The sequence below is a fragment of the Janthinobacterium sp. SUN026 genome, from assembly GCF_030397625.1.
GTDB classification, from domain to species: domain Bacteria; phylum Pseudomonadota; class Gammaproteobacteria; order Burkholderiales; family Burkholderiaceae_D; genus Janthinobacterium; species Janthinobacterium kumbetense.
This window is the reverse complement of record NZ_JAPQNU010000006.1, coordinates 114340-170594: the sequence shown is the minus strand read 5'-3', so window position 1 is coordinate 170594 and position 56255 is coordinate 114340. Positions and strand designations below refer to the sequence as shown.

Below are 56255 nucleotides of genomic sequence, written 5' to 3'. Positions count from 1 at the left end.
CTTGCGGATAGGAACTGTCCTGCCGCACGCCGTTCGGGCTCATCGGCGCCGTGGCGCAGCCGGCCAGCATGGCCGCGATGGTCAGCGCAGCGACCGTCCGCAAGGTGGTGTGATTCAGCATGGTGACTCTCCAGATGACTAATTGATCGTTGTTTCCGTCTGCAGCACTTGCCGTTCGCGCTCGCGGATGCGGCGCGACAGATTGTCGATGCGCGCATTGCCCGGATCGACGCGGCGCGCGCTTTCCAGATACGTCTTGGCCGCATCGAACTTACCTTCCAGCAAAGAACGCTCGGCATCGCGCAAGAACGCTTGCGCCATCTCGCTGCGCATGGCCGCGCCGCTGTCGACGGGCGCCGTTTCCTGCGGACGGCGTTCGACCACCGCTGATCGTTCGACCGCGCGCGCGGGCGCCGGTTCCGTGGGCACGACGCGGGCCGGTGCCGTTTCCACCGGCGCCGGGACCGGTGCAGCGATGGACGCGGGCGCCGACAGCGCCTGCACATCGGCCCTCAACTGCGGCAATTCCACCGCTTCGCGGTCGATGGCTTCCAGCCTGGCGATGCCATTGCCGGCCGCCGTCGCATCCTTGCCGTCCAGCGCCTGGCGCACGCCCACCAGCACGGACGCGGCTGCCGCCTGCTGGCGCGCCAGCTGCTTGCGCAGGGAATCCACGCTGGCAGCGCCCGCGCAATCGGCGTCGAGCGCGGCGATGCCCCTGGCCGCGCTTTGCAATTGATGGCCATCAATATGGCGTTCGATGGCGCGCACGCCCCGCTGGCAACTGCCCGATGCGGCGCCGGCCTTGCCGATCGCCGCCTGCAAATCGTCCGCCTTGGCGCTGGACTTGCCCGTGCACACATTCTTCGCCGTCGCCAACTTTTGCCGGGCGCCATCCAGGCTGCCATTTGCCACCAGCTTCAAGCCGCTGTCGATGGCGTCGTTGCAAGCCGATTCATTCTTGCCGCCCGGCTTGCCATTCATGTAGACGATGACGGCCGCCAGCACGGCGGCGGCGCCCAGCCAGCGCAGCCACTTGCGCGGCGGTGGCGGCGGTACCGGCGGTACCGGTGTTGCCGGGGCAGGCGCCGGTGGAAGCACAGGCGCGGGCACGGGCTTCGGCGCCGCTTGCGGCGGCACCGGCTTGGCTGGCGGTACTGGCGCCGGCTTCGGCGGCGCTTTCGGCGCAGGCGCAGGCGTCACCGGCACGGGCGGCGGCTTGGGCGCAGGTGGCGGCGCTACCGGCGCAGGCGCAGGGACGGGCAGCGGCGGCGGCACGGCCGCGGCTGGCTTGGCAGCGTCCGCCATGGCGTGACCGCAGTACGGGCAATGGCTGACAACGGTCCACAGGCCCGTCTTGCATTTGTTGCAGATATCCAAAACTAATCCTTCATTCCAACGTCATTCCAGCGTTCACAAGGGCGGCGGCATCAACGGTGGCGGCGCGCCGAGGAACAAGGGCGCCAGTTCGGGGAACTGGGCCAGGTCGGCCCAGGCCGGCAAACCGGCGCGCCACACCTTGGTGGTGGCTGGCACGACCTGTCCCGCCTGCACGTACTGCACGATCTGCTGGGCCGTGAACGGTCCCTGCTGCTGGCCGTTGATGCCCAGGAAGTACTGGTATTCCACCAGCGGCGGCGGCATGCCGCCCAGTGGTGGCGGCGCCATGCCGAATGCGGCCGCAGCCGGGGCAGCCGCCGCGCCGGCCGGACGCAGCAATTGCTCCAGGCGCCCCGCTTCCAGCATTTCCGGCTTGATCGCATACTTCAGGCGCGGCTGCCCGTCCGCTTCCGGCTCGCGCACTTCCCAGTCGTAGGCATCGCTGTCGGAGTCGCCGATGACGTTGGCCCACTCCTTCAGCCGTCCCAGCAAGGCTTGCACCGTGCGGTCGAGCTCATCGCTGGCCATGCCCTTGCGGCGCGCCGACTCGCGCAGGCGCGTGCCCACTTCGGCGGAAATGGCGCTGCCAAAGCCGATGTAGGGCAGCTGCGAGCCATCGGCCTGCGCCACCAGCTTGGGCGCATACACGCCCCGTTCATAGTATTTTGCCAGCGCCGCCATGGCCGCCGTCTGCACGGCATCAAGCGCCGTCAATTTTTCTTCGATGCGCAGGGCGATATTTTTCTCGTACGAGGCGGGCATGCCGTTCTGGCGGATGGCCCGTTCGTTGCCGATGCGGCGCAAGTCACCCGGCTCGACGGCAAACTGGTACTGGCCCGGCGGCACGACTCTGCCCGTGTGGCGCGTCAGCACGCCCAGCATGATCGCTTGCAGGAATTCGCCGAAGTCTTCCGCCAGGCGCTTCATCTCGTCCGTGTTCGGCGCGATCGGGTGCGTGAATTGCGTTGGATCAATATGCGTGTGGGTCGGCGCCTTGTCGTTGTCGCCTTCCTTGCGGTAGCTGGTGCGCCAGCCTTCCAGGCCGCGCAGCACCGTCATCGGCACGCCGGCCAGTTCGCAATAGCAGACGGCGCGCCCGCGGATGCCCGTTTCGACGATTTCCAGCTGGCTCACCGTGATGCCCACCTGGGTCGGCACGCACGATTCGAGCTCGGCGCCGAACTTCGCCTTGAAGGCGGCCGCGTTGGCCACGCCGATCACGCACTTGAACTGGTCCGACACGACCGTGAAGTCGCCCGCCATATTGGCGTCGATCCACGGCATGGAGCAGGCCAGCAGCTTGCGGAAGCGGTCCAGGCGTTCGGACACATCCATCTGTTCCAGCGCTTCGAACAACGGGTCGGGCGTGCTCGTCGCCCCTTCCGCCAGGCCCGCCGTGGCGATCATGTTTTCCGCCATGCGCGTGACCTTGGCCAGGATCAAGGCCCGTTGCGCCGGTTCGCCCAACATGGGGAACAGCGCTTTCGAGCCGCCCATGTCCTTGAACGCTTCATCGGCCCACTGGCGCAAGGTGGCCGCCGACGGCAGCGCGATGTCTTTTTCCGTGACGGGAATGACGATCAGGGTCGCGTGTTCCTTGTCCAGGTCCTTTTGCAGGATGGTATTGGCCGTTTTCAACTCCGTCAGCATGGCCAGCACGCCTTCGCGGCCCGATTGCAGCTCGCCCACCAGGCCATTCCACTGGGCGCGGCCTTGCGCATCGACGCCGACCCGGTTGCCCAGCCAGCGCGACAGCTCGCCCAGCAGGAGGACGGACTCGTCCGCCGCCTTGGCGCGCAGATGGAATTTCAGCGCATTCGCCATTTCCGTGCGCAAATGGTCCATCACCACGCCCGCCTGCTTTTCGCCATTGCTGAGGAAGCCGAAGGTGCTGCGCGTCTGTTCCAGGTTGTTCAACAGGCGCTCGTATTCGCGCGAGCGCACGGCTTCCTTGATTTCGCGGTAGCGCTCGGCATTGTTGCCGATTTGCGCCGTCAAGCCGCTGCCCGGCGCCTCGATGCGGTCCTTGATCTGTTCCACCAGCGACAGCACGTATTCCAGGCCGCCGAATTCCTTGTTATCAAGATAGCCATACAGCTGGTCGCGCACGACTTTCTTGACGTCTTCCAGCACTTCGCGGCGCCGCTTGCTGATGCGGTCTTCCGTCGTGTCGGCCGTGGAATCCTGGTCGCGCACGGCGTCGCGTTCCAAATGCTTCATGGCGTCGCGCACCTGCGCCGGCCATTCGCTGCGGTCGAAACCCGTGCGGATATCGTTGATGCGCGTGTTGACGCGGTTTTCCACGCCGGCCAGCAAGTGGCCGTGGCGGTCTTCCAGCAATTCGTCAACGACGCGGAAATCGATGAAGTCGCCGCTGGAGCGCTTCAGTTCGATGCTCTTGTCGGAAAACTCGGGGAAATCGCTGAACGGCGTGCCCTTCAGGAACATATTGGCGGCGAGGAAATTGTCGCGTTGCGTATCCGTGGCCCGATTGGCGCCCGCATCCGTGCCGCCCACGCCAAAGAACGCTTGCAGCATGGCGCCGGCCCAGCGGTGGGCCCGCTCGTCGCGCGCCGCTTCCTGGCGCGTATCGAGCACAGCCATGCCGAACGAGGAAAAGCGTTTCGAGAAATACAGGCGCATGTCGCCGAAGCGGTCTTGCGGCACGGGCGCGTTGTACAGCGAATTCTTGTGCTGCGCCTGGTTGACGGCGATCGAACGCTTGGCGCGCGCGAAGTCGGCCGAGGCGAAATCCTCGAACAGCGAATCGGCCACCATGTGATAGACGTCGCTGACATCCTTGGTGTGCTGCTGGGCAAGGTTGCCCGAATCGATCAGGTAAACCTCGCTGTACGGTTCGCGCGTCAGTTCCGGGCGGTCATACGCATCCCAGCGGCCCACATAGCCCTTGTTGCCCATCATCGCCGATTCCAGCTCCATCAGCGCCGCGTAGCCGTTGGCTTCGACCCGGTCCTTGTTGGCCTTGGTGTAGCCGGTCGGCAAGAACAGCATCAGCTCCACGTCGGCCGCGCCCACTTCGCTGCGCGCCAGCCAGCGCGCCAGCAAGCCCATGTCCAGGAAGGAACCGGAACCCGTGCCGCCCGCAACGGAACCGACGATGACGATGCGGAAACGGTTGGTTTCCATGCGCAAGCCCAGTTCGGCCAGCTGGCGCTCGTGCGACAGGCCCGCCTTCAGGGCTTTCAATTTCAAGCGGATCTTGTCGCGGATCTTCGCGTACTTGTCGAAGAAATACAGGCGCGACACGGCGCGGATCTGGCCCGCGCCGCTGCTCATGTCGAAACGCAATTCGCGGATGCGCTGCGGCGTCAAGGGCAGCCATTCCTTGATGTGCGGATATTTCTCCAGAGAATCTTCATCACGGCTGTACTTGTCCATGTCGAACGATTCGACCACCTTGTCGTCATCCGTGAACTTCACCTGGTCGAACTGCAAGTCCTTCGCCTGCGACTCGCCGCTTTCGATCACGGCGCCATTGTCGAGGTCGAAATGGATGAATTGCGCGATGGGAAAGTCCGCCAAGCCCTCGATGCGCGTGCGGTTGCCCGCGCCGCCCCACAGGGTGTTGAGGATGCGCCGGCGCACACGCATCAGCACTTGCATGCCCGTGCCGCCGATGCCGATGAACAGGGTCGGGCGCAGTTCGATGATCTTGTCCTGCTTGCGCTCGCTGGCGCCGCCGGTGATGGTTTGGTTCAGGTTCTCTGCCATGGTGATTCCTTCGATGATGCGTGCAACGGCGTGTTCTTAGCGGCGGCTGGAAGTAAAGGTCAACAAGAGTGCAACGAGGCCCACCAGCACCAGCGGGCCCATGAACAGTGGCGCAAGGAATTTATGCGCATTCACGGCAGCCAGCACGACACCCGTCGCCAGGCTGGCCAGGAAGATGAACAGCCACCAGCCCGAGGCATTGGCCTTGTTCGGCGGCACGCGCTTGGCCACCAGGCCATTCGCATAGGCATTCTTGGCAAAGAAAAAGGCGATGAACAGCAGCAACAGCACCACGCCGCCGACCAGGGTGTCGCGCGACGAGGTATCGGTCGTGCCGGCAGCGTCAAACGCGGGCGCAGCTTCGGTCGTTGCGGTGGCGGCGCTGGCCGCGGCGGCAGCGTCCGCGGCGGGCGGCGCCGACGCCGGGGCCGTTACCGGGGCCGGCAAGGTGAAACCTGCGTTGTCTTTCGGAGTGTCTTGCGCCATGGTATGCCTCTATTGAATGGAAGGAATTTTTAAGGAATCTGTGTTCAGGCCAGGGTCAAGGTATGGCCTTCGACCACGCGCACGACGGCCGGCTTGCCCAAGCCACGCTTGAGTTCGCCAATGTCGCGGCCGTCATCGTCGCGGATCTGCACGCTTTTAAATGGTTTTAATAACACTTGCCGCTGCACGCCGTCGGCCATCACCTTGTAGCGCGTGGCGCGCGTGCTGACCAGGCCCAGTGCCAGCAAGCCCAGCACGAGCGCCAGCACGCCGCCCAGGATCACCAGCACGGGCAGCAGCGGATACTGGATGCGCACCAGCAGCGGTATCGTCGCCTGCGACGCGCGCACGCTGTCGGGCGGCGTAAACATGCCCGAGATCGGGTCGCCAGGGAACAATTCCTGCAAATCCTTGCCAAAGCTGGACGCCAGCGCCAGCCGCTGTTCCGACAGGCCCACCTGCGCCTGCATCGGCAGCAGCACCTGCTTGCCCATGGCGGCGATCGCCTGCGCCGACCACGGCGACGGGATCTGCGCCATCGGCAACGCGAACTGCACTTGCACGGACTGGCTGGCGCCCGGCTGCAACTGGCGGATTTGATCTGGCGCAACGTGCAAGGACGCGTTCTGCCCGGCCAGGCTGGCATGCACTTTGGCGCTGTCGATCACGTACGGGAAAAACATGTTTTGCAAGGATGCCTGCAGCACCACTTGCGGCACCAGGTTCGCCGCATCGACGTCGAGCACGATGGTGCGCCCGTCGCGGCCCAGGCTGGCGTGCACGTTGGCGCTGTTCTTGACGGATTGCGGCACGATGCGCACGGCATCCTGGTCCACCGGTTTCAATCGCGCAGGCGGACGCGTCAGTACTTGCGACAGCCGCCCTTCGGCCAGGATGCGGTTCAAAGCCTCCGATGCGGGCTGGCCATACGCGAGCGCATACACCATCAAGCCCTTGGCGCTGTACAGCTTGCCCTGCACGGGCATGCGCAGCGGAAACACCACCGTCTTGGTGATCGACGGTTCCAGGTGCAGCAGGCGGTAAAAGTCGCGGTTGCGCTCGGCCGTCTGGCTGTCGTTGTTCGGGCTGTTCTTGTTATTCGTAAATATCCACACGATGCCGGACGCGGACTGGAACGGCCCCGTGATGGTTTTTGTCACGGCTTCCTGGAAATCCGTGTCGGCCAGCGCGCCGCCGGCCCCCTTGCGCGCCAGGCCCAGGCTGGCCAGCTGGCCCGCCACGCCGGCGCCGCCCTGCCCTTGCCCCAGCAGCGACGGCGACACGTGCGCGCCGCTGCTCTGGCTGAAGGCCAGGGTATACACTGTATCGGACGGGTTTGTAGCGGCCTGCGCCACGGCGCCCACCAGGGCTTTCAGCTGCGAATGTTCATCCGTGTAAAACGGCTCCATCCAGCCCGAATTTTGCACGAGGAACGCTTGCTGGATGCCGGCGGCCTGCACACTGGCGCTGGCGAAGGCGAGGAAGGCGGCGCCGGCCGCGATCAGGACGCGCGCTTTCATGCCTGCAAGGCCCAGCCATCGATACGCGACAGCAGCGGGTGGTAAGCCCACAGCGTACCTTCATGCACAAACAGGCGCACGCGCCACGGTTCGCTGACGGCAAAGGTATGGAACACGTTTTCGCGCAATTCGTCGTCCTGCACCAGCTGCGCCGCCAGGCGATCGTTCGAGCGCAGCACGCTCGACAGGCCGGCGCTGGTGGCAAACTTCACGCCGAAGACGCTGTTGCCCACACTCGATTCCAGCAGCGGCATGACGGCCTGGTTCTTGCCGCCGTCGTCGCCGTGTTCCGGCTCTTCCCACGGCGCCGTTTTCAGCTTGGTGGCGAAGCGGTAATTGAAGCTGCCCGAGCACAGGCGCGGCGCCAGCGCGTCGGCCCGTTCGGACTGCGCGCCCAGTTTCACGTAGACATAGGTGCCGCGGCTGCGCTCGAAGCACAGCTGCCACAGGCCACCGTCGCGCGACACGTACGGGCTGCCGAATTCGAAATGCGGCACCAGCCCTTCGGGCCAGGGGGTGAACGAGGCGGCCACGTTGCCGTCCGGCTGCAATTGCAGGCGCAGCTGGCCGTTGGCGCAAGGCCACACGGCCATGCGGTTGTAGGCGACGGGCGCGCTGACGGCGCCCAGGTCAAACAGGCCGTCGAGCAGCACGTCGCTGCCCGGCTTTTGTTGCGCATCAAGGTTGACGAAGCGGAGGCGACCATCGTCGTCGCGCAGCGGCGCCCACAGACGGTTCTGGAACCAGACGGGCGCGGCCGCGCACGGCGCGCCGCCCACATGCTCGACCACGTAGGTCAGCGACGGCACGTCGGGACGGATGCAGGCCAGGCCATGGCTGGTCGGCAAAACCAGCACGCTATTGAACTCCGGCACCAGCTCGGCGCGCCAGGCGCCGTGGGCCAGGTCCGATTCGGCCAGCAAGCTGCCATAGTCGGGGTCCAGCGCCAGCCAGCGTTTCGAGGCGGGAAGCCAGGCGTGCAAGACGGCCTTGCGCGGGTCGAGCGCCAGCAGCGCGGGCGCGCTGGTGCCGAACTGGGCGGAAAAGAATTCGTATTCGCCGGGCGGCGGCATCGGCAGCGAGACATCGGCCTGCGCATGCTCTTCGCGCGCGCGCTGGTCCGCCAGTTTCAGGGGCGTGCTGGCCTGGCGCAAGCCGGACGGGCCCGTTGGCGGCACGTCGCTGACGGAAGATGCGCCGTAAGGCGGCACCCAGGGCGGCGTGGCGGCCGTGTCGGGCGGCACTTGCAAGGCCGCGCCCGAGGCGGGGTCGAACGCAAATTCGGGCGGAAACTGCCGCACGGGCGCACCGGCGGCTGCGGGCAGGCGCCGCGCATGCATCAGCTTGCCGATATCGGCATGGCTCACCAAGGGCGAGACGTTCTGACCGTCCGCGCTGCGCTGCATGGTCCACGCGCCCTCGTCATCCACGTGCCAGGCGCCGGAAGGCAGTGGCCAATCCCCAGAAGTTTTATGATCCATTTATTTTCTATGACTAGCAATGCATTCAGACGGTGTAACGTGCTGGGGCTGACGAAACGAAGTCGCAGCCCTGGCAGTTCTCATAGTAACGTCTTTTTATCTGTATGGAAACATTGACGAGCTTCCTCAGCCTTGCTGCGTCCGCACTTTCGTCAACAGCTTGGTGGTCGAGCGGTCATGCTCGAAATCGATGGCCACGGCCTGGCCGCCATACGCCAGCACGGCGCGGCCTTCGGGAATGGCCGCCATGTCGTAGTCGCCGCCCTTGGCATAGATTTCCGGCTCGATATCCTGCACCACTTCCAGGGCGCTGTCTTCCGAGAACGGCACGACCAGGCTCACCGCTTCCAGCGCGGCCAGCACGGCCATGCGGTCTTCGCAGCTGTTCAGGGGACGGTCGTCGCCCTTGCCCAGGCGTTTCACCGAGGCATCGGTATTCACGGCAACGATCAGCGAGGCGCCCAGCGCGCGCGCCTGCGCCAGGTAGGTCACGTGGCCGCGGTGCAAAATGTCGAACACGCCGTTCGTCACCACCACCGGTTTCGGCAGAGCTGCGGCGCGGGCGCGCAATTCGTCGCGGCCGCACAGTTTGTTTTCAAAATCAGGCATGGATATCTCTGGTTGGGTTAAATGGGGTCGCGCCATGGTCGCACTCAGGCGTGGCTATCGCCTTGGATGCCGCCGGCATCCCGGCGCCAGGCATCGATCAGGGCCACGACGGCCGGCTCCAGGGTCTCTTCGGCGATGCGATCTTGCCGGTAATAAATCATCAGCGCATACACGCCGGCCAGGCGGCTGACGGGCGGCGACAGCGCATATTCGTTGCCGCGCGCCGGTTGCCTGGCACGCCAGTAATTGATCGCCGCTTCCAGCGCCTGCATCCGCAGTTCCATCGCCATCTCCCTTCGACGCCCGGTCCCGCATTATAGGGGGCGATCCGCTACAATACGCCATCGGCGCCACAGTTTCACGTTTGCGCCACCTTTCATTCATTGCAAGTAAGTACTTCCTGTGTTTCAATCAACCTATGACACTGACTGAACTGAAATATATCGTTGCAGTCGCGCGAGCGAAGCACTTCGGCCACGCCGCCGAAGCCTGCTTCGTTGCCCAACCCACCCTGTCAGTGGCCATCAAGAAACTCGAAGACGAATTGGGCGTGGTCCTGTTCGAACGGGGCGGCGCGGAAATCTCCGTCACGCCCCTGGGCGCGCAGATCATTGCGCAAGCCGAGCGCGTGCTGGAACAGACGGCCGCCATCAAGGAACTCGCCAAGCAAAACAAGGACCCGCTGGCCGGCCCCCTGCGCCTGGGCGTGATCTACACGATCGGCCCCTACCTGCTGCCGCCCCTGGTCAAGGCCATGATAGACCAGGTACCGCAGATGCCCTTGATCTTGCAGGAAAACTTCACGGTTCGCCTGCTCGAATTGCTGCGCCAGGGCGAACTGGACGTGGCCATCATGGCCCTGCCCCTGCCCGAACACGGCATGGCCATGCAGGAACTGTATGACGAACCGTTCGTCGTCGCCATGCCGCGCCAGCATCCATGGACGGCGCGCGAGAAAATCGCCGCGCAAGACTTGAAATCAGAAACCATGCTGCTGCTGGGCAATGGCCACTGTTTCCGCGACCAGGTGCTGGAAGTGTGCCCCGAAATGGCGCGTTTTTCCTCGCCCGGCAATGGCATGCAGCGCACGTTTGAGGGTTCCTCGCTGGAAACCATCCGCCACATGGTGGCCAGCGGCATCGGCCTGACGGTCTTGCCGCGCGCCTCCGTCGCCAATATGCACGCCACCGACGGCATGCTCGAATACCGGCCCTTCGCCGCCCCCGTGCCCTCGCGCCGCGTGGTGATGCTGTGGCGTAAGAGTTTCACGCGCAAGGCCGCCATCGACGCCCTGTGCGCGGCCATCGCCAGCTGCAACTTGCCGGGCATTACGCCGCTGTGCGAGGACGAAGACTAGCACCCCAGGCGCAAAATAGTACATTTACATACTATTTGCGATAATCGACCTTTCTCTTCAACAAGATCGAGTCTTCCATGAACAAGCTGGCGCTGTATTTCCGCCTGATACGGCTGGACAAGCCTATCGGTACCGTATTGCTGCTGTGGCCTACCCTGTGCGCGCTGTGGCTGGCGCAGCAGGGCGTGCCGGACTGGCGGCTGCTGCTCATCTTTACCCTCGGCACTTTCCTGATGCGCTCGGCAGGCTGCGCCATCAATGACTACGCCGACCAGGATATCGACAAATTCGTCAAGCGCACGGCCGAGCGTCCCATCACCAGCGGACGCATCAGCGGCAAGGAAGCGCTGGCCGTGGCCGGCGTGCTGACCGTGCTGGCCTTTTGCCTGATCCTGCCCTTGAATGCGCTGACCAAACAGCTGTCCGTGGCCGCCGTCATCATCGCCGGCACCTATCCCTATTTCAAGCGATTCTTTGCGATTCCGCAAGCGTATCTCGGCATCGCCTTCGGCTTCGGCATTCCCATGGGCTTTGCCGCCATCACGGATGCCGTGCCCGCCGTCGCCTGGCTGCTGCTGCTGGGCAATGTCTTCTGGGCCGTGGCCTACGATACGGAATACGCGATGGTCGACCGCGACGACGACTTGAAAATCGGCATCAAGACCTCGGCCATCACCTTCGGCCGCTACGACGTGGCCATCGTCATGGCCTGCTATGCCGTTTTCCTGCTGCTGTGGCTGGCATGCGGCTGGTATCTGGGCTTGCGTTACTGGTTCGTCGCGGGCTTGCTGGTGGCGGCCGGCTGCGCCGTTTATCACTACACCTTGATCCGCGCACGCGAGCGTATGCCATGTTTTGCGGCATTCCGGCATAATAACTGGCTAGGAGCGGCGGTATTTGCGGGCGTGGTACTGGACTTTGCTTTCCGTTAAGCAATGACCCTTGCGCCGCGGCAGCCCTTGAGGCGGCGCAAGACAAGCCTGGCCGCAGCTGCCTACACTGGTATTTCACTGTGCAGTTTCACTTCCATGAGGTAATACATGAGCTCGATACATACCGGAAAATCCAGCAGCGACAGCATTCTCGCCGACGCCGACAAGGCCCGCGACAAACTGGTCGGCGACTTGAAGACCGTCATCGATGAAGCGGAAGGCTGGCTCGATGGCGCCAAGGATCAGACGGGCGAGAATGTCAAAGCCGTCAAGGACAAGTTCATCGCCACCCTGGAAACGGCCAAGAAAGACTTGATCAAGCTGGAAGAAGACTTGCTCGAACGTACCAAGAAGGCGGCCAAGGCCACCGACGAATACGTGCAGGACAATCCCTGGAAAGCCGTGGGCGCGGGCGCCGTCGTCGGCGTGCTGTTCGGTCTGCTGCTTTCCTCGTCGCGCCGCTAGATTGTAACGACGCGGTACCGACGGCGCAGGCCGTCACCTGACGCGAAAGGCAGCATATGGCTATCGTGCACCATGTCGCCCAAGTCGCAGCGACCCTCGCCGCCATCGTCCAGACCCGTCTGGCCCTGGCGGCCGTGGAAATGGAAGAAGAGTCGCTGCGCTTCCTATCCTATCTGGCGCTGGCCATGCTGGCACTGTTGTGCCTGTTCGTCGGCCTCGTCTTGATCGTGTTCCTCGTCATCGTGCTGTTCTGGGATACGCACCGCATCGCCGCCATCGCCATCACGGCCGCCGTCTTCATCGTCGCCGCCATCGCCACCCTGCTGGGCGTGCGCGCCAGTTTCCGCAGCAAGCCGAAACTGCTTTCTTTTACACTTTCCGAACTGAACAAAGACCTGGACGAGCTGCAATTGCTGGCGCGCCGGGGATCGGAGCGGCCATGACCACGCACCCCACCAAATTGTCCAGCGTCCACACGGCCGCCAGCCTGGCGCAGCGGCGCGACGCGCTGCTGGCCGAATGCGCGCTGCAGCGCCTGGCCCTGGGCGTGCAGACGCGCCAGTTGCTGGAACCGCTGACGGGCGGCAATCTGCGCCATACCCTGGCCACGCGTTTCAAAATTCCCCTGATGGTGGGCGGCGCCGTGCTGGGCCTGGCATTGGTGCGTCCGCGCCGCATCCTGCCGCTGCTGCGGGCCAGCGGCGCGCTGCTCAAGCACGCCGCCACGGCCATGCCCGTCCTGCTGGCGCTGGCGCAGCGTTTCAGCAAGAAAGAAACGCCGTCATAAAATATTTTTGACCCGGCTGCATCCAAATGGCAGACCCATGCGTAGTAATGGTATCAACCAGCCGGTTGAGCCAACTACCAGGAGTTCGCCATGCTTGCCTTCACCGCCCCACGCCACGCCGTTCCCGCCCTCGCTGTGCTGGGCGCCGCCCTGCTGCTGAGCGCTTGCGCTCCCATGAGCGCGCGCTATTCGCAAGAACAATTACCGAACGCCGTCAAGGTGCCCGATGGCCACCAGGTGGCCATGCAGACCGTGGGCGTAGGCAAGATCGCCTACGAATGCAAGGCCAAGAAAGACATGACGGGCCATGAATGGGTTTTCGTGGGACCGGACGCGGCCTTGAACGACCGCAGCGGCATGCAAGTGGGCACGTATGTCGGTCCACCGGCCACCTGGGCCAACCTGGACGGCTCGAAAGTGACGGCGACGCAAGTGGCCGTGGCGCCGGCCGGCGCGGGAAATATCCCGTACCAACTGGTGAAGGCCAATCCGGCCACGGGCAGCGGCGCCATGCAGGGCGTCAGCTACATCCAGCGCGTGGCCACCAGCGGCGGCGTGGCGCCAAGCAGCCCCTGCGGCATGGAAAGCATCGGCGCCAAGCAATGGGTGCCCTATCAGGCCGACTACATTTTCTGGAAGGCCGCCTAAATCAGTGCAAGCGACGGTTGGCAAGCGGGTTTCTGGCCTATACTCGGCCTTGAAAACTTGCTAACCGTTCACTCTTGACGATTGCGCCAACCTTGCCAGCCCAAGCCGCCACCTACGATTACGATGCCGCCCTGCGCGCCTGCGCCAGGGGCGAGCAGCAGGCATTGCACGGCCTGTACCAGCAGGAAAGCCGCTACCTGCTGGGCGTGGCCCTGCGCATCGTGCGCCAGCGGGCCCTGGCCGAAGACGTGCTGCACGACGCCTTCCTGAATATCTGGCGCCGCGCCGGCAGTTTCGACGCCACACGCGGCAGCGGCAAGGGCTGGATCTATGTGGTGGTGCGGCACCAGGCGCTGGACGTGGCGCGCGCCCGCGCCCATGAAGTACCGGCCGACGAGGATACCGTGGAAACCCTGCTGCACGAACGCCACAGCCACGATGCGGGCGAAGCCTATGCCGACCAGGCTAACCTGGGCAAGCTGCACGATTGCCTGGGCCACCTGGACGAATCGAAGCGCAACAGCATCCTGTACGCCTACGTCGATGGCTGTTCCCACAGCGAAATCGCGCAGCGCCTGCAAGCGCCGCTGGGAACCGTCAAGGCCTGGGTCAAGCGGGGCCTGGCCGCCTTGCGGGAGTGCATGGGATGATCAACGGCGACGAGGAATTGCACAGGCTGGCCAGCGAATACGTGCTGGGCACATTGGAACTGGCCGAACGGGCGGAAGTGGAACAGCGCTTGCCGCGCGACGCAGCCTTGCGCGACGCCGTCGAAGCCTGGGAACGGCGTCTGCTGCCCTTGACGACCCTGGCGCCACCCGAAACGCCCTCGGCGCAACTGTGGCCGCGCATCAGCGCCAGCCTGTTGACGCCTTCAGCTGTGCGGCAGGCGGGCGGCTGGCAAGCGTGGTGGAACAGCCTGGCCTTCTGGAGAATACTGGCGGGCGGCGGCTTGGCGGCCACGGCCGCGCTGGCCGTGCTGGTCAGCGTGCAACTGCAAACACCCAGCGGACCCGGCTACCTGGTGGTGCTGGTGGCGCCGCAAGACAAATCGCCGGGCTGGATCGTGCAGACGGGCGGACGCGGCGGCAAGAACCGCGACCTGAGCCTGATCCCGCTGGGGCCGACCAGCGTACCGCAGCAAAAGGCCCTGCAATTCTGGACCAAGGGCAAGGACTGGAGCGCACCCGTCTCGCTGGGCCTGGTCAAGCCGGGGCAAAGCCTCAAGTTGACATTGGACAAGCTGCCGCCGCTGCAGCCGGAGCAACTGTTTGAAATCACCCTGGAACCGGCAACGGGCTCGCCCACGGGCCGGCCGACGGGACCGGTTTTATACATCGGCCGCGCCGTCAAGGTCATGTAATTACTTGACCACTTATTTTCCCAGCTCGTCTCCCATCTCGCGCCCCCGCTGCGCGGCCGCCTTGATGCCCTTGACGATGGCCGCCTTCACGCCGCTCTCTTCCATGCTGGTGAGCGCCGCATACGTCGTGCCGCCCTTCGACGTGACCCGCTCGCGCAGCAAGGACACGGGTTCGCTGGAGTTCGCCGCCAGTTGCGCCGCGCCCGTAAAGGTGGCAATCGCCAGCTGCGTGCCCTGCTCCGGCGTCAAGCCCAGCTCGGCGGCCGCCTGCTGCATCGCTTCGATAAAGTAAAACACATAGGCGGGACCGCTGCCGGACACGGCCGTCACAGGGTCGATCTTCGCTTCATCATCGAGCCAGACGGTCTGGCCGACGGCGCGCAGGATGGCGTCCGCCATCTTCTTCTGTTCCTCGCTGACACCGCTGCTGGCCACCATGCCCGTGATGCCCATGCCGATCAGGGCAGGCGTGTTCGGCATGCAGCGCACGATGGCGCGGTAATCGCCGAGCCAGCGCGACAGGTCGACCGCGCGGATGCCGGCCGCGATCGACAGGATCAATGGCGCCTTGTTTCCGTCGAGGAAGGGCAGCAACTGCGCCGCCACGTCGCGCATGCTTTGCGGTTTCACGGCCAGCACGATCACGTCCACGCCGCGCAGCGCGTCGCCGGCGGCGGAAGCCGTCGTCACGCCGAATTGCGCCTGCAATTTTTCCAGCGCGGGCGCATGCGGGTCGATCACGTGGATGTTGCCGCCCAGGGTCAATTTACCCGCCAGGCCGGCGATCAGGGCCGCCGCCATGTTGCCGCCGCCTACAAAGGCGATATTCAATTCTGTCGTCATGGCTATGCTTTCTATCAATCAGTTAAGAGTAATTGCGGGAACCAAAGATGGCGCTGCCCACGCGCACGATGGTGGCGCCTTCCAGCACGGCGGCGCGCAAGTCGGCCGACATGCCCATCGACAAGGTATCGAGCGCCAGGCCGTCCGCCTTCAATTGGTCGTACAGCACGCGCAATTGCGCAAAGGCGGCGCGCTGCAGGTTGACATCCGTTTCCGGCTCGGGAATGGCCATCAGGCCGCGCAGGCGCAAACGGGGCAGTTGCGCCACGGCATGCGCCAGCGCCGGCAAGTCAGCCGGCGTCACGCCGCTCTTGCTGGCTTCGCCGCTGATATTGACTTGCAGGCAGATATTCAAGTCCGGCAAGCCGGCCGGGCGCTGTTCGGACAGGCGGGCAGCGATCTTTTCCCGTTCCACCGTATGCACCCAGTCGAAATGTTCGGCGATGGGGCGCGTCTTGTTGCTCTGGATGGGGCCGATGAAATGCCAGACGGGTGCGCCTTGCGGCAGCGCAAGCTTGATGGCGCTAATCTTGTCGAGCGCTTCCTGCAGGTAATTTTCGCCAAACGCCGCCTGGCCCGCGCGCATGGCTGCCAGCACGGCGTCCGCGCCGAAGGTTTTCGACACGGCCAGCAGGGTCACGTCACCAGGGGCGCGCCGCGCGTCTGCGGCGGCCTGCGCAATACTGTCGCGCACGGCTTGCAAGTTCTGTTCGATTGTGGACATAATCATTTTCTAGTGTATAGGGGCTGCGGCACAGTGCGCCAGCCCATCAATGCAGGCACAGGGATTATAAATGGACATCTCCGAACTACTCGCTTTCTCCGTCAGCAACAAGGCTTCCGACCTGCACCTGTCTTCCGGCCTGCCGCCGATGATACGGGTCAATGGCGACGTGCGCCGCCTGAACGTGGCGCCGCTCGAGCACAAGGAAGTGCACAGCATGATCTACGACATCATGAACGACAGCCAGCGCAAGGCGTATGAAGAAGCGCTGGAATGCGATTTTTCGTTCGAGATTCCCGGCCTGGCGCGCTTCCGCGTCAACGCCTACAACCAGGAACGGGGCGCCTCGGCCGTGCTGCGCACGATTCCCTCCAAGGTGCTGACCTTGGAAGAACTCAACGCCCCCCGCATCTTCGGCGAGCTGGCCATGCGCCCGCGGGGACTCGTGCTGGTGACGGGCCCGACGGGTTCCGGCAAGTCGACCACCCTGGCGGCCATGGTGAACCACGTCAATGAGCGCCTGAACCACCACATTCTGACCATCGAAGACCCGATCGAATTCGTGCATGAACCGAAGAAATGCCTGATCAACCAGCGCGAAGTGGGTTCCCACACGCATTCGTTCAGCAATGCGCTGCGCTCGGCCCTGCGCGAAGACCCGGACGTGATTTTGGTGGGCGAATTGCGCGACCTGGAAACCATCCGCCTGGCCTTGACGGCGGCCGAGACGGGCCACCTGGTGTTCGGCACCCTGCACACCTCGTCGGCGGCGAAATCGATCGACCGCATCATCGACGTCTTCCCCGCCGAAGAAAAGGAAATGGTGCGCGCCATGCTGTCCGAATCCTTGCAAGCCGTCATCTCGCAAAACTTGCTGAAAACCAAGGACGGCGCGGGCCGCGTGGCCGCGCATGAAATCATGCTGGCCACGCCGGCCGTGCGCAACCTGATCCGCGAAGCGAAGGTGGCGCAGATGTATTCGGCCATCCAGACGGGCAGCAATGTGGGCATGCAAACCCTGGACCAGTGCCTCACCGACCTGGTGCGGCGCGGCACGATCTCGGCGGAAACGGCCCGCACGGCCGCCAAGTCCCCTGAAAACTTCCCCGGATAAGCCATGCAGACGACGCACGAACACTATGGCGCCATGCACGCGCTGCTGGCGCAGATGCGCGCACGGGGCGGCTCCGACCTGTTCATCACGGCCGGCTTTCCCGCCGCCATCAAGCTCGACGGCAAGCTCACGCCGTTGGCTGGCGGCGCGCTTGACGCGGCCCAGGCGGCCGGCTACGTGCGCGCCGTCATGAACGAGCGCCAGGCGGCCGAGTTCGAGTCCAGCCGCGAAGCCAATTTCGCCATCAGCCCGGAGGGGCTCGGACGTTTCCGTGTATCCGCCTTCGTGCAGATGGGCCAGGCAGGCATGGTCTTGCGGTTGATCAATACCGCCATCCCCAGCCTCGCTGGCCTGGGTTTGCCCGCCATCCTGCAAGACATCGTGATGAGCAAGCGGGGCCTCGTCATCATGGTGGGCGCCACGGGCTGCGGCAAGTCGACCACCCTGGCGGCCATGGTAGGCCACCGCAACGCCCACAGCCACGGCCACATCATCACCATCGAAGACCCCGTGGAATTCATCCATCCGCACGGCAACTGCATCGTCACCCAGCGCGAAGTGGGCGTCGATACGGACGACTGGGCCACGGCCCTGAAAAACACCCTGCGCCAGGCGCCCGACGTGATACAGATCGGCGAAATCCGCGACCGCGACACCATGGACCACGCCATCGCGTTTGCCGAGACGGGCCATCTGTGCCTGGCGACCTTGCACGCAAACAACGCCAACCAGGCGCTGGACCGCATCATCAATTTCTTCCCCGAAGAGCGGCGCCAGCAGTTGCTGATGGACCTGTCGCTGAATTTGAAGGGCATGATTTCGCAGCGGCTGATCCCCAACAAGGATGGCGGCGGGCGCAAGGCGGCGCTGGAAATCCTGCTCAATTCGCCGCTGATGAGCGACCTGATCTTCAAGGGCCAGGTGCACGAGATCAAGGAATTGATGAAAAAATCGCGCGAGCATGGCATGCAGACTTTCGACCAGGCCCTGTTCGACCTGCACGAGGCGGGCGCCATCAGCTATGAAGACGCGCTGCGCAATGCGGATTCCGTCAACGACCTGCGCCTGACGATCAAGCTCAAGGGCGCAGCGGCGCCGGAACCGGCCCCGCAGGCGGGCGCCACCAAACTGGGACTACTCTGACATGACCAGCATCCACGATTTCCAGGCCGAGGCACTGGACGGCACGCCGATCGAGCTGGCGCGCTACAAGGGCAAAGTACTGCTGATCGTCAATACGGCCAGCGCCTGCGGCTTCACGCCCCAATACCAGGGGCTCGAAGCGCTGTACCGCGAATTCCACGACCAGGGACTGGTCGTGCTGGGTTTTCCCTGCAATCAATTCCGCCAGCAGGAACCGGGCTCGAACGAGGAAATTGGCGCCTTTTGCGAAAAAAACTTCGGCGTCACCTTTCCCCTGTTTGCCAAGGTCGACGTGAATGGCCCGCATACCCATCCCGTCTTTGCGCAATTAAAACAGGCGGCGCCCGGCATATTGGGCACGCAATCGATCAAATGGAATTTCACCAAGTTTTTGGTGCGCAAGGATGGCAGCGTATTTCGCCGCTACGCGACGGCCAGCAAGCCGGCCAGCCTGGCGGACGACATACGGCAATTGCTACAAGAGTAGAAGCGCAATACTTTGACTTAAGACAACAATCATGTGAAATCAATAAAACTGTATTTATTTCATGCTTGATATCAATATTGTGTTTCAAATAGCAAATATCGGTGATAATGTTTACATAATTATTCGCAGATATCGATCATAAAACGATGCCAGTCTTTGGGAAAATATTATCTTCATGGATGCGGATGGGCAGTTATTCCCGCCTCTTCATCCCTATTACCTTCCTGATACTCGCCGTTTCCGCCTTTCGCTATCACGCCCTGCTCGGGACGGAAACGGCGCTGGCCAATGCCCGCTACCAGAGCGAAGCCCGGCAACTCGACCTGTTCCTGGCCAATAGCGTGCTGCCGCTGGCCGTGCATACGGACCGGCATGCGATGCACGACAGCGTGCGGCAAGTGCTGCGCAGCGCCCTGCCGCTGAACCGCAGCCTCGCCGCCATGCGCTGGGATACGGCTGGCGCGCATGTCGAAGTGCTGGCCGACAACAAGCTGACCGATACGCTGGCCGACGGCGTGCCGGCGTGGTTTGCACGCCTGGCGGGCATGGCGGCCATCCGCAGCCGCCTGACGGTGGCGCTGCCGGATGGCGGCGACGGCATCCTCGACGTGCATTACACGCCCGGCCTGCCCCTGGCGCAGGTATGGCAAAGGGTGCGCGGGCAGGCCGTGCTCAGCACCATCAATATCGTCCTCGTCTTCCTCCTGCTGGGCTTGATCCTGGCGTCGCACCGCAAGCTGCTGGCGCGGCTCGTGCAGGCGACGGACCGCTTCCGCGATGGCAACTTCGCCGTGCGCCTGGCGGCCGGCGCCACGCCCGAAGCGCAAGCCGTGTCGCAGTCGTTCAACGGCATGGCCGGCGATATCGAAGAACTGCTGACCTCGCTGAAGACCAGCCAGCGCCAGCTGGGCGAACAGTTGAACGAAACCGTGCACATGCAGCAGGCGCTGCAAAAGCTGTCATGGCAAAACTACAATGACGTGCTGACGGGCTTGCCCAACCGCGCCGCGCTGGCCGCCCGCTTCGAACAGGAGCTGTTCCTGGCGCGCGAACGCCAGCGCCTGCTGGCCGTCTGCCTGTTCGACCTCGACCATTTCCAGGCCATCAACGACCGCTACGGCGCCGAAGCGGGCGATGAAATCCTCAAGCAGGTGGCCGGCCGCCTGCACGGCTTTACGGGCCAGATCCACTACGCGGCACGCCTGGGCGGCGATGAATTCGTCCTGCTGCTGTGCGGCCAGGCCAGCATCGCCAGCATCGAACAGAACATCACGCAATTGCTGCAGGAACTGAGCCGCCCCTACCAAGGCGACCAGCAGGCGCTGCACGTGACGGCCAGCGTCGGCATCGCCGTCTACGCGGGCAAGGACTTGAATACGGAAAGCCTGCTGCGCCACGCCGACCACGCCGTCTACCAGGCGAAACTGACGGGGCGCAACCAGTACCACTTCTTCGACACCAACCTCGATGAAGAAGTGCGCACCCACCACAACCAGCGCACGGAAGTGCGCCAGGCCCTGATCAATGGCGAACTGCGGCTGTACTACCAGCCCAAGGTGAACATGCGCGCCGGCACGGTGGTGGGCATGGAAGCGCTGCTGCGCTGGCAGCACCCGCGCCGCGGCGTGCTGGCGCCCGCGCAATTCCTGCCGCTGGTGGAACAGACGGATTTGATCATCGACATCGGCGAATGGGTGCTGCGCCAGGCCCTGTGGCAGATGCAGCGCTGGGTCGCTTGCGGCAAGCACTGGGTCGTCAGCGTGAATATCGCGGCGCGCCACTTCCAGCAACCGGACTTCGTCTCGCGCCTGGAAACCATCCTCGGCGAATTTCCCGGCGTGCGCGCCAGCATGCTGGAACTGGAAATCCTCGAATCGTCGGCCCTGCACGACATCGAAGACGTGCGCCGCATCATCCGCGCCTGCCAGGCGCTGGGCATCACGTTTGCGCTCGACGATTTCGGCACCGGCTATTCGTCGATGTCATATTTAAAACGCCTGCCGGCGAATATCGTCAAGATCGACCAGAGTTTCGTGCGCAACATGCTCAACGACCGCGACGACCTGCACCTGGTGCGCGCCGTCATCGGCCTGGCCCGCTCCTTCAGCTTGACGGTGATCGCCGAAGGCGTGGAAAGCGTCGAGCATGGCGCGCGATTGATCCAGCTGGGCTGCGACCTGGCGCAAGGCTACGGCATCGCCCGCCCCATGCCGGCCGACGCCGTGCTGGAGTGGGCGAACAATTTCATCCCGGCGCCGCAGTGGCGCATCGCCCAATACAGCGAAGTGCCTATTTGACCGGGGTCAAGGCAGAGTCGATCAATTCGATCCAGTGCCGCACGGGCGTCTCCGTGCCCGACTGCAGGTGGCTCAGGCAGCCGATATTCGCCGACACGATCATCTCCGGCTCGCACGCTTCCAGGTTCGCCACCTTGTTGTCGCGCAACTGTTGCGACAGTGCCGGCTGCAGGATCGAATACGTGCCCGCCGAACCGCAGCACAGATGGCTGTCGGCGCACAGGCGCACGTCGACGCCGACAGCGCGCAGCACCTGCTCCACCTTGCCGCGCACCTGCTGGCCGTGCTGCAGGGTGCACGGCGGGTGGTACGCCACTCTTTTGCCGATGCGCCCTTGCAGCAGCGCCACCAGCTCCGCCTCGAACGCGGGCATGATCTCGGACAAGTCGCGCGTCAATTCTGCGATGCGCCGCGCCTTGTCCGCATAGCGGGCGTCGTGCGCCAGCAGATGGCCATATTCCTTCACCGTGGCGCCGCAGCCGGAGGCCGTCATGACGATGGCTTCCGCGCTGTCCACGCAGTCGATATAGGGCCACCAGGCGTCGATATTGCGGCGCATGTCGTCCAGCGCCGCTTCCTGGTCGTTCAAGTGATGGCGCAGCGCGCCGCAGCAGCCCGCCTTCGGCGCGACGATCAGCTGCACGCCCAGGGCGTCGAGCACGCGCGCCGTGGCCGCGTTGATGTTCGGCGACATGGCCGGCTGCACGCAGCCGTCGAGCAGCAGCATGGTGCGCGCATGCCGGCGCGCGGGCCATGCGCCGGCCTTTTCTCCGGGACGCAGCTTGTCCTGCAAGCCTTTCGACAGCAAGGGCCGCAGCGCCTGCCCCGCCTTGTACACGGGCGTAAACAGCCAGCGGCGCGGCAAGGCTTCCTTCAGGGCGAAGCGCAGCGCCCGTTCGCGCAAGGGGCGCTGCACGCGCTGCTCGACGACGTTGCGGCCGATGTCGACCAGGCGCCCGTACTGCACCCCGGACGGACAGGTCGATTCGCAGTTGCGGCAGGTCAGACAGCGGTCCAGGTGCGTCTGCGTCTTGGCCGTGACGGGTGCGCCTTCGAGCACTTGCTTGATCAGGTAGATGCGTCCACGCGGGCCATCAAGTTCATCGCCCAGCAACTGGTAGGTGGGACAGGTGGCCGTGCAAAAGCCGCAATGCACGCAGGCGCGCAGAATGGCTTCGGCTTCGTCGCCTGCCGGCGTGTTCTTGATGAAATCGGCGAGATTGGTTTGCATGCGCTCAAGTCATTCTGTGCGGGTTGAAGATGCCGGCCGGGTCGAAAGCGTGCCGCAGGCGCTGGTGGATTTTTTCAATGGCCGGCGCCAGCGGGTGGAACACGCCCACGGCCTTGTCGCCGCCGCGGAACAGGGTGGCGTGGCCCCCAAGCGCGGCCACGGCCTGGCGGATATGCTGGCTGCCTGCCGCATCGGCGTCGCCGTCGAGCTTGAGCCAGCGCTGCGCCCCGCCCCATTCGATCAGCTGGCGCCCCTTTACAATCACGGCGCTGGCGTGCGGCGGCAGCGACAGGCGCCACAGGCTGCCCGCGCCCGCGAAGAAATCGTGCGTCTGTTCGCGCACGGACAGCCAGAAGGCGGCCGCGTCTTCCTGCACCAGCAGCTCGCCATTCAAGGATTGCAGGGCCGCCGACACGGCCGCCTCGGCGCCGGACAGGCGCACGTTCAAGACGCCGTCATGCCAGCAACTGGCGGAAATGGGCAGCGGCTTGCCCGCCCATTCATTGAGCAGGCGCAAGGCGGCGATTTCCGCGCATTCCAGGCGCAAGGTCGCTTCGCGCAGCGGCAAGGGCAGCACCTTCAGCGACACTTCCAGGATCAGGCCCAGGGTGCCCAGCGAGCCCGCCAGCAGGCGCGAGACATCGTAGCCGGCCACGTTTTTCATCACTTGTCCGCCGAAGGCCAGGCGCTGGCCGTGGCCATCCATCAGCACGGCGCCCAGCACAAAGTCGCGCAAGGCTCCCGCGCTGGCCCGGCGCGGGCCGGACAGGGCGCTGGCGACGACGCCGCCCACCGTGGCGCCGGACCCGAAATGGGGCGGTTCGAAGGCCAGCATCTGGTTGCGCGCGGCCAGCGCCGCCTCGATCTCGGCAAGCGGCGTGCCGCAGCGGGCCGTGATCACCAGCTCCGTCGGTTCATAGTCGATGATGCCCGCATACGCGCGCGTATCGAGCACTTCGCCTGCCAACTGCTGGCCATACCAGTCCTTCGTGCCGCCGCCGCGCAGGCGCAAGGGGTGGCCTGCCGCGCTGGCCGCCAGGATCTGCTGCCTGAATTGTTCCGCTATCGCTTGCAAAAGAGTCTCCGGAAAATTAAAAACGGGGCAGGTTGGCGAACGGCAGGCGTCCCGCCGTCACATGCATCTTGCCGAATTCGGCGCAGCGGTTCAAGGTGGGAATCGCCTTGTCCGGGTTCAGCAAGGCATGGGGATCGAAGGCGCGCTTGACGGCAAAGAAGGCATCGAGTTCGGCGCGCGTAAATTGCACGCACATGGAATTGATCTTTTCCATGCCCACGCCATGTTCGCCCGTGATGGTGCCGCCCACGGCCACGCACAGGGCCAGGATGTCCGCGCCAAACGCTTCGGCGCGCTCGAATTCGCCGGGCATGTTGGCGTCGAACAGGATCAAGGGGTGCAAATTGCCGTCGCCCGCGTGGAACACGTTGGCGCAGCGCAAGCCATGCGTCGTTTCCATGCCGGCGATGCCCGTCAGGACTTCCGCCAGGCGCTTGCGCGGGATGGTGCCGTCCATGCAGTAGTAGTCGGGCGAGATGCGCCCCGCCGCAGGAAAGGCGTTCTTGCGGCCGGACCAGAATTTCATGCGCTCCGCTTCCGACTGCGACACGGCGATGGCGCTGGCGCCCGCCCCTTCCAGCACGGCCGTCATGCGGGCGATTTCCTCTTCCACTTCCTCGTGCGTGCCATCCGCTTCGCACAGCAAGATAGCGGCCGCGTCGATGTCGTAGCCGGCCTTGACGAACGGTTCGACCATGCGCGACGACGTCCGGTCCATCATTTCCAGGCCGGCCGGGATGATGCCAGCCGCGATCACGTTGGCCACGGCATTGCCGCCCGTGACGACGTCGTCAAAGGATGCCATGATGACCCTCGCCGTGGCCGGCTTCGGGATCAGCTTGACCGTCACTTCCGTGACGATGCCCAGCATGCCTTCGGAGCCGATGAAGACGGCCAGCAAGTCGAGGCCGGGCGAGTCCAGGCATTCGCCGCCCAGTTCCAGCACGTCACCATCAATGGTAACAACCCGCACGCGCAGCACATTGTGCACGGTCAAGCCGTATTTGAGACAATGCACGCCGCCCGAGTTTTCCGCCACGTTGCCGCCGATGCTGCAGGCGATTTGCGAGGAAGGGTCGGGCGCGTAGTACAGCGCGTAGGGCGCCGCCGCTTCGGAAATGGCCAGGTTGCGCACACCCGGCTGCACCACGGCCGTGCGCGCATACGCGTCAAGGCGCACGATGCGGTTCAAACGCGCCGTCGACAGCACCACGCCGTCGGCGATGGGCAAGGCGCCGCCCGACAGACCCGTGCCGGCGCCGCGCGGCACGATCGGCACCTTTAACGCGCGGCAGACGCCGAGGATGGCGATGACCTGTTCTTCCGTATCCGGCAACGTCACCACCATCGGCAGCTGGCGGTAGGCGGCCAGGCCATCGCATTCGTACGGGCGCGTATCTTCGGCGTCGGACAACACGCAGCGGGCCGGCAGCACGGCCAGCAGGGCCGCGACGACGGCTTGCTGGCGCGCGGCGGTCAATCCGGATTCAGGGGCGGCATTGAGCATAGGATGTGAGCAAAAGTGCATGGGCGTGCAACGATTGTAAGCACAAAAGCGGCGCGCAGCGCATTTTTTGTCCTATTTGCGGGCAAATCCGGGGCCAGGCGGCGCGCGGTGTCGTATGCTGCCCCCATTCTTCTTTACAGGATCGACATCATGGGCAACCGACTTTCGAAAATCGCCACGCGCACGGGCGACAATGGCAGCACCGGCCTGGGCGACGGTAGCCGCACCAGCAAGGACAGTGTCCGGATCCACGCCATGGGCGACGTGGACGAACTCAATTCGAATCTGGGATTGCTGCTGTGCGAAGCCATGCCCGACGCCTTGCGCGACGAACTGGTGGCCATCCAGCACGATCTGTTCGACCTGGGCGGCGAAATCTGCATCCCCGGCTACCAGTTGATCAAGGAAGAGCACGTGCTGCGCCTCGACGACTTGCTGGCGAAATACAATGCCGACTTGCCGGCCTTGAGCGAATTCATCCTGCCGGCCGGTTCGCGCGCCGCCTCGCTGGCGCATGTGTGCCGCACCGTGTGCCGCCGCGCCGAGCGCAGCATCGTCGCGCTGGCCAATGCGGAACCGCTGCACGAACATCCGCGCCAGTACGTGAACCGCCTGTCGGACCTGCTGTTCGTGCTGTCGCGCGTGCTGAACCGCTTTGCCGGCGGCAGCGACGTGCTGTGGCGGCATGACCGCACGCGGGGATAAACCGCCTACGCCGGCCTGGCCAGCGTACTGGCCTGCCGGCAAACTTTATTGAATGCTACTCTTGCGCGCAGCTGTTGTAGCACATCTGATGAATCTTGGTGCAGGCGCCTGGCGACCTTGGATGGTCGGTCATGCACTGGTCCAGCCCTTCATCGCATTGCGAATAGCATTCCGGCTCGCCGCCGGCGATCGCATACGAGGCGCTGAGGCCCATGGCAAACAAAAAGAAACCCAGTTTTTTAAACATCGGTACTCCTTTGCAGAAATGTCAGACGAGGGGCGACATCCATGGCGCGCCGTCTCTTACGCGCCATCCATAAACGGGTATGGCCTCCGCGCGTCAATTACGTGGCGGGCGCAGGCATTCCTTCTGGCAAGCCTGATAATTCTCCATGCAGGCCGGCTGGCCGAATTCCACGCAATCGAGCAGGTTGCGTTCGCAGACAAAGGTGCAGTCAGGGCCAAATGCCTGGGCGCTGAAGGACAGGGCGGCGCCGACGGAAAACAGAAAAGCGGCAATCTTTTTGGACATGGTCAGCCTTTCAGGTGAATACGTTGAAACGTCAGATTTTCTTCAGCGCCGCTTCCAGCGCGCCCGTATTGAAACCCTGGATCTTGCGGTTGCCGATCAACACCACGGGCACGCCGCCGCCGCCGAGTTCTTCATGGGCTTTTTTCGCTTCCGGCGATTTCTCGATATCGAGGTCGACAAAGTCGATCTTGTTTTCCTTGAAGTACGCGCGCGTCTTGGCGCAATAGCCGCACCAGTCCGTGCCGTACAACACCACCTTCGCCTGGGCATTCGGGAAATACGCGGCGTAATTGCCTTCCGTGTAAGTCGATTTGAATAAACCAGGCAATAAAGACAGGCCATAACCGCTGCCCAGGCCGGCGGCCAATATCACGCCATACATGGCGATGGTTTTAATTTTTTTCTGCATCATAAGTATTGTCAGAGGCGAAAATGATCGATGGCGGACGACGCAGCATGCGCTTGCCGCCCGCCTTGCAACGCACGGGTATCAGGCACCGATTTCGCAGACTTTCAGGCAGGCTTTGTAACTGCCGATGCAAAATGGGGACCTCTCGCCATTTTGCATCGTGCATTCCCGCCATTCTTCCTCGCAGGCAGAGCAGCCGATATCCGAAGCGTAGGCATAGGAAGCACTCAATCCCAGGGTAAAAATAAATGCTGCAATCTTTTTCATTTACTACTCTCCATGTTGGCGATTGCCTCAGGCAATCGCGTCAGACCAGTCGTAAGAAATTTCATCTTTGCTTGCTACAAAATCGAATATAGACCGCACTTATTTTAGAGTCAACGTTTCCTTCTGATAAATTTCCAATTTGGAAAATATATCGGGAAAGCCCCTTGAATGTGGAATTTGGAGAGATTGGGAGGCGCCAAACGTCTATACAATGTCGGCGCCGCAAGCAGGTAAAGGCCGGCTGCGGGCGCAGCCGGCCGAGCGGCTACAGCACTTCCAGAAAACTCTTCAACGCGATGATTTCATCGGACGTCAGCTGCAAGCGCTGCAGCAGGGGCGACGTGACGGGAAACTTCGGATCGGCCGCCTGCTGTGCGTTCTGCGGCACGGGGCGCGACATGCCCGCGTTGTACATGTTCAGCAATCCCACCATCTGCGGGAACAGGCCGTTGTGCATCCACGGCCCCGATTGCGCCACACCGCGCAAACCGGGCGTGCGGAACTTGCCCACGTCCTCATCCTTGCCCGTCACCAGGTAGCGTCCCAGGTCTTCATATTTCTTGCGCCCGTAATACGTCAATCCAAGGTTGTGGAATTGCTGGTCCGTCAGCAAGGCGCCGCTGTGGCAAGTCATGCAGCGCGCCTTGGTGCGGAACAGGTGCAGGCCCAGCAGCTCGCGGTCGTTCAAGTCCACGCGCCGGCCTTCCAGGAAGGTATCGAAACGGGTGACAGGCGGCAACAAAGTGCGCTGATAATCCGCCAGCGCCGTCAGGATGCGCGGCAGGGTCACGCCGGCGCCCCGGCCGAAGGCGGCGTCGAACTGCGCCGGATAGTCATCGAGCGCGGACAGCTTGGCCGCCAGGGCCGGCACGTCCATGGCCATCTCGTCCGGATGCTGCAAGGGGCCCAGCGCCTGCTCTTCCAGGGTGGCGGCGCGGCCATCCCAGAACAGCGACTTGATCTGGCCCACGCCCAGCAGGCCCGGCGCATTGCGCTGGCCCAGCCGGCCTTCGTGGCCGACGGAGGTGCGCTTGCTGTCGGCAAAGCTGTGGTCGGGACTGTGGCAGCTGATGCAGGCCACCGCGTTCGCGCGCGACAAGCGCGGGTCGTTGAACAAGCGCTGCCCCAGCGCCGCGACGGCCGGTGCCACGGGCGGCACAGGTATGGCCGAGACGGGCGCCATTTCCGCGGCGGCCACGCCAACGGGCAGGTGCGGACGGGGCCAGTCGGCAATGGGACGGGCATACGCCTGGCGCAGACAGGCTGCATTCCAGCCCGCCGGCGTGGCGCAAACGGTGGTAGTGGCTTCGCGCGCCGCCGCATCCCCTCCTGCAGGCAATCCCACTGTCATGGCCAGCAGCGCCGCGGCCACCCATCCGGTCTTTCCTGCTGTAAATCTATACACGTCGCTCATTCCTCTTTTGTACGCTGGCTTCGAGCAATGATAACCAGCAACATGGCAACAGCACAGCGAAAGGGGACAGGGCTTGTCTATTCGGCGATCTGCGTCAATTTTCCCGGCGTTTCCTCCGCCTGCGCCTGCACATGTTCGCGCAGCAAGCCGCGCAGCAACTGCACCTGCGCCACGGCATCGGCCTGCAGCGGCGTCAGGCTGTCGGCAATGCACGGACCAGGCCCGCTGGCGTCGGCGGCGCCGCGCAGCAAGGCATCGATTTCCCCGCTGACGCCGGCGATCCACTGCTGCAGTGCGGGCGGCGCCGGCTCGGCCTGGGGACTCAGGCTGATGCGCGCCGTGCTGCCCGCCACGCGGCGCAGCAGCGGCAAGGTACGCAACGCCGCCAGGCCCACGCCGCTGCTGCGGTCCAGGCGGCGCTCGATGCGCAAGCGCTGCAAGACCTGTTCCGCGTTATTGCTGGCCAGCCCCGCCTCGCGGCGCAGGCGCGCGATGGCGCTGTCCCATTTTCCTCCGGCCGCCAGCACGGCCAGCAGGTATTTCAGGTTGGCCGACACGGCCTTCGCCAGGCGCTGGTCCAGGTCGTCCGCCTCGCGGTCGGGCCACAGGAAAAACGTGGCCAGCAAGGCCAGCACGCAGCCCAGCACATTGTTGCCCAGGCGACTCATCGCATACACCATCTCGCTGGCCGGCGCCGCATAGTCGGCCACCAGCACGAAGGCGGGCGTCATGAACAGCACGTGCAGGCTGTAGCTGACGCGGCGCAAGGCCATGGTGGCGACGATCAGGGGAAACACCACCAGCGAGATGCCCAGCGGCGTGTAAATGACCAGGCCGATCAGCACGGCCAGCACGGCGCCCAGCACGCTGCCCGCCACCCGCTCGATGCCGCGCGGCCAGGTGGTCGACACGGACGGCTGCAGTATCAATAAGGTCGCCATGGTGGCCCAGTAGCCGAACGGAATGTGCAGCGCCTCGACCAGCAGGAAGCCAGCCGTCGTCGCCAGCGACACGCGCGCCGCATGGCGCCAGCTCAGCGACTGCGGCGTGGCGTTGACTTTCGCCGTCTGCCACGCCTGCCCCAGCGCCAGGAAAGCCGCTTCGCGCCACGGCAGCTGCGCCGCGCGCGGCAAGCCCAGCTCCATGAAGTCCACGTTCAGGCGCAGCGGCAGCAAGGCGCCCAGCGCCGCTTCCAGGCGCCGTCCGCAGCCAGCCAGGCGGCGCTGCAATTCCAGGGGCGGCGTTTCCGGCTGGCGCTGCACGGCTTGCCCCAGGCGGCGCAGCAGCACGGCCATCACTTCCAGGCTGCGCCGCGCGCGCGGGTCCTGGCGCAGGCGCTGCTGCTCGCGCTCGCACGTATGCGTGACGGCGATCAGATAGGCGAAGATGCGCTCGGCGTCGCTGAGCGCCAGCAGCAGGTTGTCGTACAGGGCGCTGCGGCCCGCGCGCGCGGGCGGCACGGCGGCCAGCGCCACGCGCGCCACCTCCAGCGCGGCGCGCGCCTGCGAACGGTAGCTGGCGCCATGCGCGGCAACGTCCGCCTGCGCCGCATCATGTGCGAGGAAGCGCGCATTGTCGCGCGCGATGCCGGCCAGGCGCGAATACGCGGCGCGGATGGCGCGCCGGCTCGGGCCGAACGGGTGGATGCGCCAGACGGTAAAACTGAGCACGGTGGCGAACAGGCAGCCGAACATGTACAGGCCCAGGAAAGGCGCCGTCTGCGTCATCGATGCCAGCGGATGCGTAACCATCACCACGCAGGCCGTGGCGGCCAGGATGGCCACTTGCGCCGTGGCCGCGCCCCAGATGCGCGCCAGCGCGCCGGCCCAGGAAAACAGCAGCACGGCGATGGCGGCCGTCGCCACGCCATGGCCGGCCGCCAGCGCCGTCAGGCCGCCGGCCACGGTCGACAGCAAACCGAAGCCCACCATCGAGACGAAGCGCATGCGCCGCGTACCGGCCGCGTCGGCCAGGCACGTCCAGAAGGCGCCGATGGCGGCCCAGGAAAAATCGGGATGGTCGAACAGCAGGCCCAGCAGCAGCATGGCGCTCGAGGCGCACGCGGCCCGCAAGCCTTCGGACAGGTTCGTTTCATCGATGGCCAGGCTGACCATCCACAGGGGACGGCGCTGCGCCAGGGTGTCGGTATAGGCGTGCACGCCCGTCAGCCAGCGGCCGGACAGTGCGCGCGAACGGCGGTGAAGTTTCCTGAGATACAAGTTGGACTTTGAAAGGGTATCAAAGCGTCATCGTAGCATTCCCCGGCGAAAAATGTTGCAGTGCAGCGTAAAATCCCCGAGGGTGAAAAAAAAGCGACACCGCGGTGTCGCTTTTCCGTATGCAAGCCAGCTTAGCTGACAGCTGCCAGGCGCGGCGGCTGCGTGCCGCCAAAGCGCTGTTCGATCGAGGCGGCGATGCCGCTGGCGTCCAGGCCGACGCTTTTCAGCAGTTGCACGGGGTCGCCATGGTCGATGAAGGTGTCGGGCAAGCCCAGCATCAGGATAGGCTTGACGATGCCCTCCGCCGCCAGCGCCTCGGCCACGGCCGAGCCGGCGCCGCCCATGATGCAGCCCTCTTCCACCGTCACCAGGTAATCGTGCTCGGCAGCCAGCTGTTTCACCAGCGCCACGTCGAGCGGCTTGACGAAGCGCATGTTCGCCACCGTCGCGTCGAGCTTCTCGCCCGCCGCCACGCTAGTCGCCACCATCGAGCCGAAGGCGAGGATGGCGATGCGCTGGCCCTGGCGCTTGATCTCGCCCTTGCCGATCTCGATGCTGGTCAGTTCCGGCACGATGGCCACGCCCGCGCCGGCGCCGCGCGGATAGCGGATCGCGGCCGGACCTGGGTAGTGGTAGCCCGTGGTCAGCATTTGCCGGCATTCGTTTTCATCCGACGCGGCCATGATGACCATGTTCGGGATGCAGCGCAGGAACGCCATGTCGTAGTTGCCCGCGTGCGTGGCGCCGTCGGCGCCCACCAGGCCGGCGCGGTCCAGCGCGAACGTCACGTCCAGGTTTTGCAGGGCCACGTCGTGGATCAGCTGGTCGTAGGCGCGCTGCAGGAAGGTGGAATAGATGGCCACGACGGGTTTCAAGCCTTCGCAAGCCAGGCCCGCGCCGAACGTCACGGAATGCTGCTCGGCAATGCCGACGTCAAAGTAGCGGGTCGGGAACTTCTGTTCGAACTTGACCATGCCCGAGCCTTCGCGCATGGCCGGCGTGATGCCCACCAGACGCTTGTCGTGGGCGGCCATGTCGCACAGCCAGTTGCCGAACACTTCCGTGTACGTCATCTTGGCGGGCGCCGTGGCCGGCTTGATGCCTTCGGCCGGGTTGAACTTGCCCGTGCCGTGGTACAGAATCGGTTCCGCTTCGGCCAGCTTGTAGCCCTGCCCCTTCTTGGTCACCACGTGCAGGAATTGCGGACCCTTCAATTGCTTGATATTTTGCAAGGTCGGGATCAGCGAATCGAGGTCGTGGCCGTCGATGGGGCCGATGTAGTTGAAACCGAATTCCTCGAACATGGTGGCGGGCACGACCATGCCCTTGGCGTGCTCTTCAAAGCGCTTCGCCAGTTCCAGCACGGGGCCGGGCAAGACGGACTTGCCGACGTTTTTCGCGGCCGCATAGAACTGGCCCGACATCAATCGCGCCAGGTGGCGGTTCAGCGCGCCCACGGGCGGCGAGATCGACATGTCGTTGTCGTTCAAAATCACCAGCAGGTTGACGTCTTCCTGCACGCCCGCATTGTTCATCGCCTCGAAAGCCATGCCGGCCGTCATCGAACCGTCGCCGATCACGGCGATCGCGTGCAGCGGGTCGCCCTTGATCTTGGCCGCTTGCGCCATGCCCAGCGCGGCGGAAATGGACGTCGACGAGTGCGCCGTGCCGAAGGTGTCGTATTCGCTCTCGTCGCGCTTCGGGAAGCCGGAAATGCCGTCTTTCTGGCGCAGGGTGTGCATGCGCTCGCGGCGGCCCGTGAGGATCTTGTGCGAATAGGTCTGGTGGCCCACGTCCCAGACGATGCGGTCGTGCGGCGTGTTGAAGACGTAATGCAGCGCGACGGTCAGCTCGACCGTGCCCAGGTTGGACGACAGGTGGCCGCCCGTCTTGGAAACGGAATCGAGCAGGAAGCTGCGCAATTCCTGGGCCAGCGGCACCAGTTGCGAGCGGGCCAGCTTGCGCACTTGCGCTGGTTCATTGATGGTTTCTAACAGTTTCATTTATGCCTTCCGCTGCACGACCAGGTCCGCCAGCTCGCGCAAACGGCGTGCCTTGTCCCCGAATGGCGCCAGCGCCGCATGGGCGTCGCACCGCAATTGTTCTGCCAGGGCTTTCGATGGTTCCAGCCCCAGTATCGATACGTAGGTGGGCTTGTTGGCGGCCGCATCCTTGCCTGCCGTCTTGCCCAGGGTGGCCGAATCGGCCGTCGCGTCAAGCACGTCGTCGACCACCTGGAACGCCAGGCCCACGGCGCGCGCATACGCGTTCAGCGCCGTCATGTCGTCCGCCGTCAAGTCCTTGCCGGCCAGCGCGCCGAGAATCACGGCCGCGCGCAGCAAGGCGCCCGTCTTGAGTTGATGCATCTGTTCCAGCTGCGGCAGGGTCAAGGCCAGGCCGACACTGTCGAGGTCGATCGCCTGGCCGCCGCACATGCCGGCAGAACCGGAGGCATGCGCCAGCAGCTTGATCATGGCCATTTGCCGCGCGGGAGGAATCGCCGCGCCGTCGGCCAGCAGCATGAACGCCTGCGATTGCAGCGCGTCACCCACCAGCAGGGCCGTCGCCTCGTCGTAGGCGATGTGCACGGTGGGTTTGCCACGGCGCAAGGCATCGTCATCCATGCAGGGCATGTCGTCATGCACGAGCGAATACACGTGAATCATTTCCAGCGCGCAAGCAGCGCGCGCGAGGGTATCTTGATCGGCATCAAACAGTTCGCCAGCCGCCATCACCAACAGCGGGCGCACGCGCTTGCCGCCGCCCAAGAGCGCATAGCGCATGGCAGCGTGCAGCTTGTGCGGCACGGCGTCCGCCGCCGGCAGGAACTGGTCGAGCCGGCCTTCCACGCCGGACTGGGTGCTTTGCATCCAGTCGCCGAAGGTAACGCCGTCTTGTTGCATGCTGGCCATCATTGGGCGGCCTCGCCGGCATCCGTGAACGGTTTCAACATGTCGCCTTCGAGTACTTTCACCTGCGCTTCGACACTGTCGAGCTGGGTAGCGCAATACTTGACCAGTTCCGAGCCGCGCTGATACGCCGCGACCGATGCTTCCAGCGGCAACTGGCCCGCTTCCATTTGCGTTACCAGCTGCGCCAGTTCCGCCATTGCCTCTTCAAACGAGGCCGGCACTGCGGCAGCGGCAGTTAATTTCTTCGACATAGACTCAGATCTCTTCGTGGCACGAGGGGCTTGTAGGGAGACGCCGGGGATTCCCGGCCAGCATAGAAGCGTTATTTTAGAACAAACCACACTATTAAGTGAAAACTAAAGCGCAATCGACGCGCTCAAAGTCAATAGCGTTGCCAGCTTGTCAGTAGATTTTAGCCGAATCGCCCCTCTGCGCCGGAAATTGCGCGCCAAATGACAATGCTTCTCATTAAAAGCCTATTTGCCGGGGGGTTTTGATAATGCCGAGGCCGATCCGCGCTATAATCGCCGGTTCTGTCCGAAATACCGTTTCAACAAATTTGAATTCAGGTCTTTGCGGATTCTTTCTCTCTGTAGCGGTTGCCCAGGGAATGGCCTGGGGCACTGCTGACCGTTGTACATTTATGGGGGGTTGGGATGTCCGATCTGGCTACTCACGCCAAGCTGGCGCGCTCAAACGCGCAACTTCCGGTCCACGTCTATTTTGACGAAACGCTGTTGCAGCGTGAAATGCAGCAATTGTTCCAAGCCGGCCCGCGCTATGTCGGGCACGAGCTGATGGTGCCGGAAACCGGCGATTTTGCGACCCTGGCGTCTGAGAACGAAGGGCGCATGCTCGTGCGCAACGCCAATGGCATCGAAGTGCTGTCCAACGTGTGCCGCCACCGGCAGGCGCTGATGTTCAATGGCCGCGGCAATGCGAACCATATCGTCTGCCCGCTGCACCGCTGGACCTACGACCTCAAGGGTGAACTGATCGGCGCGCCGCATTTCCCCGAGACGCCGTGCCTGAACCTGTCGAAAACGCCGCTGCAAAGCTGGAATGGCTTGCTGTTCGAGCAAAATGGCTACAACGTGATGGAAAAATTGAAAGATTTGTCCGTCTCGAAAGACCTCGATTTTTCCGGCTACATGTTCGACCACGTGGAAATCCACGAGTGCGACTACAACTGGAAGACTTTCATCGAAGTCTATCTGGAAGACTATCACGTCGAACCGTTCCACCCGGGCCTGGGCAGCTTCGTCAGCTGCGACGACCTGCGCTGGGAATTCGGCAAGGATTACAGCGTGCAAACGGTGGGCGTGCACCGCGGCTTGCAGCAAGCGGGTTCGCCTGCCTACAAGAAATGGCAGGAGCAGGTGCTGCAATTCCGCGGCGGCGAAGCGCCGCCGTACGGCGCCATCTGGCTGACCCTGTATCCGAACATCATGGTCGAATGGTATCCGCACGTGCTGGTCGTCTCGACCCTGTGGCCCGACGGCCCGCAAAAGACGCGCAACGTGGTGGAGTTCTATTACCCAGAAGAAATTGTGTTGTTCGAGCGCGACTTCGTCGAAGCGGAACGGGCTGCCTACATGGAAACCTGCGTCGAGGACGATGAAATCGCCCAGCGCATGGATGCGGGCCGCAAGGCCCTGATGGCGCGCGGCGTGAGCGAAGTGGGTCCTTACCAGTCGCCGATGGAAGATGGCATGCAGCATTTCCACGAGTGGTACCGCAACAATATCGAACTGTAATCCCTCAAGGGCCGCCTCGTGCGGCCTTTTTTTATCCCCGCGTTTTTCAGGAATCAGATGCAATCTCTTTGGATGCTGTTTGCAAGTTTCATGTTTGCCATCATGGGCGTGTGCGTCAAATTGGCGTCGGAGATGTATTCGACGTCCGAAATCGTCATGTACCGCGGCATCATCGGCATGACCGTCATGAGCTGCACGATTTTGTACCAGGGCGGCAGCTTTAAAACCACGATGCCGGGCCAGCATCTGTGGCGCGGCGTGGTGGGCGTGATCGCCCTGTGGCTGTGGTTTTATGCGATCGCCATCCTGCCGCTGGCCACGGCCATGACGCTCAATTACATGGCGCCCATCTGGATCGCCGTGATACTGCTGGCGGGCGGCTGGTGGAAGGCAACGAAGCAAGTCGAGTGGCCGCTGGTGGCGGCGATTGCCATGAGCTTTGTCGGCGTGACCCTGCTGCTGCAACCCGTGTTCGAAACGGACCAGGCGGCTGGCGCCATCACGGCCTTGATTTCCGGCATGTTGTCAGCCCTCGCCTACCTGCAAGTGCGCAAGCTGGGCTTGCTGGGCGAACCCGAATACCGGGTCGTATTCTATTTCTCGGTCGTCAATTTCCTCGCCGGCGTGATCGGCCACGTGGCCAGCGCCGGCGGCGGCCCCGTCGTCTGGCATGCGCACACGAGCGGCTACGGCATCGGCTTGCTGGCCGCCATCGGCCTGTGCGCCACCATGGCGCAAATGGCCATGACGCGCGCCTATCGCCTGGGCAAGACCCTCGTGGTTGCGAATCTGCAATACACGGGCATCGTCTTTTCCAGCTTCTGGGGCGTGGTGATCTTTGGCGACCTGTTCGACTGGCATGGCTGGGCCGGCATCGGCATCATTCTCGCTTCCGGCATCGCGGCAACCTATTACAATACCCGCAACACGGCCCGTGGCGCCGCGATCGCGCGCACGGATCCCATCGCCAGCGAAGTGTAAGGAGTCATGACCTTGTATACGACCTTGATCAACAGCAATGATTTGTCCAGCCACCTGAATGACAGCAACTGGGTCATCCTCGATTGCCGCCACGACTTGCTCAACCCGACGGCCGGCAGCGACGCGTTTGCCGCCGGCCACATCCAGAACGCCCAGTTCGCCGATATCGACACGGCCCTGTCCGGCCCCAAGACGGCGCGCGGCCCCGCCTTCACGGGCCGGCATCCCTTGCCCGACCGCAACGCCCTGCTGGCCACCCTGCGCGGCTGGGGCATCAATGACGACACGCAAGTGGTCGCCTATGACGGGCAAGGCGGCATGTTCGCCGCCCGTTTGTGGTGGCTGCTGCGCTGGGTCGGCCATCCAGCCGTGGCCGTGCTCGACGGCGGCCTGGCCGCCTGGCAGGCACAAGGCTTGCCGCTGGTCACGCCCGTGGCGCCCCGTCCTGCCGGCAAGCTCACGGAAAAAGCCAGCCTGACGCGCACGGTCACCGTGCAAGACGTCATCGCCAACCTGGAAACCCGGGCCTTGACGGTCATCGACGCGCGCGCCCCCGACCGCTACCGGGGCGAGAATGAAACCATCGACCCCGTGGGCGGCCACATCCCCGGCGCGAAAAACCGTTTCTTCAAGGATAATTTACAAGCGGACGGCCGCTTTAAAAGTGCCGAGGAACTGCGGCGCGATTTCAGCGCATTGTTTGATGCACCGCAAGCGGCCATCCTGCAATGCGGCTCCGGCGTGACGGCTTGCCACAACTTGCTGGCCCTGGAAGTGGCCGGCTTGCCTGGCGCGGCCCTGTATCCGGGCTCGTGGAGCGAATGGTGCGCCGACCCGGCGCGGCCCGTGGCGACTGGCCTGGCATAAGCCGGTGACGCGGCGCCGTACGGCGCCATATCGCCGAACTCTATCATCATCAGGAATGATTCATGCAACGATCCGCCTTGAGCGTACTGGCCAGCTTATGCCTGGCATTCAGCCTGCCTGCCGCCGCGCAAAAACCATTGGCCGCGTATGAACTGAAGGAAACCATGACCGTCAGGGCATTCGACCAGCCAGTGCTGCTTGAAAAACGCAACAGCTACGATGGCATGCTGGCGGACAAGGTGCAGGAAGGCGCAGCGACGCGCATGGCCGGCTATGCGCAGGCGGACCAGGCCATGACCCAGGCGCGCTATCCGGGCGCGCAACGCCTTGGGACCGCAGAATTGGCCGACTACCGGCCTGGCGCGCACATCACGATGGTAGACCGCTACACGATCGAGCATGCCGCGACCGCCTTGGGCAAAGGCTGGATCTTCGCATTCATGCCGGTGAATTTCGTTCAAGCAATGCATATCAAGGACGAGGCCGCGCGCGGCGTCCCGTTTGTCTTGCCAGGCGCGGGCAAGACGCTGACCTACACCTTTCAGATCAACCTGCCTGACAATGTCAGCGGTTTGCTCGACCCCACCACCACGCGCTACGACGGCGATTTCTTCACTTACAAACAGTCCCAGCAATTTCGCGGCAATGTGGCGCGCATCGCGCTGGAACTCACTTTCCTCGGCGATTCGGTGCCGGCGCGCGACCTGGACAAATTTCTTGCGCAACTGCAACACATCAGCAAGATGATGGACGGTTCCTTCAGTGTTCCGGAAATGTGGATCAACAGCAACAAACCGGGCACCGAGGCCAATACGCCGGGCCAGCGCATGCGCAGCAGCGTGGAAAAAGAGATCGCTGATCACAGCGCGACCATCGCGCGCAAGCCGGAAGACAAGCAGCAACTGGCCGAAGCCTATTGGTTGCGCGGCTCGTCCCATGCGGATCTGCAGCAAGCGGAACTGGCATGGGCGGACGTGACGCAGGCGCTGGCGCTGCGACCGTCGACGGCTGTCTACCATATGACGCTGGCATCGATCCAGGTGCAGCGCGGACAATTCCAGTCTGCCATCGAACAGCTGGAACAGGCGCGGCTGCTGGGCTACGATGCCTACGAAGTCGCTTACCAGCGCGGCCAGACTTATTACCAGATGGGCCAATACCGGCGCGCGCTCGACGACCTGGAACCGCTGGCTATCTCGGCGGCAAACATGGAGGCACAGCCGTATGCCAGGCTGTGGTATCTGTGGACGCTGGGTTCTGCCGGGCTCTCCTTGCCGGACGCGCTTAGGCAGGAATTGAACGCCGACGCCAAAGGCGTCTGGCCGCGCCCCGCCTATGGCCTGTTCACCGGCATCTCGACGCCGGAACAAGTGCTGGCGGCAGCCGACACAATGACGGGGGATGAGCGCCTGCTGTCCTTGTGCGAAGCGTATTTTAATGTCGGCCAATACTATCTGTTGAAGCAAGACCGCCTCAAAGCCAGGGAGTTTTTTGAAAAGACGGTTGCCACCGGCATGGTGATGTACGCCGAATACGGCAACGCACTGCTTGAACTGCGGCGCCTGGCGCAAACGCCGTCCTGATGCGGGCCAGGGCGAACCTGCCCTAGCCGCAGGCCTGCACCAGTTGCAACGCGCCACCGTAGCCCGTGGACGCCATCGCCGGCAAGCTGCCACGGGCGCCGGCACCGTACTAGGGCATGATGCCCAAGGCGCGGTTCAGGTACGCGATCTCCGCCTGCCACGCCTGCTGGCTGGCCAGCTTCTGGTGGCGCGGTTTTCTCGCCAGGTCTTGCGCCAGCAATTGCTCCAGCTCGCACAAGCGTTCCAGCTGCACGTCGATGTCGGTTTGCGCTGGCGCAAGCGCAGCCGTTTCCACGCGCGGCGCGGACCCCGGCGCTTGCCCATCCTCAAGACTCAGCCGCGCATACGCGCTGGCTGCATCGGGCCACTCTTCCAGCCCGCCGTCGGCCACCACCCAGTAGCGGTTGCAAGCCGTCTCGATCAGGTCGCGGTCGTGCGACACCAGCAGGCAGCCGCCCGCAAAGCCGCGCAGCGCTTGCCCCAGTTCCGCCTTGCCCTGCATGTCCAGGTGATTGCTGGGCTCGTCGAGCAGCAGCAAGTGATAACTGGCCAGCGACAGTCCCAGGAACAGCAGCCGCGCCCGCTCGCCGCCGCTCAGGGTCGCCACCGTCTGGCCATGGCGCGCATACGGAAAACCGGCCGCTATCAACGCCTGCTTGCGCGCCACCTGGCTGCGCGCAGCCTCGTTTTGCACGGCGAACGGGTACAGGGCGTCGGACAGGTCGGCCGTATCGGCCAGTTGCTTGAGCGACTGGTCGTAATAGCCGATGTTGGCCGCCTTGTGGTAGCGCAAGTCCGCACGTTCTTCCTGCGCCTGGATCGCTTGCCAGCACAGGCGCAGCAGCGACGACTTGCCGCTGCCGTTGGCGCCCAGCAAGGCGATACGGTCGCCCGGTTTCAACCACAGCTGGCCGACCTGGAACAGCACGGGAGACGTAGGCACGGCGCGCACGTCCAGTCCATTGAGCGCCAGCAGCTGGTCAGCCGCCAGCGCCTTGCCGCGCAGACTCAAGCGCCACGGCGCGCCATCGCTGACGAACGATTGCTCATCCTTCAACTTGTCGATGCGCCGCTGCATGGTCTTGGCCTTGCGCGCCAGGTCTTCATTGTCATAGGTGCGGCCCCACAGGGCCAGGCGGGCGCTGCTGGCAGACAGGCGGTCGATTTCCTTCTGTTCGGCCGCATGGCGGGCGGCGGCGGCAATATCGGCCTCGGCCAGCGCCGCCAGCGCGGGGCCGCACGGCAAGTCGAAATCGTAGAGACGGCTATCGCGCAAGATCCAGCTGCGCGTGGCCACGTTGTCGAGCAATCGCTGGTCGTGCGAGACGAGGATGAAGGCGCCGCGCCAGGCCAGCAGGAATTGCTCCAGCCACAGCAGCGACGGCAAGTCCAGGTGATTGCTCGGCTCGTCGAGCAGCAGCACGTTCGGCTCCTGCAGCAGGGCACGCCCCAGCAGCAATCGCGTGTGCTGGCCGCCGGACAGGGAATGCACGGGCACTTGCGCCGTATCAACGTCAAAGCCCAGTTCGGCCAAGAGGCTGTCGACCCGCCAATGCAGTTCCGGCTGCTCCAGCACGGGTGCCAGCAAGGCGTCGTACAGGCTCAGGCTGGCAAGTTCCGGCGGCAAGTGCTGCTCCACGTGCTGCAAGCGGCAGGCACGAGAATAGTGGATGGTGCCGGCAGTGGCTGCACGCGTGCCGCTGAGCAAGCCAAGCAAGGTGGATTTGCCGCAGCCATTGTGGCCGATCAGGCCGATGCGGTCGCCCTGGCGCAAGGTAAAGGCGAGTTCATTGAAGAGGAAACCGTCGTGGGTATCCAGTTGTAAAGCTTGTGTCGAGATCAGGGTAGTCATGGCTCTTGTCTTTGTTCGGGATGCAAGCATCCGCGTTAACAGGAGCGCTAACGACAACGGAGTACCAGGAAAGGACTCGTATAGGAGGGTGACTTTGCTCTGGCCAGGTTATCGCAGCGCGATAGAACGTGGGCAAGAGCTGGCAAATGCGCTTAAAGAGCGTGCGCGCCATACGGCGAGCAACAAGTTTTCTTCCATGATATTTTCCTCCTTTCTGTGCAAGTTGGTCAGAAAGGCAATATAGCATAGGTGGCACTGCGCCGGCAGTGCCGGACATCAACCGCCGTGGCGCTTATGCGTCAGGAACAGCACGATACACACGCCCAGCGCGATCAGCAGCACTTGCGGGATGGTTTCGCGCAAGGTGGCGCGGCGCTGCATCTGCGGCATCAGGTCGCTCAAGGCGATGTAGATGAAGCCGGACGAGGCAAACACGAGCACGTAAGGAATCAGGTTGCTGGCGCGGTCCAGGGTGAAATAGCCGAGCAAGCCGCCCGCCACCGCCATCAGGCTGCACAGCAGATTGAAGATGTAGGCGCGCAGGCGCGAGAAACCCGCGTTGAGCAGCACGATGAAGTCGCCGATTTCCTGCGGAATTTCATGCGCGATGATGGCCAGGCCCGTCACCAGGCCCAGCTTCGGGTCGGCCAGGAAGGCGGCGGCGATCAAGATGCCGTCCGTAAAGTTGTGCATGCCGTCGCCCACTAGAATCATCCAGCCGGACTTGCCCGCTTCGTGCTTGTCGTGGCCGTGCGCATGGTGGTGGCCGTCGCCTTCGTGGTGGTGCGAATGGCGCAAAATCGCGAATTTTTCCAACATGAAAAAGGCCAGCAAGCCCGCCAGCAGGGTGGCGAACAGGCTGCGCGGGTCTGCCTGCGATTCGAACGCTTCGGGCAAGGCGTGCAGCAGGGACGTCGACAACATGATGCCGACGGACAAGCTGACCATGCGCTCGACCACTTTGGAGAGGAATGCAAACGAAAAGATCGCCGCCGCGGTAATGCTGAACACGCCCGCGATCGTGGTCGCGAGCAAAATGGATATAAGGACGGGATCGATGATTTTCTTACCTCAAAATGGCGCCGGGTCACTGGCGCCCGCGATGCTGGCGTCTGGCCTGATGAATGCGTTGTTATCTATTGTTTAATTTTTTGCGCGTCTGGCGGCAGCGTCGCGCGATGAAGATGCAATTGTACTGCATTGGCGCGCACCGGGCATTTTACAGCCCGGTACGGCTTTCACGTCAATTTCTGGGAAATGCGGTATTTTTCTGTTGCGGCATTACGCCACGCCATGCTTTTTGAACCAGGCCAGGCAACGCGCATAACCGTCTTTCGCATCGGCCGCCACATAGCTGGGGCGGTAATCGGCGTTGAAGGCGTGGCCCGCATCGGGATACACGACAAACTCGGATTGGTTGCCGCCCTTGGCCAGCGCATCCTTCATCTTGCCGATCGATTCCTGGCTGATGCCCGTATCCTTGCCGCCATACAAGCCCAGCACGGGGACTTTCAGGCTGGCGGCGATATCGATGGGGTTGCTCGGCTGCAAGGCAGTCGGTTCGCCGACGAGGCGGCCATACCAGGCCACGCCCGCCTTGACGGCCCGATTGTGCGCCGCGTACAGCCACGTGATGCGCCCGCCCCAGCAAAAGCCCGTGATGCCCAGGCGGCTCGTGTCGCCGCCATTCTGTTTCGCCCATGCCACCACCGCATCGAGGTCCGCCATCACTTGCGCGTCCGGCGTCTTGGCGATGATGCCCTTCATTAAATCGGCAATGCTGGCCACCTTGGTGGCATCGCCCTGGCGCACGAACAGGTCGGGCGCCAGGGCCAGATAGCCCTGCTTGGCGAAGCGGCGCGCCATGTCGGCGATATGTTCATGCACGCCAAAGATTTCCGAAATGACCAATACCACGGGCAAACCCGTCTTGCCTTCCGGCTGCGCCGCATACACGGGCACGGCCTGGCCATCGACCATCACCGACATGCTGCCCGTGACGAGTCCGGCAGAATCCGTCTTGACGACGTTTTGCGCCGCCACGGGCAGCACGGCCACGGCAAAACCCGTGCCCAGCGCCACCTTCAGGAAACCACGCCGGCCGTCCGGCCCGGACAAGCTGCTCTGGCCCAGCAAACTTTCACAATCGGTGATCATGTCGCTCATGCGTTTCTCCTGAAAATGTTGCATTAAGTGAAGTCAAATCTCTGGACCCAGACAAAATCGTAGCGAGCGGCCCCGAGTTCTGGCCGAGAAGCGCAACTGTGCCAGGCACGGGGCCGCCGAGGCAGTGAGCATCGCAGGCCGGAAATTGCGCCGCGCAGTAGATTCGCGCAGTAGATTTGGTCTGGTGTCCTAGTGCGCTTCGTCCCAATTGCGTCCTACGCCCACTTCCGCCGTCAGCGGCACTTTCAGCGCAGCCACGCCCGCCATCAGTTCCGGCAGCTTGCGCTTGACCAGTTCCAATTCGGCGTCCGGCACTTCCAGCACCAGTTCATCGTGCACCTGCATGATCATCTTCGTCTGCAAGTTGTCCGCTTCCAGCCAGCCTTGCACGGCGATCATGGCCAGCTTGATCAAGTCGGCGGCCGTGCCTTGCATGGGCGCGTTGATCGCCGCCCGTTCCGCGCCCTGGCGGCGGGGGCCGTTCGGCGAATTGATTTCCGGCAACCACAAACGGCGGCCGAACACGGTTTCCACGTAGCCGCGCGCCTTCGCTTGCTGGCGCGTGTCTTCCATGTACTGTTTCACGCCGGAAAAACGGGCAAAGTAGCGGTCGATATAGCTTTGCGCGGCCGTGCGGTCCACGCCCAGGTTACCGGCCAGGCCGAATGCGCTCATGCCGTAGATCAAACCAAAGTTGATGACCTTGGCGTAGCGGCGCTGTTCGCTCTGCACTTCCGCGGCCGGCACGCCAAAGATTTCAGCGGCCGTGGCGCGGTGAATGTCGATACCGTCGGCAAACGCGCGCAGCATGGCTTCATCGCCCGAGATGTGCGCCATGATGCGCAATTCGATCTGCGAATAGTCGGCCGAAACGATGTGGCTGCCCGGCGGCGCAATGAAGGCTTCGCGGATGCGGCGGCCTTCCGCGCTGCGGATGGGAATATTCTGCAAGTTCGGATCGTTCGACGCCAGGCGGCCCGTCACGGCCACGGCTTGCGCATAATTCGTGTGCACGCGGCCCGTCGTGACGTTGATCATCTTCGGCAATTTATCCGTGTAGGTCGACTTCAGCTTGGCCATGCCGCGGTATTCGAGCAGCACTTTGGGCAGCGGATAATCCTCGGCCAGCTTTTGCAGCACTTCCTCATCCGTCGACGGCGCGCCCGTCGGGGTTTTCTTGACCACCGGCAGTTTCAGCTTGTCAAAGAAGATTTCGCCGATCTGCTTCGGCGAGCCCAGATTGAATGGCTGCTCGGCCAGCTCATACGCCTTCTTTTCCAGTTCGAGAATCTTGACGGCCAGCTCGGCCGACTGGATGTTGAGCAATTCATCGTCGATCAGCACGCCGTTGCGCTCGATCTTTTGCAAGACCACGGCCGTCGGCATCTCGATCTTTTCATAGATGAAAGTCAGCTTCTCATCGTTCGCCACATTGCCCCACATGGCATTGTGCAAACGCAAGGTGACGTCGGCATCCTCGGCCGCGTATTTCGCCGCCTGCTCCACTTCCACCTGGTTGAACGTGATCTGCTTGGCGCCCTTGCCGCACACGTCCTCGAACGGGATGGTCGTGTAATTCAGGTGGCGCAGGGCCAGGCTGTCCATGTCGTGCTTCTTGTGCGATTCGAACACATACGATTCGAGCAAGGTATCGTGGGCGATGCCGCGCAACGTCACGCCGTGGTTGGCGAAGATGTGGCTGTCATATTTGAGGTTCTGGCCCAGCTTGGGCTTGTTCGCATCCTCCAGCCATGGACGCAGCTTCGCCAGCACGTGTTCGCGCGTCAACTGTTCCGGCGCGCCCGCGTAATCGTGGGCCAGCGGGATGTAGCAGGCGGCGTGCTCTGCCACGGAGAGGGAAATGCCGACCATTTGCGCCGTCATCGGTTCCAGCGACGTGGTTTCCGTGTCGACGGCCGTCAAGGCCGCCGCATCGATCAGGGCGATCCATTTGTCCAGCTGCTCGTCCGTCAGCACGGTTTCATACACGGCTTCCACTGCTGGCGCGGCATCGGCAAACATGTCGCCCGTCGTATTGGCGGCAGCGCCGCCAGTTGCCGGTGCGCCAACGGGCGACATCGGCGGCGGCGTGGCGCCCAGTTCGCGCAGCAGGGCCTTGAAGCCGTAGCGCTGGAAGAAGGCCAGCAGCGCTTCCTTGTCTTCGTGTTTCGCCACCAGCGAGTCGGCGATGGTCGTCATGTGTTCGGACAAGTCGCAATCGGTCTTGACGGTGATCAAGGCGCGCGCCTGCGGCAGCCATGGCAGGGCCGTGCGCAGGTTTTCGCCCACGGCGCCGCCCACCTTGGCCGCGTTTTCCATCACGCCTTCCAGGCTGTCGTACAAGGTCAGCCATTTGACGGCCGTCTTCGGGCCGCATTTCGAGACGCCCGGCACGTTGTCGACCGTATCGCCGATCAGCGACAGATAATCGATGATACGGTTGGGCGGCACGCCGAACTTGACCAGCACGGCCGCTTCATCGAGCTTTTCATTGCTCATGGTATTGATCAGGGTCACCTGGCTGTTGACCAGCTGCGCCAGGTCCTTGTCGCCCGTCGACACCACCACGTCCATGCCGGCGGCGGCCGCCTGCACGGCCAGGGTGCCGATCACGTCGTCCGCTTCCACGCCGTCGACCATCAATATCGGCCAACCCATGGCGCGCACGGCTTCGTGGATCGGTTCGATCTGCAGGCGCAGATCGTCCGGCATCGAAGCGCGCGTGGCCTTGTATTCCGGATACATGTCATCACGGAAAGTTTTGCCTTTGGCATCGAAAACGCAGGCGATATAGGCGGCCGGGTAGTCGGCGCGCAGGCGGCGCAGCATGTTGACCATGCCGTGCATGGCGCCCGTGGGATAGCCGTCCGGGCTGCGCAGGTCGGGCAGCGCATGGAAGGCACGATAGAGGTAACTGGAACCGTCGACTAACAGCAGGGTGTTTTGCATAATGCCAATAAAATAAGGTGAGCCGCGCCAGCCGGGAAGAAACAGCGGCGGGCGGGTGGAATATCGCCCAATTATCGCAGAGTTTAGGGCCGCGCCACCGGCCGCAACGCCTGCCGCTTCCGGCGTTTTTGCCACCCTGGCGGCCCCGTGCGGGCGCGCGGGCCGCCACTGCCGGCCATTTCGGCACATTAATCAGCCGTATTAAACAGCATTGCCTACCAGTTTGTTACAATGCCTTATAGATAAATTGACGGCATTACACTACTGCACGCGCTGCAGTCCCTCACATGGAAGCGAACCCATCATGATGCGTACATCGACACTCTGGACATTCCTCGCCCTGCCCCTGCTGGCATGTTCGGCCATCGCCAGCGCCCAGACGCCGGCCAAACCGAGCGACGCGCCGCCACAACTGGAACGCATCGAGGAAATGGGCGAAGCGCCCATCACCGTGGCGCCGGCCGCGGCCAAGCAGCAGATTACCGAAAAACGCGAAGCGGGCGTGACGTCCGAAGTGAAAGTGACGAGCGGCGGCAGCACCTATTACATGAAGCCGGCCGCCGGCGGCGACCAGGCCCACAGCGGCGCCCTGCGCGGCCCGCAATGGAAAGTACTGGAATTTGATCTGGGCAAGAAGAAACAGAAACAACGCGACGAAGAGGCCGCGGACGCGCCAGCGCCGCCCGCACCAGCGAAGTAAGCAGCCACTCTCTTCTGCCCTGCCCCGGCCACCTGCGGGGCAGCCGGCTTTTTTTGACCTTTTAGACCATTCCTCTCTTTCCCATGGCAGTTTTTACCGCGCTACACCTGGACGATATCGGCCAGTGGATCACGCAATTTCCACTCGGCAAACCTCTGGCGCTCAAGGGCATCGCGTCCGGCATCGAGAACAGCAATTTCTTCCTGAGCACGGAGCGCGGCGAGTATGTGCTGACGATCTTTGAAAACCTCAGCTTCGAGCAATTGCCGTTCTATCTGCAACTGATGCGCCATTTGGCGGACCGGGGCGTACTGGTGCCGGCGCCGATCGCCAATGCGGACGGCGAACTGGTGACGGCCTTGCAAGGCAAGCCGGCCGCCATCGTCAGCAAACTCGACGGCAGCTCGCAGATGGCGCCGCAAGCCGTGCATTGCGCGGCCGTGGGCGCCATGCTGGCGAAGATGCACCTGGCGGCGCAGGATTTCCCCCTGCAACAGCCGAATCTGCGGGGCCTGGACTGGTGGAACACCACCACGCCGCTCGTCCTGCACCACCTCGACGATGCCAGGGCGCATTTGCTGCGCGCGGAAATCCACTTCCAGGACGCCTTTGCTGCCTGCGATACCTATAAAGCCATCCCGCGCGGTCCCGTGCATGCCGACTTGTTCCGCAACAATGTCATGTTTGACGGCGAACAACTGACGGGCTTTTTCGACTTTTACTTTGCCGGCTGCGACACCTGGCTGTTCGACGTGGCCGTCACCGTCAACGACTGGTGCGTGGACCTGGCCACGGGCGTGCTCGACACGGTGCGCGTGCGCGCCCTGCTCGACGCCTACCGGGCCGTGCGTCCGTTTACGCATGAAGAACAGACTGCATGGCAACCGATGCTGCGCGCCGCCGCGCTGCGCTTCTGGCTGTCGCGCCTGTACGATTATTACCAGCCGCGCGAAGCGGAAATGCTGACCCCGCACGATCCCACGCATTTCGAACGCATTCTGCGCGAACGTATCGCCACACCTGCTCCGGAACTGTTTTAAACATGGAAAAATTACCTGCAAGTACAGGTTGGCAATGGGTGAAACAAGGCTTCGCCCTGTTTCGCAAGCAACCTGGCGGCATGTCGATGCTGTTTCTCGGCTATATGTTCTGCATGCTGGCCGTCAGCATCGTGCCCGTGCTCGGCCAGATGCTGCCCGTCATCCTCGTCCCCGTGTTTTCCGTCGCCTTCGTGCAAGGCTGCCTGAACATCGACCAGGGCAAGCGCGTCTTGCCCAGCCTGTTGATCTCGGGCTTCCGCAAACCGGCCTTTCCTTCCCTGTTCGGCCTGGGCGTGCTGTACATCCTGATGGCCATCGTGGCCATCGGCGCCTCGACTTTGGTGGACGACGGCTTGCTGTGGCAACTGGTCACGGGGCAATTGACGGAAGAAGCGGCGCGTACCGCCATCCCCGAATCGCGCCTGGGCCTCGGCATCCTGCTGGCCATCGTGCTGTACGTGCCGGCCGCCATGGCCTTCTGCTTTGCCGCACCGCTGATCTACTGGAAACAAACCGGGCTGGGCAAGGCGCTGTTCTTCAGCTTTTTCGCCGTCTGGCGCTCGCTGTCGGCCTTCATCGTCTTCGCCGCCACCTGGTTCGCCATCAGCGTCGTCACCAGCCAGTTGCTGGCCGTCATCTTTGGCCGCACGCCGCTGATGATGCAACTGATGATGCCGCTGTCGATGATCTTGACCATCATCATGCATTGCTCGTTCTACGCCGCCTACCGCCAGATCTTCGGCTTGCCTGTCGATGAAAGCAAGACGGTGTCGCTGGACAAGCCGAACGACTGATTTTCACGCCGCATGAAAAAAGGGCAGCCTGCGCAGGCTGCCCTTTTTTATTGCTACTCAGCAAACTAGCGGCCCAGGCGTTCCAATTTGGCGATGCCCAGGTCGAGCACCTTCATGCCGTGCTGGCCGAAGTTGATTTGCGCGCGCGCATTGCCACCGCCGCCTTCGATATTGACGATCACGCCCTCGCCGAACTTGGCGTGCGCCACGGATTCGCCGATGCGCCAGCCGCCGCCCGTGGCTTTTTGCGCGATCTTTTGCGCAATCGCATTGTCCGAACCCAGGCTGGCCAGCTTCGGCGCCTCGTCCCAGGCCGACTTGCGGTTGCCGAACCAGTTCGCCTGCACCTTCGGCGACAGCCATTTCAGCGATTCTTCCGGCAATTCGTCGAAGAAGCGCGACTTCATGTTGTAGCGCGTCTGGCCGTGCAGCATGCGCGTCTGCGAAAAGCTCATATATAAGCGCTTGCGCGCGCGCGTGATGGCCACGTACATCAGCCGGCGTTCCTCTTCCACGCCGTTGTCTTCCTTCGAGCTGCTTTCGTGCGGGAACAGGCCCTCTTCCAGGCCGGTAATGAACACGTTGTCGAATTCCAGGCCCTTGGCCGAGTGCACCGTCATCATCTGCAGCGCATCCTGGCCCGCCTGCGCCTGGTTGTCGCCCGCTTCCAGCGACGCGTGCGACAGGAAGGCGGAGAGCGGCGACATCACGGCCGGCAGCGGCGCGTCGGCGTCCAGGATTTCGATGCCATCCTGGTTCACGACGGGCGCGCCCGACTGCGCCTGGGCCGCTGGCCCCAAATGCGCGGGCGCGCCCTGGCCAAAACCTTCTTCGGAAATGAACTGGCTGGCCGCGCTGACCATCTGCTCCAGGTTCTCGATGCGGTCGGCGCCTTCCTTTTCATTCTGATAATGTTGCAGCAAGGTACTCGCTTCCAGCACCACTCTGACCATTTCCGGCAAGGACAATTGCTGCGTTTCGAAACGCACGCCTTCGATCAGCTTGACGAAGCCGGCCAGCACGCTGCCCGCCTTGCCCGCCACGTACGGCACGGCCGCATACAGCGAAATACCGTACTGTTCCGACGCGGCCTGCAATTGCTCGATCGAGCGCATGCCGATGCCCCGCGTGGGGAAATTGACCACGCGCAAGAAGGCCGAATCGTTGTGCGGATTGTCCATCAATTGCAAATAGGCAATTGCGTGCTTGACCTCGGCGCGCTGGAAGTAGCGCTGGCCGCCATACACGTGATAAGGAATCGCGGCCGAGAACAGCGCGTGTTCGATCACGCGCGACTGCGCATTCGAGCGGTACAAGATGGCGATTTCACTGCGCGACGCGCCATCGGCGATCAGGCTTTTCGCCTCTTCGATGATCCATTGCGCTTCCTGCAAGTCGGAACTGGCTTCATACACGCGCACCTGCTCGCCATGGCCCGCGTCCGTGCGCAGATTCTTGCCCAGGCGCTTGCTATTGTTCGCGATCAATACGTTGGCGCTGTCGAGGATATGGCCGTGCGAGCGGTAGTTCTGCTCCAGCTTGATCAAGTTCTTCACCTGGAACTCGTGCTCGAAGGCACTCATGTTGCCCACGTTGGCGCCGCGGAAGGCATAGATGCTCTGGTCATCGTCGCCGACGGCAAACAGGGCCCCGCCATCGCGGCTGCCGTGGCCGGCCAGCAATTTGAGCCAGTTGTATTGCAGGTTGTTCGTATCCTGGAACTCGTCCACCAAAATATGGCGGAAACGCGCCTGGTAATGTTCGCGCAAGGGCTGGTTACGGCTCAGCAATTCATACGTGCGCAACAGCAATTCCGCGAAATCGACGACGCCTTCGCGCTGGCACTGGTCGTCGTACAGCTGGTACAGCTCGACCATCTTGCGCTCGTGCGCGTCATACGCTTCCACATCCGTGGCGCGCAAACCCTGGTCCTTGGCGTTGTTGATGAAATACATCACCGTCTTCGGCGGGAATTTTTCATCATCGATATTGTTTGCCTTCAACAAACGCTTGATCACGGACAATTGATCCTGGGAATCGAGGATCTGGAAGGTCTGCGGCAAGGCCGCGTCGCGGTAGTGCGTGCGCAGCAAGCGGTTGCACAGGCCGTGGAAAGTGCCGATCCACATGCCGCGCGTGTTGATCGGCAGCATGGCCGACAGGCGCGTGAGCATTTCCTTGGCGGCTTTGTTGGTAAACGTCACGGCCAGGATGCCGGGCGGCGATACCTGCTGGGTCTGGATCAGCCACGCGATGCGGGTGGTCAGCACGCGGGTCTTGCCCGAACCGGCGCCCGCCAGGATCAGCGCATGCTGCGCCGGCAAGGTGACGGCAGCCAATTGTTCGGGATTGAGGTTGTGAAGAAGATTTTGCATGCCGTGATTATACCGGCATGGCTAAAAATACTGTGCATTTGTCCAGCGGTCACGCCGGATTCGCCGCGTGCGCGCTACAATCGGCATCACTGCACAGCTGATGAAAACATGCCCATGACACCTCCCAGCCACCTCGACGGCGCCCGCGTACTGGCCTGGGCCTGGTCCGACTTGCCTTTCGGCCATGTCGCCGCTGAAGATGGCGCCGCCCCCATCGCCATCCACGGCCTGGCCGTGTGCCGCTACGGGGACGAGGCGCAAGTCTACCGTTTCAGCTGCGACGCGCGCTGGGACACGGTACAGGATGACGCATATGCCAGCGAGGTCGACGCCAGGCAGTTGCCGGCGCAATACCGCACCGTGGCCGCCGCGTGGCATACGCCGTGAAGTACGCCATCCGCACAGCCAGCAGCGCCGACCTGCCCCTGCTGGCCCAGGTCGAGCGCAGCGCCGCGGCCCTGTTTGCGCAGGCCGGCCCCGGACTGGCGTGGCTGGCGCAGGGAGAACCCTTGCCATTGAGCACCTTACAGGCGCTGCAGCGCGAGGGCGACGTATGGGTGGCCGCCGATGGGCACGCTGAGCCGGCAGGCTTCCTGGCCGCCGAACCGCTCGACGGGCAACTGTTCATCGTGGAATTGTCCGTTGCCCTGCCGCATCAACGGCAGGGCGTGGGCGCGCGCTTGCTCGATGCGGCAGCGGCCCATGCCCGGGCGCTGGGCTGCGCCTGCCTGACGCTCAGCACGTATCGCCACCTGCCATGGAACGCACCCTACTATGCGCGCCACGGTTTCAGCGAAATCGGGGCCGCGGCGCTGGGCGCAGGCCACGCGCTCAAGCTGGCGCGCGAAGCGCAGGACGGACACGATCCGGCGCTTCGCTGCCTGATGCGCAAGCCACTGGCCTGCTAATTGAGCACCTCCTTCAGCGCACCAGCTTGGCCTTGCCTTCGCTGAGCGCCTGGGCGATCACCTGGCGCGTGGTCTTGTCCGCGATCTTGACGACTTTTTCCTGCTGGCGGCCCAGGTCGCCCATTTGCTTGCCCAGCGCTTCCATCGGCTTGCCGCGCTGCTCCATCTGGCGCGACATCTGCTCCATTTTCTCGGCCTCGCGCTCGTGTACGTCGGCGATGCGGTCGTTGATCTCTTCCATTTTGTCCTGCGCATCTTCCATCTGCTGTTGCAGGCGTTCCACGTCGCGCTCGGCCGCGCGGCGCGCCGTGTCGCTCGTCGCCAGCGCCTGGCGGCGCGAGGCGTCGCCGAGCTTGCGGCCCAGCTCCTGCTGCTGGCGGCCCAGCAAGCGCAGCTGTTCCGACTCGCGCGCGCTGCCTTTTTCCAGGCTGCGGGCGCCCATCTTGCGGCCCATTTCCCCCATGGCCTTGCCGTGCGCGCCCATTTGATCGCCAAGCGCGCTCATCTCCTTGCCCAGCTGTTTCGAGGGTTCCCATGCCGTGCGCACCTTGCCCAGCAAGGCCGCATCCTGCAGCACATAGGCCTGCCCCTGGTCGCGGAACCACAGGAACGGCCCCTTGATCGAGCGCTTGAGTTTTTCCACCTGCTCCAAGTGAATATCGCTGTCGACGACGATGACGCCCTCGCTATCCCTGGTGCCATCGACCAGCGCATAGCTTTCGCCCTTGTCGAGCGAACGGCTGACCTGCACGCTGGGCGCGGCAGGCGGGGCCGGTGGCGCGGGCGGTTGCGGCGGCTGCACGGCCAGCGCGCTGCCGCCAAGCAGGATACCGGCCAGGCTGAGGATCAAACGATGGGAAGTGGTCATGGCTGCCTCGTCGCAAAAGTGGTGGAGCGTTGACTGTAGCGGCAAGCGGACCTGGCCTCCAGCGCCGTGCGACAGGCTGCAAAAAGACCTGCCTGGATGGCAAGCACGGACGATGGATGGCATGCCGGGCAAAAAAAAACGGAGGCCGCAGCCTCCGCAAAAACGCCGTGGTACGGCGTATTTCAATTCATTAATACAGCACGACGGAACGGATCGATTCACCGCTCTTCATCAAGTCGAAACCTTGATTGATATCATCGAGCTTCAGCCTGTGTGTGATCAAATCATCGATATTGAGCTTGCCTTCCATGTACCAGTCGACGATCTTCGGCACGTCCGTGCGACCGCGCGCGCCGCCGAAGGCAGAACCTTTCCACACGCGCCCCGTCACCAGCTGGAACGGACGCGTGGAAATTTCCTGGCCGGCCGCCGCCACGCCGATGATGATGGACTGGCCCCAGCCCTTGTGGCAGCACTCGAGCGACTGGCGCATGGTGGTGGTGTTGCCGATGCATTCGAACGAATAGTCGGCGCCGCCGTCCGTCAGCTGCACGATGGTATCGACAACGTTTTCCACCTCGTTGGCGTTGACGAAATGCGTCATGCCGAACTTGCGCGCGATAGCCTGGCGCGCCGGGTTGATGTCGACGCCGATGATTTTGTCGGCGCCCACCATCTTCGCCGCCTGGATCACGTTCAAGCCGATACCGCCCAGGCCGAAGACGACCACGTTGGCGCCCGCCTCGACCTTGGCCGTAAACAGCACGGCGCCCACGCCCGTCGTCACGCCGCAGCCGATGTAGCAGACCTTGTCGAAGGGCGCGTCTTCGCGGATCTTCGCCAGGGCGATTTCCGGCACGACGATGTAGTTCGAGAAAGTGGACGTGCCCATGTAGTGGAAGATGGGCTTGCCGTCGATGGAAAAGCGCGACGTCGCGTCCGGCATCAGGCCGCGGCCCTGGGTCGAGCGGATCGACTGGCACAGGTTGGTCTTTTGCGACAGGCAGAATTTGCACTGGCGGCATTCCGGCGTGTACAGGGGGATGACGTGGTCATCCTTCTTCAGGCTTTTCACGCCAGGCCCCACGTCGACGACGATGCCCGCGCCTTCATGGCCGAGGATGGACGGGAAGATGCCTTCCGGATCGGCGCCCGACAGGGTGTAGTAATCGGTGTGGCAAATGCCTGTGGCCTTGATCTCGACCAGTACTTCGCCCTCGCGCGGGCCGGCCAGGTCGACTTCCTCGATGGTCAAAGGCGCGCCCGCCTTCCATGCAATCGCTGCTTTGGTTTTCATGTGTGTCCTGTGTATGGTTGAACCAGGCGCGCCAGCGCGCCGTATCGTCACATCATAACAAGGCAGGCGCCGACATGCCACGCCGGCGCCGGTGCAACGCTTACTTGAAACTCTTACTTGAAACTCTTACTTGGTTTTCGCCCGGTTCAAAAACGCGCCGTGCAAGCCGTTCAGGGTTTCCTCGGCCAGCAGCAGCTGGCTGGCGATTTCATTGATCTTGCGGCGGCTGGAGCGGGCGTGGTCGCGCAGCACTTCGAACGCCGTGTTGCGGTCCGTCTGGAACTTGCCCATCAGCAAACCGACGGCCAGGCTCGTTTCCCGGCCGGCGGCCAGGGCCGCGTTCAGGTTCAGCTCGGTGCGGCGCAGCTGGCGGATTTCATCGGCGCGCGCCAGGCCCGCTTCGAACGCCGGCATCAAGCGGCCTTCGTCGACGGGTTTGACGACATAGCCGACGGCGCCGTAGGCGGCCGCCTGCTTGCCCGATTCGCTGTCGCCGCTGCCGGACAGGAACATGAATGGCACGGCCGTTTCGCCGTGCAGGCGCTTGGCCAGTTCCAGGCCGGACATGCCCGGCATGTGGATGTCGAGCAAGGCCAGGTCAGGCTCGCGCTGGGCGATCAGCTGCAGCGCCACTTCGGCCGAATGGGCCAGGGCCGTCTCGTAGCCGGCATGGCGCAGGACTTCGCCAAGGAATTCCAACAGGAGCTGGTCATCGTCAACGATCAGGATAAGGCGTTTCGCGGCGGCTGGCTGACTCATGGGTAAAGGGACCTCGGTAATGAATGATGCCCTTATTATATGCCGATTATTCGCCAAATCCGCCCCCTCACGCCTCCCCGGCCTGCGCAAACAGCAGATTGAATTGCTGCACTGCAATATCCACATCGTCCGCCTGAGATCCCTTGCCAAATACGCTGCTGATCGCCGCCACCATGTCGGCCCCGCGCGCCACCAGCGGCGCCGCGTTTTCCGGCGTCATGCCGCCGATCACCACGCAGGGCAAGGCGATTTCGCGTTTCGCCTGCAGCACGATATCCAGGGGCGTCGTCACCGGATACTTTTTCACCAGCGACGGATAAAAGCCGCCGAAGGCCACGTAGCTGGCGCCGCCCTCTGCTGCCGTGCGCGCCAGGGCCATGTCGCCATAGCAGGAGGCGCCGACGAGCTTGTCCTTGCCCAGGCGCGCGCGCACCTGCGCGACGGACGCGTCCGTGCCGCCCACGTGCACGCCGTCCGCGTCCAGCTCTTCGCACAGCTCGAGAAAATCGTTGACGATGAAAGGCACGCCATACTTGCGGGCCAGGGCCAGCAAGGCGCCCGCCTGTTCGCGCCGCTGCTCCGCGTCGGCACTCTTGTGGCGGTATTGCAGCAGGGCCACGCCGCCATGCAAAGCCTGCTCCGTGATATCGAGCAGGCGGTCGGTGTCATCCCAGTTCGGGGTGACCAGATACAGTCCACGCATGATGTTTTCCTTATTCAATGAATCGTTGCGGCATGAGTTGACCTGGCGCAATCGCATACGCGCCGGCCAGGGCCGCATGGCAATAGGCTTGCGCCCGGTCAAGCGCTTGCGCCAGCGGCTGGCCCAATGCCAGGCGGGCCGCGATGGCCGACGCCAACGTGCAGCCGCTGCCATGAAACTCTCCGGGCAGGCGCGGCCAGCGCCACTCGCGCGCGCGCCCGTCACCGTCCAGCCAGCGGTTGACGATCTCCTCACCGTCGCCGTGGCCGCCCGTCACCAGCACGTGTCCACAGCCTTGCGCGCGCAGGTTATCTGCGCCACCGAGGGCCAGCGCTTCCGGCCCGTTCGGTACGATGACGGTAGTCACGGGCAGCAAGGGCGCCAGCGCCAGCACGGCGTCGTCCCGGCTGAGCACGTCGCCATGGCCGCTGGCCAGCACGGGATCGAGCACGACAGGCAAGCTTGGGCGGGACAGCCGCAATTGGGCGATCAGTTGCGCGATGACGGCCGCATTCGCCGCGCTGCCGGGGATGCCGATTTTCACGGCATCGATGGCGACCTTGGCGATCAACGCCTGCGCCTGGCGGCGCAGCAATTCCGGCGCCACGGGCTCGACAGCAAACACGCGGTCGTTGTCCTGCACCGTCAGCGCCGTGATGACGGGCAAGGCATGCGCGCCCTGCGCCGCAATCGCTAGAATATCGGCGGCGATGCCGGCGCCGCCCGACGGGTCGGCACCGGCAAACACGAGCACGGTGGGACGCCGTCGCTCCATCACGCCAGCCGGCCCGCCATCGGCGACGAGGGCGAGGCGGCGAACTTGCGCGGCATGCGGCCCGCCAAAAACGCTTCGCGCCCGGCCCGCACGGCCAGCTTCATCGCATGCGCCATGCGCACGGGGTCGCGCGCGCCGGCAATCGCCGTATTCATCAGCACGCCATCGCAACCGAGTTCCATGGCGATGGCCGCGTCCGACGCCGTACCCACGCCCGCATCGACGAGCACGGGCACTTTCGC

General features: G+C 63.7%; 54 protein-coding genes and 2 pseudogenes (2 of these 56 only partly in view). 22 read left to right on the top strand and 34 right to left on the bottom strand.

The annotated features are described in order from the left end of the window. From OX459_RS24130 to OX459_RS24095, 8 genes are all read right to left on the bottom strand, one after another. Positions 1-121 carry the 5' end (the start) of a hypothetical protein gene (locus OX459_RS24130; RefSeq protein ID WP_289906847.1) on the bottom strand. The gene continues 629 nt to the left of window position 1, outside the view, so 121 of the gene's 750 nt are visible here — the first part of the coding sequence; its start codon is at positions 119-121; its stop codon lies beyond the left edge, outside the window. A 17-nt stretch (positions 122-138) separates the two neighbouring features. Next, entirely contained in the window at positions 139-1380 is a 1242-nt protein-coding gene (locus OX459_RS24125) for a hypothetical protein (protein ID WP_289906846.1), read from the bottom strand. 33 nt (positions 1381-1413) lie between these two features. Further along, the gene (locus tag OX459_RS24120; RefSeq protein WP_251351048.1) at positions 1414-5112 is read right to left on the bottom strand and encodes a tubulin-like doman-containing protein; all 3699 of its coding nucleotides are present in this window, start codon (positions 5110-5112) and stop codon (positions 1414-1416) included. 36 nt (positions 5113-5148) lie between these two features. Further along, positions 5149-5598: a hypothetical protein gene (locus OX459_RS24115; RefSeq protein WP_289906843.1), complete on the bottom strand. Its 450-nt coding sequence runs from the start codon at positions 5596-5598 to the stop codon at positions 5149-5151. 44 nt (positions 5599-5642) lie between these two features. Further along, on the bottom strand, positions 5643-7118 hold the full coding sequence (locus OX459_RS24110) for a hypothetical protein (RefSeq protein ID WP_289906841.1): 1476 nt from the start codon (positions 7116-7118) through the stop codon (positions 5643-5645). After that, complete coding sequence (locus tag OX459_RS24105; protein WP_289906838.1) at positions 7115-8599, bottom strand: hypothetical protein; 1485 nt, start codon at positions 8597-8599, stop codon at positions 7115-7117. Before OX459_RS24105 ends, OX459_RS24110 begins: the two co-directional genes overlap by 4 nt. A 126-nt stretch (positions 8600-8725) precedes the next feature. After that, positions 8726-9208 carry a D-glycero-beta-D-manno-heptose 1-phosphate adenylyltransferase gene (rfaE2, locus tag OX459_RS24100; RefSeq protein WP_099665469.1) on the bottom strand — a complete coding sequence of 161 codons (483 nt, stop codon included), beginning with the start codon at positions 9206-9208 and terminating at the stop codon, positions 8726-8728. A 44-nt stretch (positions 9209-9252) separates the two neighbouring features. Next, positions 9253-9492, bottom strand: coding sequence for a DUF3717 domain-containing protein (locus tag OX459_RS24095; protein WP_077399697.1), 240 nt, complete (start codon positions 9490-9492; stop codon positions 9253-9255). Between the two features lie 134 nt (positions 9493-9626). Here OX459_RS24095 and OX459_RS24090 point away from each other — a divergent pair, with 134 nt between their 5' ends. From OX459_RS24090 to OX459_RS24055, 8 genes are all read left to right on the top strand, one after another. After that, entirely contained in the window at positions 9627-10565 is a 939-nt protein-coding gene (locus tag OX459_RS24090; RefSeq protein WP_099665470.1) for a hydrogen peroxide-inducible genes activator, read from the top strand. 77 nt (positions 10566-10642) lie between these two features. Then, the gene (gene ubiA / locus OX459_RS24085; RefSeq protein WP_034784859.1) at positions 10643-11497 is read left to right on the top strand and encodes a 4-hydroxybenzoate octaprenyltransferase; all 855 of its coding nucleotides are present in this window, start codon (positions 10643-10645) and stop codon (positions 11495-11497) included. A 108-nt stretch (positions 11498-11605) separates the two neighbouring features. Beyond that, the gene (locus OX459_RS24080) at positions 11606-11962 is read left to right on the top strand and encodes a DUF883 family protein (RefSeq protein WP_099665471.1); all 357 of its coding nucleotides are present in this window, start codon (positions 11606-11608) and stop codon (positions 11960-11962) included. A 56-nt stretch (positions 11963-12018) separates the two neighbouring features. Next, a complete protein-coding gene (locus OX459_RS24075; RefSeq protein WP_046683403.1) occupies positions 12019-12405 on the top strand; it encodes a phage holin family protein in 387 nt (128 codons plus the stop codon). Next, the gene (locus tag OX459_RS24070; protein ID WP_289906834.1) at positions 12402-12749 is read left to right on the top strand and encodes a hypothetical protein; all 348 of its coding nucleotides are present in this window, start codon (positions 12402-12404) and stop codon (positions 12747-12749) included. Before OX459_RS24075 ends, OX459_RS24070 begins: the two co-directional genes overlap by 4 nt. 90 nt (positions 12750-12839) lie before the next feature. Continuing rightward, complete coding sequence (locus OX459_RS24065) at positions 12840-13397, top strand: DUF3455 domain-containing protein (RefSeq protein ID WP_099665472.1); 558 nt, start codon at positions 12840-12842, stop codon at positions 13395-13397. A gap of 92 nt (positions 13398-13489) precedes the next feature. Continuing rightward, a complete protein-coding gene (locus OX459_RS24060; protein ID WP_289906831.1) occupies positions 13490-14047 on the top strand; it encodes a sigma-70 family RNA polymerase sigma factor in 558 nt (185 codons plus the stop codon). Then, entirely contained in the window at positions 14044-14760 is a 717-nt protein-coding gene (locus OX459_RS24055) for an anti-sigma factor (RefSeq protein ID WP_289906830.1), read from the top strand. Before OX459_RS24060 ends, OX459_RS24055 begins: the two co-directional genes overlap by 4 nt. A 12-nt stretch (positions 14761-14772) precedes the next feature. On the opposite strand, the gene proC is transcribed toward OX459_RS24055, so the two are convergent. Together proC and OX459_RS24045 are read right to left on the bottom strand one after the other, a co-directional pair. Continuing rightward, positions 14773-15603, bottom strand: a complete 831-nt coding sequence (gene proC / locus OX459_RS24050) for a pyrroline-5-carboxylate reductase (RefSeq protein WP_289906829.1) — start codon at positions 15601-15603, stop codon at positions 14773-14775. Between the two features lie 22 nt (positions 15604-15625). Beyond that, positions 15626-16327: a YggS family pyridoxal phosphate-dependent enzyme gene (locus OX459_RS24045; protein ID WP_289906826.1), complete on the bottom strand. Its 702-nt coding sequence runs from the start codon at positions 16325-16327 to the stop codon at positions 15626-15628. Positions 16328-16397: 70 nt separating this feature from the next. Here OX459_RS24045 and OX459_RS24040 point away from each other — a divergent pair, with 70 nt between their 5' ends. The 4 genes from OX459_RS24040 (at position 16398) to OX459_RS24025 (ending at position 21368) form a co-directional block, all read left to right on the top strand. Further along, a complete protein-coding gene (locus tag OX459_RS24040; protein ID WP_289906824.1) occupies positions 16398-17441 on the top strand; it encodes a type IV pilus twitching motility protein PilT in 1044 nt (347 codons plus the stop codon). Positions 17442-17444: 3 nt separating this feature from the next. Further along, positions 17445-18584, top strand: coding sequence for a PilT/PilU family type 4a pilus ATPase (locus OX459_RS24035; protein ID WP_289906823.1), 1140 nt, complete (start codon positions 17445-17447; stop codon positions 18582-18584). Between the two features lies 1 nt (position 18585). Next, the gene (locus tag OX459_RS24030) at positions 18586-19071 is read left to right on the top strand and encodes a glutathione peroxidase (protein ID WP_289906822.1); all 486 of its coding nucleotides are present in this window, start codon (positions 18586-18588) and stop codon (positions 19069-19071) included. Between the two features lie 185 nt (positions 19072-19256). Continuing rightward, positions 19257-21368: an EAL domain-containing protein gene (locus OX459_RS24025; RefSeq protein ID WP_099665478.1), complete on the top strand. Its 2112-nt coding sequence runs from the start codon at positions 19257-19259 to the stop codon at positions 21366-21368. Here the strand turns inward: OX459_RS24025 and glcF are convergent. From glcF to OX459_RS24010, 3 genes are read right to left on the bottom strand one after another with little or no spacing between them, the layout of a single operon-like run. After that, complete coding sequence (glcF, locus tag OX459_RS24020; protein ID WP_289906820.1) at positions 21361-22599, bottom strand: glycolate oxidase subunit GlcF; 1239 nt, start codon at positions 22597-22599, stop codon at positions 21361-21363. The two genes, OX459_RS24025 and glcF, sit on opposite strands and share 8 nt — an antisense overlap. 4 nt (positions 22600-22603) lie before the next feature. Then, positions 22604-23674, bottom strand: coding sequence for a glycolate oxidase subunit GlcE (glcE, locus tag OX459_RS24015; RefSeq protein WP_289906819.1), 1071 nt, complete (start codon positions 23672-23674; stop codon positions 22604-22606). Positions 23675-23690: 16 nt separating this feature from the next. Then, positions 23691-25181: an FAD-linked oxidase C-terminal domain-containing protein gene (locus OX459_RS24010; protein WP_289906818.1), complete on the bottom strand. Its 1491-nt coding sequence runs from the start codon at positions 25179-25181 to the stop codon at positions 23691-23693. 150 nt (positions 25182-25331) lie between these two features. Between OX459_RS24010 and OX459_RS24005 the strand changes: the two genes are divergently transcribed. Continuing rightward, on the top strand, positions 25332-25886 hold the full coding sequence (locus OX459_RS24005) for a cob(I)yrinic acid a,c-diamide adenosyltransferase (protein WP_099665482.1): 555 nt from the start codon (positions 25332-25334) through the stop codon (positions 25884-25886). 55 nt (positions 25887-25941) lie between these two features. Here the strand turns inward: OX459_RS24005 and OX459_RS24000 are convergent, their stop codons facing one another. The 9 genes from OX459_RS24000 to OX459_RS23960 all read right to left on the bottom strand — a co-directional run bounded on the left by OX459_RS24000 (position 25942) and on the right by OX459_RS23960 (position 33890). After that, positions 25942-26133: a hypothetical protein gene (locus OX459_RS24000; protein WP_099665484.1), complete on the bottom strand. Its 192-nt coding sequence runs from the start codon at positions 26131-26133 to the stop codon at positions 25942-25944. Between the two features lie 93 nt (positions 26134-26226). Then, positions 26227-26418, bottom strand: a complete 192-nt coding sequence (locus OX459_RS23995) for a hypothetical protein (RefSeq protein ID WP_289906816.1) — start codon at positions 26416-26418, stop codon at positions 26227-26229. 31 nt (positions 26419-26449) lie between these two features. After that, positions 26450-26830 carry a glutaredoxin family protein gene (locus OX459_RS23990; RefSeq protein WP_289906815.1) on the bottom strand — a complete coding sequence of 127 codons (381 nt, stop codon included), beginning with the start codon at positions 26828-26830 and terminating at the stop codon, positions 26450-26452. A gap of 78 nt (positions 26831-26908) precedes the next feature. Then, positions 26909-27094, bottom strand: a complete 186-nt coding sequence (locus OX459_RS23985; RefSeq protein WP_289906814.1) for a hypothetical protein — start codon at positions 27092-27094, stop codon at positions 26909-26911. Positions 27095-27359: 265 nt separating this feature from the next. Then, positions 27360-28499, bottom strand: a complete 1140-nt coding sequence (locus OX459_RS23980) for a cytochrome c peroxidase (RefSeq protein ID WP_289906813.1) — start codon at positions 28497-28499, stop codon at positions 27360-27362. A gap of 86 nt (positions 28500-28585) precedes the next feature. Beyond that, complete coding sequence (locus OX459_RS23975; RefSeq protein ID WP_289906812.1) at positions 28586-30727, bottom strand: FUSC family protein; 2142 nt, start codon at positions 30725-30727, stop codon at positions 28586-28588. Between the two features lie 131 nt (positions 30728-30858). Then, on the bottom strand, positions 30859-32730 hold the full coding sequence (gene dxs / locus OX459_RS23970; protein ID WP_289900412.1) for a 1-deoxy-D-xylulose-5-phosphate synthase: 1872 nt from the start codon (positions 32728-32730) through the stop codon (positions 30859-30861). Continuing rightward, positions 32731-33630 (bottom strand): polyprenyl synthetase family protein, encoded by a 900-nt coding sequence (locus OX459_RS23965; RefSeq protein ID WP_289906811.1) that lies wholly within the window; start codon positions 33628-33630, stop codon positions 32731-32733. 8 nt (positions 33631-33638) lie between these two features. Next, entirely contained in the window at positions 33639-33890 is a 252-nt protein-coding gene (locus OX459_RS23960; protein WP_251351026.1) for an exodeoxyribonuclease VII small subunit, read from the bottom strand. A 405-nt stretch (positions 33891-34295) separates the two neighbouring features. Between OX459_RS23960 and OX459_RS23955 the strand changes: the two genes are divergently transcribed. Then, the gene (locus OX459_RS23955; RefSeq protein WP_092612841.1) at positions 34296-35396 is read left to right on the top strand and encodes an aromatic ring-hydroxylating dioxygenase subunit alpha; all 1101 of its coding nucleotides are present in this window, start codon (positions 34296-34298) and stop codon (positions 35394-35396) included. 57 nt (positions 35397-35453) lie between these two features. Then, a pseudogene (locus OX459_RS28070) lies at positions 35454-35846 on the top strand (EamA family transporter); the annotation flags it as partial. Here the strand turns inward: OX459_RS28070 and OX459_RS28065 are convergent. After that, positions 35801-35896, bottom strand: a pseudogene (locus OX459_RS28065) (hypothetical protein); the annotation flags it as partial. The pseudogenes OX459_RS28070 and OX459_RS28065 overlap by 46 nt on opposite strands. Positions 35897-36389: 493 nt before the next feature. On the opposite strand from OX459_RS28065, the gene OX459_RS23945 reads away from it, so the two are divergent. Together OX459_RS23945 and OX459_RS23940 are read left to right on the top strand one after the other, a co-directional pair. Continuing rightward, the gene (locus OX459_RS23945) at positions 36390-37244 is read left to right on the top strand and encodes a sulfurtransferase (protein WP_289906913.1); all 855 of its coding nucleotides are present in this window, start codon (positions 36390-36392) and stop codon (positions 37242-37244) included. 62 nt (positions 37245-37306) lie between these two features. Beyond that, on the top strand, positions 37307-38827 hold the full coding sequence (locus OX459_RS23940) for a hypothetical protein (RefSeq protein WP_289906809.1): 1521 nt from the start codon (positions 37307-37309) through the stop codon (positions 38825-38827). A gap of 109 nt (positions 38828-38936) precedes the next feature. Here OX459_RS23940 and OX459_RS23935 read toward each other — a convergent pair whose 3' ends face one another. The 4 genes from OX459_RS23935 to polA all read right to left on the bottom strand — a co-directional run bounded on the left by OX459_RS23935 (position 38937) and on the right by polA (position 45794). Continuing rightward, on the bottom strand, positions 38937-40679 hold the full coding sequence (locus OX459_RS23935; RefSeq protein WP_289906808.1) for an ATP-binding cassette domain-containing protein: 1743 nt from the start codon (positions 40677-40679) through the stop codon (positions 38937-38939). Between the two features lie 276 nt (positions 40680-40955). Then, on the bottom strand, positions 40956-41714 hold the full coding sequence (locus OX459_RS23930; protein ID WP_099665490.1) for a ZIP family metal transporter: 759 nt from the start codon (positions 41712-41714) through the stop codon (positions 40956-40958). Positions 41715-41960: 246 nt separating this feature from the next. After that, positions 41961-42845: a dienelactone hydrolase family protein gene (locus OX459_RS23925; RefSeq protein WP_289906807.1), complete on the bottom strand. Its 885-nt coding sequence runs from the start codon at positions 42843-42845 to the stop codon at positions 41961-41963. A 189-nt stretch (positions 42846-43034) separates the two neighbouring features. Beyond that, positions 43035-45794 (bottom strand): DNA polymerase I, encoded by a 2760-nt coding sequence (polA, locus tag OX459_RS23920; protein WP_289906806.1) that lies wholly within the window; start codon positions 45792-45794, stop codon positions 43035-43037. Between the two features lie 304 nt (positions 45795-46098). Here polA and OX459_RS23915 point away from each other — a divergent pair, with 304 nt between their 5' ends. The 3 genes from OX459_RS23915 to OX459_RS23905 all read left to right on the top strand — a co-directional run bounded on the left by OX459_RS23915 (position 46099) and on the right by OX459_RS23905 (position 48328). Then, the gene (locus tag OX459_RS23915) at positions 46099-46494 is read left to right on the top strand and encodes a hypothetical protein (RefSeq protein WP_070278239.1); all 396 of its coding nucleotides are present in this window, start codon (positions 46099-46101) and stop codon (positions 46492-46494) included. Between the two features lie 83 nt (positions 46495-46577). Then, the gene (locus OX459_RS23910; protein WP_289906805.1) at positions 46578-47534 is read left to right on the top strand and encodes a homoserine kinase; all 957 of its coding nucleotides are present in this window, start codon (positions 46578-46580) and stop codon (positions 47532-47534) included. A gap of 2 nt (positions 47535-47536) precedes the next feature. Beyond that, on the top strand, positions 47537-48328 hold the full coding sequence (locus OX459_RS23905; RefSeq protein WP_034784808.1) for a BPSS1780 family membrane protein: 792 nt from the start codon (positions 47537-47539) through the stop codon (positions 48326-48328). A gap of 65 nt (positions 48329-48393) precedes the next feature. Here the strand turns inward: OX459_RS23905 and OX459_RS23900 are convergent, their stop codons facing one another. After that, positions 48394-50703 carry a UvrD-helicase domain-containing protein gene (locus OX459_RS23900; RefSeq protein ID WP_099665494.1) on the bottom strand — a complete coding sequence of 770 codons (2310 nt, stop codon included), beginning with the start codon at positions 50701-50703 and terminating at the stop codon, positions 48394-48396. A 114-nt stretch (positions 50704-50817) separates the two neighbouring features. On the opposite strand from OX459_RS23900, the gene OX459_RS23895 reads away from it, so the two are divergent. Next, entirely contained in the window at positions 50818-51090 is a 273-nt protein-coding gene (locus tag OX459_RS23895; RefSeq protein ID WP_289906804.1) for a hypothetical protein, read from the top strand. Next, positions 51087-51611 (top strand): GNAT family N-acetyltransferase, encoded by a 525-nt coding sequence (locus OX459_RS23890; protein WP_289906803.1) that lies wholly within the window; start codon positions 51087-51089, stop codon positions 51609-51611. The genes OX459_RS23895 and OX459_RS23890 overlap by 4 nt, the downstream gene beginning before the upstream one ends. A 13-nt stretch (positions 51612-51624) precedes the next feature. Here the strand turns inward: OX459_RS23890 and OX459_RS23885 are convergent, their stop codons facing one another. From OX459_RS23885 to OX459_RS23860, 6 genes are all read right to left on the bottom strand, one after another. After that, positions 51625-52479, bottom strand: a complete 855-nt coding sequence (locus OX459_RS23885; protein ID WP_289906802.1) for a hypothetical protein — start codon at positions 52477-52479, stop codon at positions 51625-51627. A 190-nt stretch (positions 52480-52669) separates the two neighbouring features. Beyond that, positions 52670-53776, bottom strand: coding sequence for an S-(hydroxymethyl)glutathione dehydrogenase/class III alcohol dehydrogenase (locus OX459_RS23880; protein ID WP_034749160.1), 1107 nt, complete (start codon positions 53774-53776; stop codon positions 52670-52672). A 126-nt stretch (positions 53777-53902) separates the two neighbouring features. Then, positions 53903-54535 carry a response regulator gene (locus tag OX459_RS23875; protein ID WP_034749164.1) on the bottom strand — a complete coding sequence of 211 codons (633 nt, stop codon included), beginning with the start codon at positions 54533-54535 and terminating at the stop codon, positions 53903-53905. Positions 54536-54602: 67 nt separating this feature from the next. Continuing rightward, positions 54603-55238: a thiamine phosphate synthase gene (thiE, locus tag OX459_RS23870; RefSeq protein ID WP_289906801.1), complete on the bottom strand. Its 636-nt coding sequence runs from the start codon at positions 55236-55238 to the stop codon at positions 54603-54605. 10 nt (positions 55239-55248) lie between these two features. Beyond that, on the bottom strand, positions 55249-56013 hold the full coding sequence (locus OX459_RS23865) for a hydroxymethylpyrimidine/phosphomethylpyrimidine kinase (RefSeq protein ID WP_289906800.1): 765 nt from the start codon (positions 56011-56013) through the stop codon (positions 55249-55251). After that, on the bottom strand, positions 56013-56255 hold the 3' portion of the coding sequence (locus tag OX459_RS23860; protein WP_289906799.1) for a thiazole synthase. Its footprint extends 552 nt past the window's final position; only the last 243 of its 795 coding nucleotides appear in the window; its start codon lies off the right edge, out of view; its stop codon occupies positions 56013-56015. The genes OX459_RS23865 and OX459_RS23860 overlap by 1 nt, the downstream gene beginning before the upstream one ends.

What these genes read in the sequence shown, in the direction of transcription:
- OX459_RS24120 (WP_251351048.1), bottom strand. Translation starts at nt 5,112, where the DNA reads ATGGCAGAGAACCTGAACCAAACCATCACCGGCGGCGCCAGCGAGCGC.
- OX459_RS24115 (WP_289906843.1), bottom strand. Translation starts at nt 5,598, where the DNA reads ATGGCGCAAGACACTCCGAAAGACAACGCAGGTTTCACCTTGCCGGCC.
- OX459_RS24110 (WP_289906841.1), bottom strand. Translation starts at nt 7,118, where the DNA reads ATGAAAGCGCGCGTCCTGATCGCGGCCGGCGCCGCCTTCCTCGCCTTC.
- OX459_RS24105 (WP_289906838.1), bottom strand. Translation starts at nt 8,599, where the DNA reads ATGGATCATAAAACTTCTGGGGATTGGCCACTGCCTTCCGGCGCCTGG.
- rfaE2 (WP_099665469.1), bottom strand. Translation starts at nt 9,208, where the DNA reads ATGCCTGATTTTGAAAACAAACTGTGCGGCCGCGACGAATTGCGCGCC.
- OX459_RS24095 (WP_077399697.1), bottom strand. Translation starts at nt 9,492, where the DNA reads ATGGAACTGCGGATGCAGGCGCTGGAAGCGGCGATCAATTACTGGCGT.
- OX459_RS24090 (WP_099665470.1), top strand. Translation starts at nt 9,627, where the DNA reads ATGACACTGACTGAACTGAAATATATCGTTGCAGTCGCGCGAGCGAAG.
- ubiA (WP_034784859.1), top strand. Translation starts at nt 10,643, where the DNA reads ATGAACAAGCTGGCGCTGTATTTCCGCCTGATACGGCTGGACAAGCCT.
- OX459_RS24080 (WP_099665471.1), top strand. Translation starts at nt 11,606, where the DNA reads ATGAGCTCGATACATACCGGAAAATCCAGCAGCGACAGCATTCTCGCC.
- OX459_RS24075 (WP_046683403.1), top strand. Translation starts at nt 12,019, where the DNA reads ATGGCTATCGTGCACCATGTCGCCCAAGTCGCAGCGACCCTCGCCGCC.
- OX459_RS24070 (WP_289906834.1), top strand. Translation starts at nt 12,402, where the DNA reads ATGACCACGCACCCCACCAAATTGTCCAGCGTCCACACGGCCGCCAGC.
- OX459_RS24065 (WP_099665472.1), top strand. Translation starts at nt 12,840, where the DNA reads ATGCTTGCCTTCACCGCCCCACGCCACGCCGTTCCCGCCCTCGCTGTG.
- OX459_RS24055 (WP_289906830.1), top strand. Translation starts at nt 14,044, where the DNA reads ATGATCAACGGCGACGAGGAATTGCACAGGCTGGCCAGCGAATACGTG.
- proC (WP_289906829.1), bottom strand. Translation starts at nt 15,603, where the DNA reads ATGACGACAGAATTGAATATCGCCTTTGTAGGCGGCGGCAACATGGCG.
- OX459_RS24045 (WP_289906826.1), bottom strand. Translation starts at nt 16,327, where the DNA reads ATGTCCACAATCGAACAGAACTTGCAAGCCGTGCGCGACAGTATTGCG.
- OX459_RS24040 (WP_289906824.1), top strand. Translation starts at nt 16,398, where the DNA reads ATGGACATCTCCGAACTACTCGCTTTCTCCGTCAGCAACAAGGCTTCC.
- OX459_RS24035 (WP_289906823.1), top strand. Translation starts at nt 17,445, where the DNA reads ATGCAGACGACGCACGAACACTATGGCGCCATGCACGCGCTGCTGGCG.
- OX459_RS24030 (WP_289906822.1), top strand. Translation starts at nt 18,586, where the DNA reads ATGACCAGCATCCACGATTTCCAGGCCGAGGCACTGGACGGCACGCCG.
- OX459_RS24025 (WP_099665478.1), top strand. Translation starts at nt 19,257, where the DNA reads ATGGGCAGTTATTCCCGCCTCTTCATCCCTATTACCTTCCTGATACTC.
- glcF (WP_289906820.1), bottom strand. Translation starts at nt 22,599, where the DNA reads ATGCAAACCAATCTCGCCGATTTCATCAAGAACACGCCGGCAGGCGAC.
- OX459_RS24010 (WP_289906818.1), bottom strand. Translation starts at nt 25,181, where the DNA reads ATGCTCAATGCCGCCCCTGAATCCGGATTGACCGCCGCGCGCCAGCAA.
- OX459_RS24005 (WP_099665482.1), top strand. Translation starts at nt 25,332, where the DNA reads ATGGGCAACCGACTTTCGAAAATCGCCACGCGCACGGGCGACAATGGC.
- OX459_RS24000 (WP_099665484.1), bottom strand. Translation starts at nt 26,133, where the DNA reads ATGTTTAAAAAACTGGGTTTCTTTTTGTTTGCCATGGGCCTCAGCGCC.
- OX459_RS23995 (WP_289906816.1), bottom strand. Translation starts at nt 26,418, where the DNA reads ATGTCCAAAAAGATTGCCGCTTTTCTGTTTTCCGTCGGCGCCGCCCTG.
- OX459_RS23990 (WP_289906815.1), bottom strand. Translation starts at nt 26,830, where the DNA reads ATGATGCAGAAAAAAATTAAAACCATCGCCATGTATGGCGTGATATTG.
- OX459_RS23985 (WP_289906814.1), bottom strand. Translation starts at nt 27,094, where the DNA reads ATGAAAAAGATTGCAGCATTTATTTTTACCCTGGGATTGAGTGCTTCC.
- dxs (WP_289900412.1), bottom strand. Translation starts at nt 32,730, where the DNA reads ATGAAACTGTTAGAAACCATCAATGAACCAGCGCAAGTGCGCAAGCTG.
- OX459_RS23965 (WP_289906811.1), bottom strand. Translation starts at nt 33,630, where the DNA reads ATGCAACAAGACGGCGTTACCTTCGGCGACTGGATGCAAAGCACCCAG.
- OX459_RS23960 (WP_251351026.1), bottom strand. Translation starts at nt 33,890, where the DNA reads ATGTCGAAGAAATTAACTGCCGCTGCCGCAGTGCCGGCCTCGTTTGAA.
- OX459_RS23955 (WP_092612841.1), top strand. Translation starts at nt 34,296, where the DNA reads ATGTCCGATCTGGCTACTCACGCCAAGCTGGCGCGCTCAAACGCGCAA.
- OX459_RS23940 (WP_289906809.1), top strand. Translation starts at nt 37,307, where the DNA reads ATGCAACGATCCGCCTTGAGCGTACTGGCCAGCTTATGCCTGGCATTC.
- OX459_RS23935 (WP_289906808.1), bottom strand. Translation starts at nt 40,679, where the DNA reads ATGACTACCCTGATCTCGACACAAGCTTTACAACTGGATACCCACGAC.
- OX459_RS23925 (WP_289906807.1), bottom strand. Translation starts at nt 42,845, where the DNA reads ATGAGCGACATGATCACCGATTGTGAAAGTTTGCTGGGCCAGAGCAGC.
- polA (WP_289906806.1), bottom strand. Translation starts at nt 45,794, where the DNA reads ATGCAAAACACCCTGCTGTTAGTCGACGGTTCCAGTTACCTCTATCGT.
- OX459_RS23915 (WP_070278239.1), top strand. Translation starts at nt 46,099, where the DNA reads ATGATGCGTACATCGACACTCTGGACATTCCTCGCCCTGCCCCTGCTG.
- OX459_RS23910 (WP_289906805.1), top strand. Translation starts at nt 46,578, where the DNA reads ATGGCAGTTTTTACCGCGCTACACCTGGACGATATCGGCCAGTGGATC.
- OX459_RS23905 (WP_034784808.1), top strand. Translation starts at nt 47,537, where the DNA reads ATGGAAAAATTACCTGCAAGTACAGGTTGGCAATGGGTGAAACAAGGC.
- OX459_RS23900 (WP_099665494.1), bottom strand. Translation starts at nt 50,703, where the DNA reads ATGCAAAATCTTCTTCACAACCTCAATCCCGAACAATTGGCTGCCGTC.
- OX459_RS23895 (WP_289906804.1), top strand. Translation starts at nt 50,818, where the DNA reads ATGACACCTCCCAGCCACCTCGACGGCGCCCGCGTACTGGCCTGGGCC.
- OX459_RS23885 (WP_289906802.1), bottom strand. Translation starts at nt 52,479, where the DNA reads ATGACCACTTCCCATCGTTTGATCCTCAGCCTGGCCGGTATCCTGCTT.
- OX459_RS23880 (WP_034749160.1), bottom strand. Translation starts at nt 53,776, where the DNA reads ATGAAAACCAAAGCAGCGATTGCATGGAAGGCGGGCGCGCCTTTGACC.
- OX459_RS23875 (WP_034749164.1), bottom strand. Translation starts at nt 54,535, where the DNA reads ATGAGTCAGCCAGCCGCCGCGAAACGCCTTATCCTGATCGTTGACGAT.
- thiE (WP_289906801.1), bottom strand. Translation starts at nt 55,238, where the DNA reads ATGCGTGGACTGTATCTGGTCACCCCGAACTGGGATGACACCGACCGC.
- OX459_RS23865 (WP_289906800.1), bottom strand. Translation starts at nt 56,013, where the DNA reads ATGGAGCGACGGCGTCCCACCGTGCTCGTGTTTGCCGGTGCCGACCCG.